The sequence below is a fragment of the Rhodococcus sp. 05-2254-5 genome (assembly GCF_002258575.1).
GTDB lineage: Bacteria > Actinomycetota > Actinomycetes > Mycobacteriales > Mycobacteriaceae > Rhodococcoides > Rhodococcoides fascians.
Map to the genome: position 1 here is coordinate 1 of NZ_NOZG01000030.1, position 45,281 is coordinate 45,281.

Annotated in this window: 36 protein-coding genes; 17 read left to right on the forward strand and 19 right to left on the reverse strand. The window is 65.1% G+C overall.

Translation table 11 applies throughout. The features are described 5' to 3' along the window. Window positions 1–375: 375 nt before the first annotated feature. Window positions 376–1,785 (reverse strand): plasmid pRiA4b ORF-3 family protein, encoded by a 1,410-nt coding sequence (locus tag CH278_RS23165; RefSeq protein WP_032364876.1) that lies wholly within the window; start codon window positions 1,783–1,785, stop codon window positions 376–378. Window positions 1,786–1,892: 107 nt separating this feature from the next. On the opposite strand from CH278_RS23165, the gene CH278_RS23170 reads away from it, so the two are divergent. Beyond that, entirely contained in the window at window positions 1,893–2,780 is an 888-nt protein-coding gene (locus tag CH278_RS23170; RefSeq protein ID WP_032364898.1) for a LysR family transcriptional regulator, read from the forward strand. Between the two features lie 55 nt (window positions 2,781–2,835). Here the strand turns inward: CH278_RS23170 and CH278_RS23175 are convergent, their stop codons facing one another. The 5 genes from CH278_RS23175 to CH278_RS23195 all read right to left on the reverse strand — a co-directional run bounded on the left by CH278_RS23175 (window position 2,836) and on the right by CH278_RS23195 (window position 11,477). After that, window positions 2,836–3,534, reverse strand: a complete 699-nt coding sequence (locus CH278_RS23175) for an SDR family oxidoreductase (protein WP_094622964.1) — start codon at window positions 3,532–3,534, stop codon at window positions 2,836–2,838. Between the two features lie 102 nt (window positions 3,535–3,636). Continuing rightward, window positions 3,637–4,185, reverse strand: a complete 549-nt coding sequence (locus CH278_RS23180; RefSeq protein WP_094622965.1) for an LpqN/LpqT family lipoprotein — start codon at window positions 4,183–4,185, stop codon at window positions 3,637–3,639. 170 nt (window positions 4,186–4,355) lie between these two features. Then, window positions 4,356–5,195 (reverse strand): HAD family hydrolase, encoded by an 840-nt coding sequence (locus CH278_RS23185; protein ID WP_027497968.1) that lies wholly within the window; start codon window positions 5,193–5,195, stop codon window positions 4,356–4,358. Between the two features lie 28 nt (window positions 5,196–5,223). Continuing rightward, on the reverse strand, window positions 5,224–6,441 hold the full coding sequence (locus tag CH278_RS23190) for a metallophosphoesterase (protein WP_094622966.1): 1,218 nt from the start codon (window positions 6,439–6,441) through the stop codon (window positions 5,224–5,226). A 101-nt stretch (window positions 6,442–6,542) separates the two neighbouring features. Next, a complete protein-coding gene (locus CH278_RS23195) occupies window positions 6,543–11,477 on the reverse strand; it encodes an AAA domain-containing protein (RefSeq protein ID WP_094622967.1) in 4,935 nt (1,644 codons plus the stop codon). A 216-nt stretch (window positions 11,478–11,693) separates the two neighbouring features. Here CH278_RS23195 and CH278_RS23200 point away from each other — a divergent pair, with 216 nt between their 5' ends. From CH278_RS23200 to CH278_RS23210, 3 genes are all read left to right on the forward strand, one after another. Then, a complete protein-coding gene (locus CH278_RS23200; RefSeq protein WP_027497971.1) occupies window positions 11,694–12,296 on the forward strand; it encodes a dihydrofolate reductase family protein in 603 nt (200 codons plus the stop codon). Between the two features lie 14 nt (window positions 12,297–12,310). Next, a complete protein-coding gene (locus CH278_RS23205) occupies window positions 12,311–12,982 on the forward strand; it encodes a TetR/AcrR family transcriptional regulator (RefSeq protein WP_027497972.1) in 672 nt (223 codons plus the stop codon). A gap of 414 nt (window positions 12,983–13,396) precedes the next feature. Then, window positions 13,397–18,874: an ATP-binding protein gene (locus CH278_RS23210; RefSeq protein ID WP_094622979.1), complete on the forward strand. Its 5,478-nt coding sequence runs from the start codon at window positions 13,397–13,399 to the stop codon at window positions 18,872–18,874. A gap of 123 nt (window positions 18,875–18,997) precedes the next feature. Here CH278_RS23210 and CH278_RS23215 read toward each other — a convergent pair whose 3' ends face one another. The 4 genes from CH278_RS23215 to CH278_RS23230 all read right to left on the reverse strand — a co-directional run bounded on the left by CH278_RS23215 (window position 18,998) and on the right by CH278_RS23230 (window position 22,702). Next, complete coding sequence (locus CH278_RS23215; RefSeq protein ID WP_032383864.1) at window positions 18,998–19,213, reverse strand: hypothetical protein; 216 nt, start codon at window positions 19,211–19,213, stop codon at window positions 18,998–19,000. A gap of 96 nt (window positions 19,214–19,309) precedes the next feature. Then, on the reverse strand, window positions 19,310–20,185 hold the full coding sequence (locus CH278_RS23220; protein ID WP_094622980.1) for a pseudouridine synthase: 876 nt from the start codon (window positions 20,183–20,185) through the stop codon (window positions 19,310–19,312). Between the two features lie 3 nt (window positions 20,186–20,188). Next, complete coding sequence (gene trhO / locus CH278_RS23225; protein WP_094622968.1) at window positions 20,189–21,031, reverse strand: oxygen-dependent tRNA uridine(34) hydroxylase TrhO; 843 nt, start codon at window positions 21,029–21,031, stop codon at window positions 20,189–20,191. Between the two features lie 18 nt (window positions 21,032–21,049). Next, window positions 21,050–22,702: an alkaline phosphatase D family protein gene (locus CH278_RS23230; protein ID WP_094622969.1), complete on the reverse strand. Its 1,653-nt coding sequence runs from the start codon at window positions 22,700–22,702 to the stop codon at window positions 21,050–21,052. Window positions 22,703–22,829: 127 nt separating this feature from the next. Between CH278_RS23230 and CH278_RS23235 the strand changes: the two genes are divergently transcribed. Both CH278_RS23235 and CH278_RS23240 read left to right on the forward strand, forming a co-directional pair. Beyond that, complete coding sequence (locus CH278_RS23235; RefSeq protein WP_094622970.1) at window positions 22,830–24,302, forward strand: cryptochrome/photolyase family protein; 1,473 nt, start codon at window positions 22,830–22,832, stop codon at window positions 24,300–24,302. A gap of 574 nt (window positions 24,303–24,876) precedes the next feature. Further along, a complete protein-coding gene (locus CH278_RS23240; protein WP_094622971.1) occupies window positions 24,877–26,304 on the forward strand; it encodes an HNH endonuclease signature motif containing protein in 1,428 nt (475 codons plus the stop codon). Between the two features lie 184 nt (window positions 26,305–26,488). Here CH278_RS23240 and CH278_RS23245 read toward each other — a convergent pair whose 3' ends face one another. Further along, window positions 26,489–27,535: an iron-siderophore ABC transporter substrate-binding protein gene (locus tag CH278_RS23245; protein ID WP_094622972.1), complete on the reverse strand. Its 1,047-nt coding sequence runs from the start codon at window positions 27,533–27,535 to the stop codon at window positions 26,489–26,491. Between the two features lie 101 nt (window positions 27,536–27,636). Between CH278_RS23245 and CH278_RS23250 the strand changes: the two genes are divergently transcribed. Together CH278_RS23250 and CH278_RS23255 are read left to right on the forward strand one after the other, a co-directional pair. Continuing rightward, window positions 27,637–28,461: an SDR family NAD(P)-dependent oxidoreductase gene (locus CH278_RS23250; protein ID WP_094622973.1), complete on the forward strand. Its 825-nt coding sequence runs from the start codon at window positions 27,637–27,639 to the stop codon at window positions 28,459–28,461. Further along, window positions 28,458–28,952, forward strand: a complete 495-nt coding sequence (locus CH278_RS23255) for an SRPBCC family protein (RefSeq protein ID WP_094622974.1) — start codon at window positions 28,458–28,460, stop codon at window positions 28,950–28,952. Before CH278_RS23250 ends, CH278_RS23255 begins: the two co-directional genes overlap by 4 nt. Before the next feature lie 3 nt (window positions 28,953–28,955). Here CH278_RS23255 and CH278_RS23260 read toward each other — a convergent pair whose 3' ends face one another. After that, the gene (locus CH278_RS23260; RefSeq protein ID WP_027497983.1) at window positions 28,956–29,465 is read right to left on the reverse strand and encodes a mycothiol transferase; all 510 of its coding nucleotides are present in this window, start codon (window positions 29,463–29,465) and stop codon (window positions 28,956–28,958) included. 97 nt (window positions 29,466–29,562) lie between these two features. Between CH278_RS23260 and CH278_RS23265 the strand changes: the two genes are divergently transcribed. Then, on the forward strand, window positions 29,563–30,597 hold the full coding sequence (locus CH278_RS23265) for an NADPH:quinone reductase (RefSeq protein ID WP_057472871.1): 1,035 nt from the start codon (window positions 29,563–29,565) through the stop codon (window positions 30,595–30,597). 1 nt (window position 30,598) lies between these two features. Here the strand turns inward: CH278_RS23265 and CH278_RS23270 are convergent, their stop codons facing one another. Further along, complete coding sequence (locus CH278_RS23270) at window positions 30,599–31,072, reverse strand: phosphoribosyltransferase (protein WP_027497985.1); 474 nt, start codon at window positions 31,070–31,072, stop codon at window positions 30,599–30,601. Window positions 31,073–31,156: 84 nt separating this feature from the next. Here CH278_RS23270 and CH278_RS23275 point away from each other — a divergent pair, with 84 nt between their 5' ends. From CH278_RS23275 to CH278_RS23285, 3 genes are all read left to right on the forward strand, one after another. Further along, complete coding sequence (locus tag CH278_RS23275; protein WP_081701651.1) at window positions 31,157–31,825, forward strand: class I SAM-dependent methyltransferase; 669 nt, start codon at window positions 31,157–31,159, stop codon at window positions 31,823–31,825. Between the two features lie 10 nt (window positions 31,826–31,835). Continuing rightward, entirely contained in the window at window positions 31,836–32,198 is a 363-nt protein-coding gene (locus CH278_RS23280; RefSeq protein ID WP_094622975.1) for a VanZ family protein, read from the forward strand. Between the two features lie 153 nt (window positions 32,199–32,351). Next, complete coding sequence (locus CH278_RS23285) at window positions 32,352–33,851, forward strand: stealth family protein (protein WP_027497987.1); 1,500 nt, start codon at window positions 32,352–32,354, stop codon at window positions 33,849–33,851. Here the strand turns inward: CH278_RS23285 and CH278_RS23290 are convergent. Beyond that, the gene (locus tag CH278_RS23290; protein ID WP_027497988.1) at window positions 33,848–34,759 is read right to left on the reverse strand and encodes a phosphodiesterase; all 912 of its coding nucleotides are present in this window, start codon (window positions 34,757–34,759) and stop codon (window positions 33,848–33,850) included. The genes CH278_RS23285 and CH278_RS23290 overlap by 4 nt on opposite strands. A 158-nt stretch (window positions 34,760–34,917) precedes the next feature. On the opposite strand from CH278_RS23290, the gene CH278_RS23295 reads away from it, so the two are divergent. Continuing rightward, window positions 34,918–35,727: an alpha/beta hydrolase gene (locus CH278_RS23295; protein ID WP_027497989.1), complete on the forward strand. Its 810-nt coding sequence runs from the start codon at window positions 34,918–34,920 to the stop codon at window positions 35,725–35,727. A gap of 69 nt (window positions 35,728–35,796) precedes the next feature. On the opposite strand, the gene CH278_RS23300 is transcribed toward CH278_RS23295, so the two are convergent. Together CH278_RS23300 and CH278_RS23305 are read right to left on the reverse strand one after the other, a co-directional pair. Further along, window positions 35,797–36,924, reverse strand: a complete 1,128-nt coding sequence (locus tag CH278_RS23300; protein ID WP_027497990.1) for an acyl-CoA dehydrogenase family protein — start codon at window positions 36,922–36,924, stop codon at window positions 35,797–35,799. 16 nt (window positions 36,925–36,940) lie between these two features. Continuing rightward, a complete protein-coding gene (locus CH278_RS23305) occupies window positions 36,941–38,116 on the reverse strand; it encodes an acyl-CoA dehydrogenase family protein (RefSeq protein WP_027497991.1) in 1,176 nt (391 codons plus the stop codon). A gap of 78 nt (window positions 38,117–38,194) precedes the next feature. Between CH278_RS23305 and CH278_RS23310 the strand changes: the two genes are divergently transcribed. The 4 genes from CH278_RS23310 to CH278_RS23325 are packed head-to-tail and all read left to right on the forward strand — an operon-like array spanning window position 38,195 to window position 41,519. Beyond that, a complete protein-coding gene (locus tag CH278_RS23310) occupies window positions 38,195–38,749 on the forward strand; it encodes a histidine phosphatase family protein (protein WP_027497992.1) in 555 nt (184 codons plus the stop codon). 14 nt (window positions 38,750–38,763) lie between these two features. Then, the gene (locus CH278_RS23315) at window positions 38,764–39,246 is read left to right on the forward strand and encodes a RidA family protein (RefSeq protein WP_027497993.1); all 483 of its coding nucleotides are present in this window, start codon (window positions 38,764–38,766) and stop codon (window positions 39,244–39,246) included. Window positions 39,247–39,285: 39 nt separating this feature from the next. Further along, window positions 39,286–40,776 carry an ABC transporter substrate-binding protein/permease gene (locus CH278_RS23320; RefSeq protein ID WP_094622976.1) on the forward strand — a complete coding sequence of 497 codons (1,491 nt, stop codon included), beginning with the start codon at window positions 39,286–39,288 and terminating at the stop codon, window positions 40,774–40,776. After that, entirely contained in the window at window positions 40,773–41,519 is a 747-nt protein-coding gene (locus CH278_RS23325; protein ID WP_032371654.1) for an amino acid ABC transporter ATP-binding protein, read from the forward strand. Before CH278_RS23320 ends, CH278_RS23325 begins: the two co-directional genes overlap by 4 nt. 16 nt (window positions 41,520–41,535) lie before the next feature. On the opposite strand, the gene CH278_RS23330 is transcribed toward CH278_RS23325, so the two are convergent. The 3 genes from CH278_RS23330 to CH278_RS23340 are packed head-to-tail and all read right to left on the reverse strand — an operon-like array spanning window position 41,536 to window position 45,109. Next, window positions 41,536–43,602: a xanthine dehydrogenase family protein molybdopterin-binding subunit gene (locus tag CH278_RS23330; protein WP_094622977.1), complete on the reverse strand. Its 2,067-nt coding sequence runs from the start codon at window positions 43,600–43,602 to the stop codon at window positions 41,536–41,538. Beyond that, the gene (locus tag CH278_RS23335) at window positions 43,599–44,612 is read right to left on the reverse strand and encodes an FAD binding domain-containing protein (RefSeq protein ID WP_094622978.1); all 1,014 of its coding nucleotides are present in this window, start codon (window positions 44,610–44,612) and stop codon (window positions 43,599–43,601) included. Before CH278_RS23335 ends, CH278_RS23330 begins: the two co-directional genes overlap by 4 nt. Continuing rightward, the gene (locus CH278_RS23340; protein WP_027497997.1) at window positions 44,609–45,109 is read right to left on the reverse strand and encodes a 2Fe-2S iron-sulfur cluster-binding protein; all 501 of its coding nucleotides are present in this window, start codon (window positions 45,107–45,109) and stop codon (window positions 44,609–44,611) included. Before CH278_RS23340 ends, CH278_RS23335 begins: the two co-directional genes overlap by 4 nt. Window positions 45,110–45,281 lie beyond the last annotated feature (172 nt).

The window sequence follows — 45,281 nt, forward strand, 5'->3', positions numbered from 1 at the left end:
CACAAGCGGGCAGCTGATACATCGAATGCATTCACCAAATAAAATTCGGCACTGACATTCATCGACACACTGTTGAGTTCTCAAAGAACACGCACACACTCGAACCCCACGAACACACAATCCGTAAGCCTCAAGGGCAACTGTTCCAGCCTATCCCAGCTTGGTCTCGGACACAAGGCCCGACTCTTGGGGGATAAAACCTGCCAAGCCACACGTCCAACCTCGTTCACCCAGTCCGTGAAGACCGGGTCGGTGTCCGTCGCTCTGACTCGACAAAAGTTACGCCACCAACCACACCAACGCAAATCGGCAGGTCAGGGCGCTGGAGACGCGTCGAGCCGGCCGAGACGGCACCGAACGCCTCGGAATCGGCGGTCAACTGGACAAAGCGTCGCGCGCAAATCGACGGGACCAACTCGGTGAGTCCGATACGGCTTCCCGAAAGTAGAAGCTCGGGCCATGGGCACCGATGAGGTCGAGAAAGCTCATGGTCGTCTGAGCAGCGAACTTGGCGTCAAAAACACCGGAATCCTCACTGGCCCAGCCTAATTCCGAGACCGTCTCGATCAGCATCTCGTTACGGTGGGCTGCTGAGGCCGATGCGGCCAGGGAGATCAGGAACAGCGTCGCGGCATCGGTCTCGTACGTCTCCCTCCCCAGCGGAAGCCGCGAGGCCGCATGGCGCCACATGCCGATCGGGTCGTCTGCCAGTGATTCGCCGAGCTTCGTGCGCAGCAGCCGCCCCTTCGCGATGCGGGTCAACCCGAGGTGTCGGACCGCCTCGCGCAAGTCGGTGACCTGATGGTGGTCGATCTCGCGGCTGCTCGACCCAACCCACCCCAGACCCCAATCGAGCTCGTCGCGGATCGCTGCCACGAAAGCGGGCTTGAGGTAGCCGGCATCGGTGAGGACAGCGCCGCCGTCGCCGACCTTTCGGAGGAACCAGGTGAGCTTGGCCATCGCGATCTCGGCAACCGGCAGGTCCACCGAGCTCTCGACGGTGAGCTCGCACCGGGGCAGCAACGCCATCAGTGACGGCACGTGGGTGGGTCGTACTCGGTCGAACAGTCGCCCGATGGCCGGTGCGGCCGCCACAGCTTCGGCGAGCGTCGACCTACCGACATCTGCCGATTGCAGCACGCGGTTGACTGCATCGACCTCGAAACGGGCCGGGTCGAACGTCGGACCCCACTGGGAGAGAAGTTCGGAGTGTTCGGGGTCGGACGAGTCTGCCGCGATGTCCAGCGCCTGGGTATAGCGCGACGGACCGCCCGAGGACTCGGGAGGACACGCGCGGGCACCGTCGAGACAGATCGAACGAAGGTCGTCGATATCGGAGTCCTCGTGTTCCAGCTCGACTGTGTGGGTCCACCCGTCACCGAAATCGTATTCGTACGTCATGACGGATCCCGGGTTCGTCAACACCTCGTCGACGCGTACCCGCTCCTCACTGGAGGCGTCGTCGTCCGGTTCGTCGTCGAGGGTCTCCTGCATTTCGAACCGTCGGGTCGCCCCCGCGGTTCTGACACTGAATGCGTGCAGGTGTCGGTCTTCCCAGCCCACGGCGATCTGCAGTACCGAATGCAACTCCGACAACAACAGATCCGATCGCACGCGCACTCGTCGCCAGATCGACGGCCGCGTGTGATCGATACTCACCCTCAGCACCAGATTCGCCAGGCCACGCGCGGCACCCTCCGTTGCGCTGGGTTCGGCCGGCTCGTCGGCTTCGGGGATATCCGGCACCACCGACAGGTGCCGAACGCGGCCGGTTCTGATCGACATTCCTACGACCCTAGCCGGATCGGTGCAGCAGACCCAGGTGTCACGAAACACCGCCGCTCGATCCTGTCCGGGCGGTAGTGCAGAGCAGTATCGCCTACCCTCGTGCGGTGCCGACTCTGCGCGCCTTGGAATGCTTCGTTGCCGTCGTCGACTGCGGCTCGGTCACCGCGGCGTCGACCCGACTACACCTGTCTCAGCCGGCACTGTCACATCAGTTGGCCGCCTTGGAGAACGAGATCGGTACCCCACTACTGCAGCGACTCCCCCGTGGCGTCCGCCCCACCCCCACGGGCCTTGCCGTCCTCGATGACGCCAGGGCGGCGCTGGCGTCCGCCGAACGGGTCATCCGCACCGGCAGAGCCTGCGCGGAAGGCTCGGAAGGTCGCCTCCGGTTGGGCTGCGTCGAAACGATGACCGTTCCCGTACTGGCTCCCACACTTCGCACCTGGGCACGTAAATACCGCGACGTCGACATCGAATTGACCGAATACAGCAGCGCCGACGTGATGGCCGACGCCGTTGCGCGAGGCGATTGCGACGTGGCAGTGGGCCCCGAGTCGACGCGCTTCGTCGGGGAGGTGGTCAAGATCGGTACCGAGGACGTGGTCGCGGTGGTCCCCGAGGGCCTCGACCTAACCGACCGGCCCGACCTGTCGTGGGCCGATCTGCTCGATCGGCCCGTGGTGCACTACCACCCGACCAACGGGCTCGCCGCCTGGATCGACGCCGAGGCCGCATCGAGCGAGGTGGTTCTGACCGTTGCCACCCGCACTCGAAGTGCCAGCACAGCAGCACAACTCGCTCGGGCGGGGCTGGGCATCGCACTCGTCCCGAGTACAGCGCTGCCGCCGAGGTTCGACGGAGTCGTCAAACCGCTGCGCCCGCCACTTCGCCGGACGGTGGTGGCCATGATCGGCTCCCCTACCGACGCCCTGGTGCAACGGTTTCTCACCGACCTCGCTCGCCACGGCATGCCGAAAACACGCGGACTATGACGCCTGAGTGACGACATGGGTTCGACGAGCAACCCGGCTCCAGTGTTCGGCTCGTTCAGCTCAGACGCCCACCGCCGTCGACATGCAGTGTTGTGCCGGTGACGAAGGTGGCGGTGAGGGCGTACAGCACGGTGGCGACCACATCGGCCGGTCGACCGACGCGTCCGGCAGGATTCGCTCGCGCCGTCTCCTCGAAGAACGATTGCTTGCCGTCGCCCATGGCGTCCCATGCTCCGGAGTCCACGATTCCCGGCGACACGGCGTTCACTCGAATCGGTGCCAGTTCTACCGCCAAAGCCTCGACGAGAAACGACACGGCACCGTTCGTCGTGGACATGATCGACAGCCCTGGCGCCGGCTTCCATGCGGCAACCCCCGAAAAGAACAGCAGCGAGCCACCTTCGGAGATGTGCCCACCGAAATGCTTGGCCAACAGGATCGGCCCGATCACTTCTGCGTCGAACGCTTTTCGGATATCGGCGACGTCGAGCTCACCTATGGGTCCGTTGGCATGATCGGCGGCCAGACTCACGACGTGATCGATCGCTCCGACAGTTGCAGCAGCTGCGGCGATGGATTCCTCGTCGCTCAGATCCACAGTCAGGGCGCTGGCTCGATCACCCAGCGCAGACACAACCCGTTCCACGACATCCGGCCGACGCCCGGCGAGCACGACGCTTCCTCCGCTGTCGATGATCTCGGTAGCAACCGCCCTACCGATTCCCGACGCTCCGCCGATCACAAGTACTCGCATGGTGTTTCACCTTTCGCTCGAATGGTTCGTCACCAGTCAAACGAAAGCCTGCCGGTTCTACAATCGCGATAACGAGGCCCTGCCATAGAAAACCCGAATGAGTTATGCCGCGGGAAGCGTCAGTCCGTCGTTGATCGCAGAGACGTCGAACGCCAGCGCATCCAGCTGCGACTCGAGCGTCGTCACGGTCAGCTGGACCAGGTACCGACTGTCCTCGCCCACTACTGCGTAACGCGTCGTCACCGCAGCTTCCAGCTGTTGAGCGACGTAGGTGCCACGAATGAACCGTGACGGCCAGCCGGCCCACGGTTCCGTGCTCGTCTCTTGCTCGACCCACCCCGGTATCGCGCGCCCGTCACCGAAACCCAACGCCATCAACGCTTCCGGGTCGATGGAGCGAGAGAGCTTCCCGACCAGCAAGACAGCATTCGGCGCGAAACCGTTCTCCACCAGGTTCGGCTCGACCGTCACTTGGGTCGCACCGGGAAACTGTGCCGGATCGAGCGTCTGCCACCCCGCGGGAACCGGCACCGTTATGCCGAGATCGGCCGCCGCAGCGCCGTCCAGCGGCAACACCTGCAGTGCATGAGCGTCGAGATACTCGGCGATCGTGGTGGGTTCGGACGGTCGGGTCGTGGGAGAGTCGTTCACTGCAGGCCCTTCGTGGTGGTCGATTCGGCACGACCGAGGCTACCGGCGTCCGCCGAACCTACCTCGACGACTCCACACAGCAGGGCACTGTTGTTCGGAGACAACGCGATCCGTGATGTCGGACCCAGGTGGGTCGAGGGCCGGTCGACCGAGAACAGTATCGCGAGCGACTACCGCTGCACTCGACGCTCGGTGAGTTCTTCGAGATAGCGAGCAACCGCATCGTCGTCGTGCGAATGCAGTACACGATCGGCCACAGCGCGCACCGGCTCCGCAGCATTCGATGGACACAGCGCGGTACCGGCCCACGCCAGCATGGGAAGGTCGTTGCGCGCATCTCCCACCGCTGCCACGTCGTCCTGAGCTACGCCCCACTGTTCGCACAACTCCGCCAGAGCAGTGGCCTTGGATACCCCGGCGGCGGACATCTCGATGTACGGTGCCCCGGAGTGCGTCAGCTCCACACCGACGAGACCTGCCTCGGCCACCAACGCGTACAACTCCTCGCTCGGCGTATCACTGTGTCGTGCAACAATTTTGACTGTCGGCTCGATGTCGGCCGACAGACCGTCCTCCGACAGCTCCATCTCGTGCGGGTGGCGGTGATGGTCGGCGAAGACACACAGCTCCGCGTATCGCGACTCGGCGACGAAACGAGTGGCACCCACAGTTGCGAACGCCACGCCGGGAACCAGAGATCGAACGGCGGAGGTGACAGCCGCGACCGTCTCCGTCGGCACCGACCTGGTCGCGACGATGACCGGGCTGCCATCGGCAAGGTCCAGCACCACCGCACCGTTCGCTCCCACTGCCGTACCGGTGAACCCACACGACGCCGCAAGCTCGGCGATGGAGTGCCGCGCCCGCGCCGTCGCCCACACCACCCGGATGCCTGCGGCTTCGGCCGCGGCCATCGCATCTGCCGTCCGCGCCGACACCGTTCGATCCGAACGAAGTAGCGTGCCGTCGAGATCGGTTGCGACTACCTGGATCTCTCCCGTGTGCCTCACCCGTCCGATACTGCCAGGTGCCGACGCGTCAGCCTGCCACCAACGTCAGGACCGAGATCTCACTCGGTGCGAACACCCGGAACGGCGGCCCCCAGAATCCCGACCCCCGACTGGTGTAGAGCTGCGTACGCGCTCCATGCCTGCTCAATCCGTGCACCACCGGCTGGTCCAGTCGAACCAATGCCGCGAACGGCCAGATCTGACCGCCGTGGGTGTGGCCGGACACCTGCAGATCGACGCCCGCTCGGACGGCGTCGCCGATCTGTTTCGGCTGGTGGGCCAGCAGCAACACCGGGATCGACGGATCGGCCCCGGCCAGTGCCCCAGCCAGATCGGCACCGTGGCCGGGGGCACCCGACCCTGCTGCCGTGGCGTCGTCAACACCGGCGATGACCAAGGCATCGTCACCTCGATGCAGCACGACATGACGATTGTGCAGCGCGTTCCACCCGATGCTCTGCATGTGGTCCAGCCACTCCTGCGCCTCACCGAAATACTCGTGATTACCGGTGACGTAGACGCGGGCGGCGGACGCGCGCATCGATTCCAGCGGCGCAGCCTGTTGCCTGCGCGTGGACACGGAACCGTCGGCAATGTCGCCGACGTGCGCGAGCACGTCCGGTTCGAGCGCGTTGACGGCGTCGGTCAGTCGCCTCGACCACACGGTTCGGTTCACCGGACCGAAGTGGGTGTCGGTGACCAGGACGACTCGCAGGCCGTCGAATCGGGCACCGAGCCGGGCAATGCTGACGCTCGTGTGCCGAACGCGCGGGGTCCGCATGGCCTCGTAATGGCCCCAGAGGGCAAGGCCGACGATCACTGTCGCCGTCGCCGCCGCCGTGATTCGCGACCGCAATGGATCGTCGACACCGGCCGCCCACAGCCCGAGCCTGAGCAACAGTGAGAGCGCCGACCATACGAACGCGATCCAGGCGAGACCCAGCAGGACGTCGCCGAGACGCGCCCAGGCGTCCTTCCTGTCCCCCTCGATGCCGGGCCGGTGACCGAGATACATCGCGGTGGGCAAGGCGAGCGCGGCAGCGATCACCAGTGCCGCGCCGAGCAGCCGAACCACCGGCGGCCACTGCGCCCCCGCGAACAGCACGGTCCACATGGGCAGCCCGAACAGCACCGCACATACGGCAACAATCGTGGCCGGCAGCATGGTTCGCCGACGAAGTGTCCGTGCGGGCCGGGCCGGCGCAGCCCTGTCGTCGTGCCGCCCCTGCGTCTGTCGATCTGCCATCGGCGGAGACCCTCTTTGCTCGAACGTGCGCGAATACCGCGAACCAGACTACGACGGTAACGAGCTACACGCTGACGCGCCGCGACTGCTGCGGGCTACACCTACGGGCTGCTGCGCGTGGTGTATCCCCGCAGTCCGTTGAGAGGCAGTTGGTGCTCGGCGACCACCTCGTCGACCGAGCTCTCGGACTCCTCGACGCCACCACTCGATTCGACACCGTCGACCGCGCCCCGCACTTCTTCGGAGCTGTCGACCGAATCGGATGCACCCGGTCCGTCCGAGTCCGCATCTGCGGCACGCTCTTTCGGTGCTGTCGGGGGTGTGGACGCGCGCGGACCTCCGGTCGCGTCGATCGTGCTCGAACCGTTCGCAGCACCGGTTCCGTTGGTCGACCCCGACCGTCTGGATGTGCCGGTTCCGTTCGTGGTGTCGGTGTCGGCGGTGTTGTCGCTAGGTATGTCGAGGCGGGGCATCGTCCACAGAGACAGCACCGAATCATGCCGAACGGGTGCGTTCGTTCGTGTCGCAGCCTCGAAAGCCCCGGAATCGTCGAACTGCGAGGACTCGAGCGGTACCGGTGTCCAGGTCTCCTCGAACGCCGTTCCGCCTTCCGCACCAACGGCACCGGGCTTGATTCCCAATCGCGCGAGGGTGAACCACAGACTGTCGAGAGCACCGTCACGATCGAGGTGGTACTCCGATTCCCGCACGCGCCAGAACGTCCACCCGCATCGCTTGAGTTCCTGCTCGCGTTGCAGATCCGCCGATCGTTGCGCGGGGGTGGTCGAGAACGAATCGACGTCGCATTCGACGGCGAGGCGAGAGGACTCCCCCGTGACGACGAGCGCGATACGCCGATTGTTCACTTCGACACCGGGATTGACGTGGAAGCCACGCTCGACGAGGTCGTTGAACAGCTGCTGTTCCAGCAGCGTCTCGAACGGGGCTTTCCTGATCTCGCGCGAGACGTTCTGGGGCATCGGATCGGCGGGAGCGGGTGAGACCGACGTGACGTAGCCGAGCAGAGAGTTACGCAGGTCTGCTCGTTTGAGGCGATCGACGGTGACCGAATGGAACAGCCACAACTGATCCTGCGCCCGCGACGCGGCCACGTTGAACCGACGCTTGTACTGGTTCGAGGTCAGGGTGGCGAAGTTCTGATCCGGTGCTACCACCATCGACAGGAACACGACGTTGCGCTCGTCGCCCTGGAAGTCCGGTGGGGTGCCCACTCGCAAGCGGCGTTGTTCCCACTGTTCGATGCCGATACGTTTGATCAGCTCGTTGCGAATCTCGTCGACCTGCGACTGCCCCTGAAGCACAACGACTCCGAAGGTCGAGTCGTCGTACGCCGTATCGGCGAGGCACTCGGATATCTGCTCGGCGATGGCAATGGCCTCGGTCCGGTTGACGAGCGAGGCGTTCTTTCCGGTGACCGTCGCCCCGCGAACGTACGTGTGCCGAAGCGGCGGCAGGCGATCGGCACCGAACTGCCGCACCGGCACCAGTGGCGAGTCTCCGTAGAACTGCTGACTCGACCAATTGATGATCTCCGGCATCGAACGGAAGTGCTCTCGTAGTCGTACCACCTGACCGAACCGGGTGCGCAGCATCGAGAACAGACTCGACCGCGGTGTCAGCGTCGCCCGCACGTGCTCCGGTAGGTCCGGGAGATATACATCGAGGCGGTCGAACACGTCCTCGAGCGTGCCGGCCTGAGGGACATCGGCGGGCGCGCACTGCCGGTCGTCTCCCACCACGATCACCCGAGGCGCGAGGTACAGCAGGAACAGGCTCGTGATGTCGGCCTGGCTGGCCTCGTCGACGATGACGACGTCGAAGCTACCCGGCACCGGCGGAATCGACGCGAGCACCTGGGAGAGCGGCATGACCCAGGCGGGCACCGCGCTCTGTGCCTCTCGCATCGCCGATCGTGCTGCGCTGCGGTAGGTTTCGGCGTACTTGCCGGCACCCGAACCGATACTGGAAATGTGCTCGCGGTAAGTCTGCAGTGCGCGAACCTCGACGGCCGTCATCCGCTGCAGGCTGTTGAGCCAGGCACTCGCGGCAGCGAGACGCGTCGTGAGATAAGCGATGTCGACATCCGCGGCGGCCAACTCCGCTTCCAGCTGCTGCTCGAGACCCCCGTGGTGCTGCTCACCGACCCATTCGCGCGCGCGACGCCACGCCCACGCCTTGGACAGCTGCCAACTGAGCTCGTCCCATTCCGGGTCTGCCGCGGTGTCCTTGACCAACTCGAACAGGGCCGGCGCGACTGCCGACAGTGTGGCCGACATCGACTCGAGCAGCAGCTGATTCTCCTGCTCCGCGCAGGCCTGAGCGTAGGCGGAGACCGCGCCTGCCAATTCCGCAGGATCGGCAGCGCCGAGGGCCGTCACCAGATTCAGACCTTCGGGCGACGGTCCCGCGTCGACACGAGTGGCCACCGCGAACTGCAGAGCGTCCAGCTCGGCGCGGGCGATGTCGATGTCGACGCGGGCGGAGATAGCCGCAGCGGCTCCGGCTATCTCCTGAGCTTCGGCGAGGCTTCGGATCCACGGCGCAGCAGGCGACACCGTGTAGAGCCGGTGTACCAGCGCGTCACGAGCGGCAACCACTGCCGCTACGGAACGGAGCCGATCGGCGATCTGCGCAACGGTGTTTACGCGAATCGATCGAGGGCCGTCGAGGGGGACGACGATCGCCAGGTCGGCCAGCAACACCGCCGCCGTCTGCACGGTGTCGAGAGCCCGAATGTGTTCCGCGACAAGCCGAGCGGCCATCGCACTCGTCGCCGGTTGCCCGTCGACGGTGGCGACGATGCCGAGAGCTTCGACGGTCTTCTGCTCCTCGTTACGCCGAAATCGCGGCTTCCATTCGATTCCCGATTCCAGCGCAGCTGCGAGCGCATCCATAGCCTGCAGAGTCGCAGCAGACGTGGACGAGCACTGCACGTCGTGCGCGCCGATGTACCGGTCGGACGCTGCGGCAGTGGCAACGAGGTCGTCGATTCCGCTGACCCGCGACCACAGGTGAGACGCTTCGCCGGACAGCACCGAGTCGGTCACCCGCGCATACGTGGCATCGAGCTCCGCGACCACTCGCACGCGAGCCGCCAATTCCTCGCAGAGAGAACGGATGTCGGACGAGACGGCAGGTTCGACGCCGCCCAGCAACGTGATGAGGTCGGCAGCCAGCGGCGGGACGGCGTCTATCGGCGTATGCACACGTCGGCACAGCGCTGCGAGTTCGGCCGAATTCGGCAGCATCGTTTCGGGGCGCGGCAGCACCTGGCGCGATCGTTGCTCGCGGGCTCCGTCGGAGGTCGCAATCAGCGCTCGGAGTTGGTCGACCTGGGCACCGTCGAACGGTGGCCGGTCGGCGAGCAACGGCCCGGGCAGCCACTCGTGGGCGCCTTCGGCTGCTTTGACCTTACGTACGATCGACGCCACCGTGCCGTCGTACCCATCCGAAACATATTCGTGCACAACGGTTTCGGATTCGCGAAGGGCGCTGACACGGTTCAGCAGTTCCGTCCGACGAGCGAGCGCGGCCGCGCGGCGGGTGGTGAGCGCGTCGATCTTCTGCTGCTCACTGGCTTCGTCGAACGAGGTCTTACGCTCGGCGATCTTGGCGACGCTGCGATTCAACTCGTCCGAACCACCACGGGAGAGGTCGGTGATCGAGACGCAGAGCTCCTGCAACTCGGGCGGCAGCTTGTCGCGCAGGACTCGCAAAGCTTGTGACTTTTCACTAGTGACCAGAACCCGCTGACCTCGCGCCAGCAGCCCGGACATCAGGTTCGCGATGGTGTGGGTCTTCCCCGTCCCGGGCGGCCCTTCGACGACCACACCGCTGTCGCGTCCGAGTCGTTCGATGATCTGCGACTGCTCGGCGTTGGCCGGCAGCGGAAACAGAGGATCTTCGGCCAGCGCCGCCGACGCGCCGGCTCCGGTCCGTTCGAGCCATGCCATCCGATCGGCCGGCTCGATCGCGTCGACCAGTTGCGCGAGGCCCAGCGGAACCGGTGAGTCGGCGGCGTCGAGATCGGCGATCATCTGCTCGTAGTACTCGACCAGCGCGAACGAGTCGCGGGTTCGGAGCACGAGTGCGGGTGAGACCGTCAGCGTTCGATCGTCGTCGATGTACGCGAGAGCTCCCGGGGGCCCGAGGCGATCGAGCACCTCGATCTCGTGACGGGGAACTCGCGTCGCCCATTCACGCAAGAATTCTTCGACGCCCTCACCGAGGGGCGAGTCGACGTTGCCGTGCAGCTTCTCGGCGAGAGCCACCGAGCCGGAGGTATCGAAGTCCTTCGATCCGGTGAGCAGCTGGCCGTCCTCGAGACGCGGGGCACTACCGGCGACCAGTCGAACCAACAGGTCGCCGGTCCGCACATCACGTTCGATTCCGGCCGACTGGGTGAGGAGGTGAGTACGCACGCTGCGCTGGGGGTCGGGGTTGCTCGACGTCAGCAGACCCGACGCCACCACCAGTTCGATCGACTCGGGGCGCGAGGCGAGCTCTTGCATCATCAGTTGCAATGCCTGGTACAGCGCTGCCTTGGGCCGCCGGTCTCGATCTTCCTGAGCCCACTGCTTCCAGGACTCCGAGTACTGCTCGAAAGCCTTCTTGATCTCGTAGGCCTTGCGAATATCGAAATCGGCGTCGGACTCCTGCGCCTCGCCGCGACGACGTGATGCCGCCGTCGACGCGTCGGCGAGCTCGATCTCGCGGTAGCGACTGTCTCCGACGACCTGGGGATCGAGCCAACCCGTCAGAAGCGCCGGTGGCTCGGGTGGGTCGTCGACGGCGATGCGCGGCGCCCGAAGTACGACCCCGCCCTGGCCGGCCTTCGAGTCGAGACGAACCGGAATCTCACTGGAGTACAGCCACTCGACCTGGACATGATCGTCGAACCTCAGGACCGGATTCGACCGCGCCTCGACTATCTCGCGCAGGAAGCGCAACAGGCGCGCAACCCTGCTCTTGAGCTCGTCGTCGTATTCACGACCGGTAGCCGCTGCAGCCGTCACAGTTTCCCCACAAATGCTCGAATGGCCGTCCCGCCAGGGGACAGTGCTTACGCACCCGCGTCACAGTAGCCGTTGAAAAGCAGTTGTTCACCGGGGTCCGAGCACACAGAATGCGTTCTAGTGTTCGGTCACAAAGACCGACTTGGTTGCTTGGAACAACAACAGAAAACGCGGCCCGTCCGGACACGCGCCGGCCGCCGATCGCAGGAGCGTCGCATGCGCAATCTGGTCTACTACATCGCCGTCACACTCGACGGATTCATCGCCGCGCCCGACGGCACCTACGACTGCTTCGCGACCGAGGGTGATCACCTCGAGGCCATCGTGACCGAGCTGCCCGAGACGCTGCCGGTGCACGTCCGCGCCGCGCTCGACATCGATGCCCCGCCGGCGCGGTTCGACACCGTGGTGATGGGCCGGGCGACCCTGCAACCCGCACTCGACATCGGCATCACCAGCCCGTACCCCCATCTGCGGCAGTACGTGCTCTCCCATACGTTGCCTGCCGCGACGGACCCGACCGAGCCGATCGTCGTCCGGAACCCGATCGACCTGGTTCGAGAACTCAAAGCCGAGGACAGCGACGCCGACGTGTGGCTCTGCGGCGGCGGCCGCCTCGCGGGGCAGCTCGTCGACGAGATGGACGAGCTGTTTCTCAAGGTCTATCCCGTCGTGCTCGGCCGAGGCATCGGGCTGTTCGCGCCCGATACCGGACCCGAGCCGCCGATCGCACGACGGTTCGAGCATCTGCACTCACGCCAGTTCGACAGCGGCGTGCGGTTCACCCGGCTGGTTCGCCCCGACGGCGGTGAGCGATGACGTATAAAGACTGAATGCCTGCCGCACCGGTGTCCGAAGGGGAGCAGCCGACTCGCCGGCCGACGACCCAGCGCGGGCTACGGACCCGATCCGCCTTGGTGGCAGCCGCCCGACGCGTGTTCGAGGACAGCGGCTACCTCGATTCCCGGCTGATCGACATCACCAGAGCCGCGCACTGCTCGGCTGGGACCTTCTACACGTATTTCATCAGCAAGGAAGAGATTCTGGCCGCGGTGCTCGAACAGGCCAGGGACGACATGCTGCACCCCGGCACGGAACGGGTGGACCCGCACGACGATCCCGCTGCCGTGATCGCAGCCAGCAACCGGGCCTACTTCGAGGCATATCGGCGCAACGCCAAGCTGATGGCACTGCTCGAGCAGGTCTCCAACATCGATCCAGACTTTCGCCGCCTGCGCCGCGAACGCGCCGACGCGTTCGTTCGACGCAATGCACGCAGTATCGAGAGCCTGCAGAAACGCGGCGTGGCGGATACCGACCTCGACCCTCTGCTCGCCTCCCGCGCGCTGTCGTCGATGATCAGTCGTCTCGCGTTCAACCACTTCGTCGTCGACGCCGAGGACGGCAATCCCGACGCCGACTACGAGGCGCTGCTCGCCACTGCGACGAGGCTGTGGGTCAACGCGTTGCGGATACCGGACAAGAGCGTCGGACACACCGGATGAACGCCTCCTCGGCAACCTGCTGCTCGTCCGAAACCACCTTCGTCGACCTGTACCCGTCGGTAATGTACTCGCCGGTAGCCAGAGATGGTGAGGAATCACGAATTATGCGTCCCGACAACGCTACTCGTGAGTACGAATCTGTCGTGAGGCAGAGGAAAGAAAATGTCCAGTACGGAATGTGTTGTCACAGAATTGAATTGGCTCGTTCGTGATCAATCACACTCACCCCGAACGCCGTTGGCACGGCACAGGGCCCGGTTGCCGCTAGAATAAGTCGACCGGAGTGCTGCATGGGCGCAGGACCGGAGCCTGCGCAACGACCCGACAACCATCAAACGGACATGCCCAGCCGGACCCACCTCCCATCGAGTGCACCGACGCGATGTGCGCCTACACCGAGCGAAGAGAGATACGTTGTTCAAGCGGATTGCAGTAGTCAACCGAGGCGAGGCAGCAGTACGGCTGATCCGAGCCGTCCGAGAGCTCAACGCCGAACACGATTACGGCATCCGCACCGTAGCGCTGCACACCGAGGCCGAGAAGCGGGCCATGTTCGTCCGCCTGGCCGACGAAGCGGTCACGCTGCGTAAGCCGGCGAGCGGTTCGGCCTACCTCGATTACGGCGTGCTGGAAGCGGCACTGGTGGAATCCGGGGCCGACGCCGTATGGGTCGGCTGGGGCTTCGTCGCCGAGGACCCGACGTTCGCCGACCTGGTCGCCCGCCTGAACATCACCTTCATCGGCCCGTCCGCGGACGCGATGCGCCTGCTGGGTGACAAGGTCGAGGCCAAGATTCTCGCCGAAAAGGTCGGCGTTCCCGTCGCACCGTGGTCCGGCGGCCCCGTCGAGACCCGCGCCGACGCCCGTCGCCACGCCGCGGCGATCGGTTACCCGTTGATCATCAAGGCCCGCTCGGGCGGCGGTGGCCGCGGCATCCGCAAGGTCTTCCACGAGGACGAACTCGAACTGTCCCTCGAACGCACCCAGGGTGAGGCCGAGCGCTCGTTCGGCGACCCCGTCGTATTCCTCGAGCGTCTGGTCACCGATGCCCGGCACGTCGAGGTCCAGGTCATTGCCGACAGTCACGGCAACGTGTGGGCCCCCGGTGTGCGCGACTGCTCGATTCAGCGCCGCAACCAGAAGGTCATCGAGGAGTCCAGCTCCCCGCTGCTGACCAAGGAACAGTCAGATCAGCTGCGCACCGCGTCGGCCGAGCTGGTCAAGGCCGCCGGATATCAGGGCGCGGGCACCGTGGAGTACCTCTACCAGCCCGAGCAGAAGATCTTCACGTTCCTCGAGGTCAACACCCGCCTGCAGGTCGAGCACCCGATCACCGAATACACCACCGGCATCGACCTGGTGAAGCTGCAGATCCTCGTCGCCGACGGCCAGGCACTGCCTGGCGACTGCCCGCCCGAGTTCGGTCACGCCGTCGAGGCCCGCCTCAACGCCGAGGACGCCGACAACGGCTTCGCACCGGCCCCCGGCACCGTCGAGCTGCTCAAGTTCCCCCTCGGCACCGGCATCCGCGTCGACACCGGCATCGCCCAGGGCGACGTCATCCCACCCGACTACGACTCCATGGTCGCCAAGGTCATCGCCTGGGGCCGCGACCGCAGCGAAGCGCTGGCGAGACTGCGCAACGCACTGCGCGAGACCACGGTCGTCATCGACGGCGGCACCACCACCAAGTCGTTCCTGCTCAGCCTGCTCGACCGCGAGGAAGTCATCTCCGCCTCCGCCGACACCGGCTGGCTCGACCGCACCGAAGCAGGTTCCCAGGTGGGGCCGACCGCCGTCGCCGACATCGCCATCATCGCCGCAGCGATCGACGCCTACGACGCCGAAGAAGGCCGCGAACGCACCTCGTTCCTCAACTCCGCTCGCGGCGGCCGCCCACGCGCGACACACGCCATCGGCCGAACCGTCGAGCTGAACTACCAGGGCCAGGCCTACAAGCTCGAGGTCGGCCAGACCGGTACTCACCGCTACAGCATCGAAAGCGACGGCATCGGCGAACTGCAGGTCGACGTCGAGCGCCTCGGCACCTACGAGAGCCGCCTCGTCATCGGTGACCGCCGCTACCAGGTGGTCACCGTCGCCGGAGCCGCCCACTTCCTCGTCGAGGTCGACGGCATCAGCCACCAGATCTCCCAGGACGAGGCCGGGCTGGTCCGCGCGCCTGCACCCGCTGTCGTCGTCGCCGTCCCGGTCGCCGTCGGCGACGAGGTCGAAGCAGGACAGACCCTTGTCGTCCTCGAATCGATGAAGATGGAAACTGCCGTCCGGTCCCCGTACGCGGGCACCGTGCGTGAGGTCCTGGCCTCGGTCAACGGACAGGTCGACGCGGGAGCTGCACTGCTGCGCGTCGATCAGGCCGGAGAACAGAAAGTCTCCGAGCAGGCACCTCGGGTGCAGTTCCGTGGCGTCGACGACGCCGCGCAGCGCTCGCCGCAGCGTCGCGCACTGGACCGGCTCGACGAACTCGCTGCCCTCATCACCGGCTTCGACGTCAGCGGTGCCCGGGCTCGAAACCTGTTGTCCACCTACGAGACTCTGCGTGCCGAGGTGCCACGCGACGATTCGGAGCTGGTCACCGCCGAACTGGCGTTGCTGAACACCTTCGCCGACATCTGCGAGCTCTCCCGCAACCGTCCGACGATGGACGAGGAGACGGGCGACGAGCGAGTCCACTCCCCCCGCGAGCACTTCCACTCGTTCCTGCACTCGCTCGACGCGGACGTCCAAGGTCTGCCGGAGTCGTTCCGCGCCAAGCTCACTCGCGCGCTCGCGCACTACGACGCTGCCATCGACGAGGGCCGAACCCCGGCTCTCGAAGAGGCCGTCTACCGCGTCTTCCTCGCCCTGCAGCGCATGGAGAACCAGGTTCCGGTGATCGCGGCCCTCCTCGGCCACTGGCTCAGCGACTCCTCCGCCCAGCCCGAAGCCACCCCGGCCATGGCCGAGGTACTCGAGCGCCTCATCGGTGCCACTCAGGCCCGCTACCCCGTCATCGGCGACGTCGCCCGCAACCTGCGCTTCCGGTTGTTCGACGAGCCGCAGATCCGGATCGCCCGCGAGAAGGTCTACGACGGCGTCCGTGGCAGCCTGCAGTACCTGGCCGAGAACCCCGACGCAGCCGACTACTCGGCTCGTGTAGCCGCTCTCGTGGCGACACCGGAACCGCTGATCGAGCTTCTGGCACAACGGATCACCGATCCCGGTGCTCTGCTCGAGGTGATCACCCGTCAGTACTACGAAATTCGCACCCTCGAGGATGTCAAGGCCTTCGACCGCGACGGTAAGCACTTCGTCACCGGCAACTTCGAGCTCTCGGGCGAACGACTGCATCTGATCTCGACCGCGACGGACTTCGACTCCCTCGCAACGACTCTCGACGCCGTCGAGGACATCGCCGGCCCGTCGCCGGAAAACCTTGCCGTCGATCTGTACCTGTCGTGGCCCGACGCCCCCGCCGACGGCGACGTGCTCTCGGCCCGACTGCAAGAAGTTCTGGCCGCCCACTCCGGCTCCGGCCGCTGGCGCCGGGTCACGGTCACCGTGTTCGGCGCGGTCACGCGAAAGATGACGTACCGCCGCACCACGGTCGAGGGATCCGAGCCCCTCGCCGAGGACACCATCATCCGGGACATGCACCCACTCACCGGTCAGCGACTCGACCTGTGGCGACTGAAGAACTTCGACGGAGTTCGCCTGCCCGCCAGCGCCGGGACCTACCTGTTCCACCTGACGTCCAAGGCCAACCCGTCCGACGAGCGACTCGTCGCCCTCGCCGAGATCCGCGGCATCACAACACAATTGGACGACGCCGGAAACATCGTCGCCGTGCCGGAGATCGAACGCACCGTCGCAGCCTGCCTCGACGGCATCCGCCGCGCACAGGCCGGACGCGGCAAGAAGCGTCTCGACGCCAACCGCGTCGTGCTCTACGTCTGGCCGGTACTGAACGTGCCCGCCGACCGCATCGCCACCATCGCCCGGCACATCGCACCGCTGACCATCGGAGCCGGACTCGAAGAGATCACGCTGATCGCACGCCTGGCCGAAACACCGGGCGCAACGCCGCGCGAGGTGGCTCTGCGCCTGTCGTACCGGTCCGGTGCCGGCATCGTCGCCAAGGTGACGCCGCCGCCGACCGAGCCGATGCGTCCACTCGACGAGTACACCCAGAAGGTGCAGCGGTCCCAGGCCCGCGGCACCGTGTACCCGTACGAGCTGATTCCGTTGCTCAGCAGCAACGGTGGCACGTTCACCGAGTACGACTTCGACTCCGACGGCGTGCTCGCCCCGGTCGATCGTCCCTACGGCCGCAACTCCGCGGGCGTCATCGTCGGTGTGGCCACCACCCCGACCGCCAAGTACCCCGAGGGCATCACCCGCGTCGCACTCTTCGGTGACCCCACCAAGGCGCTCGGCACCGTCGCCGAGGCGGAATGCTCGCGGATCGTTGCGGCCATCGACCTCGCAGAGCAACTCGGTGCCCCCGTCGAATGGTTCGCATTGTCCTCCGGCGCAACGATTTCCATGGAATCGGGCACCGAGAACATGGACTGGGTCTCGCGCGGCTTGCGTCGCATCATCACCTTCACCCAGGCCGGCGGAGAGATCAACATCGTCGTCGCGGGCATCAACGTCGGCGCGCAGCCGTACTGGAACGCCGAAGCCACGATGCTCACCCACACCAAGGGCATCCTGGTGATGACCCCCGACAGTGCGATGGTGCTCACCGGAAAGCAGTCCCTGGACTACTCCGGCGGCGTTTCGGCCGAGGACAACTTCGGTATCGGTGGCTACGACCGCGTGATGGGCCCCAACGGCCAGGCGCAGTACTGGGCACCGAACCTGCGGGCTGCATGCGACATCCTGTTCGCTCACTACGATCACGCGTATGCCGCACCGGGAGAACGCTTCCCACGCCGTGCAGCCACGGCCGACCCGACCGAGCGCGACGTTCGTACCTACCCGCACGTCCACCCGTCGAGCGACTTCACCACCGTCGGCGACATCTTCTCCTCGGTGACCAACCCGGACCGCAAGAAGCCGTTCGACATTCGTACCGTGATGCGCGCCGTGGTCGACCAGGATCACTCGGTGCTCGAGCGGTGGGCCGACATGGCCGACGCCGACACTTCGGTGGTGTTCGACGCCCACCTCGCCGGAATCCCGGTGTCCGTGATCGGCATCGAGTCGCGGGCCATCCCCCGCAAGGGCTGGTTCCCGTCCGACGGCCCGGATCAGTGGACCTCGGGAACCTTGTTCCCGAACTCGTCGAAGAAGACGGCCCGCGCCATCAACGCTGCCAGCGGAAGCCGGCCGATCGTGGTGCTGGCCAACCTCTCCGGCTTCGACGGATCACCGGAATCGCTGCGCAACATCCAGCTCGAATACGGCGCCGAAATCGGCCGCGCCATCGTCAACTTCGACGGACCGGTCGTGTTCTGTGTCGTCTCGCGCTACCACGGCGGCGCGTTCGTGGTGTTCTCCGGAGCACTCAACGACAACATGGAGGTCCTCGCGGTCGAGGGCTCCTTCGCCTCCGTACTCGGCGGTGCCCCGGCAGCCGCAGTGGTGTTCACCCGCGACGTCAACGCCCGCACCGCAGCGGACGCCGACGTCAAGGAGCTCGAAGCACGACTGAACGCCGCCGAGGACGACGCCACCCGCTCGGCACTGCGCGTCGAGCTGGCCACCGTGCGAGCGAACGCCCGCAACGCCAAACTGGGTGAGGTGGCCGCCGAATTCGAGGCCATCCACAACATCCAGCGCGCACAGAGCGTCGGATCGGTGCACCACATCGTCCCCGCCGCCGAACTACGCCCGCAGCTGGTCGCCGCCGTCGAACGCGGAATGGCGCGGTCGTTGGCGAAGTAGGGCCTGGGTTTTCTCGCAAACGCGCGCGCGTTTGCTGGATGCGAGCGGAATGGTTACCTGTTCCGTAAGCGTCCGGCGAATGCGCGCGCGTTTGTCGGTTGGGGGTTCAGTGCAGGGCGTGCACTACCAGTAGGTCACGTCCGTTGCGACGATTCCGGTGCACTGACCGGTGAAGATGGTCACCGAGCAGGCCTCCCACAACCGGGACAGATCCGAGAACAAGCTCGACACTCCGTTCGCGCTACCGGTGCTCGCGCTTCCGGTATCGGCCACCGCGACCGCTGGCGACGCTATGGCGATGACGGCAGCTCCCAACACAACAGCAATACGACGCTTCACGCAGTTCTCCTCTGTGCTTCCATCGGACATGTCTGCTCGTCACGCTAACCTCGCGCCCGAATTGTCACCATCGTCCGAACGAACGACTCCTGGGCGTCAGAGCTGGAGTTCTCGGGCGCTGGCGAATCGCCGCTGTTCGCCGGTGAGCGGGTCGATGAAGTCCAGTGCCCGGGCCAGGAGCTGCAACGGCCGAGTGAAGTCGTCGGCGGGAGTCGATGTGTACACCGGATAGTACGGATCGTTGACGATGGGAATCCCCAATGACGACAGATGGATTCGCAGCTGATGGGTCTTACCCGTCTTGGGAAAGAGTCGATAGCGGCCGAGGTCGCCGAGAGTGTCGATGAGCTCGATGCGGGTCTCACTGTTCGGCTCCCCCGGCTCCTCGTACGCCGTCATGACACCGTGTTCCTTGAGGATCCTGCTCTGCACGACGCACGGAAACTGCAGTGCTGCATCGAAACCCGCGACGGCCTCGTATTCCTTGGTGACGTTGCGCGTCGAGAAGAGTTCCTGATACGGCCGTCGGGCATGCTTGGTCTTGGTGAAGAGCAGCACTCCAGCGGTGGCGCGATCGAGTCGATGCGCGGGCGTGAGGTCGGGGCAGTCGAACTGCTTGCGCAGCCGCACGGTCGCGGTTTCGGTGACGTGCCGACCACGCGGGATGGTGGCGAGGAAATGTGGCTTGTCGACCACCAGCAGATCTTCGTCCTCGTGCAGGATGCCGATCTCGAACGGCACCGGAACCTCGTGCGCCGGAACACGATAGAAGTACACCTGGCTACCGGCGCGGTAGCGAGTGTCCAAAGTTATGGGCCGACTCTTCTCGTCCACCAGTTCGGCGTCGCCGATTGCCCGACGCCAATCGTCGTCGGGCATCTCACGTTCGAGATATTCGACGATGGTGGTGGCCGGATCACCATGCGGTAGAAGCAGTCTCAGAGGCGCAAGACCGTCTCGAAAGGGCAGCATCACTCAGGCGCACTCGAGACAGATCAACCGAAGCCCACGGCCGGCATCACCGTCGAAGTCCTGGTACCGCGAGGTCGGATTGCCACAGGCGCTGCAGCGACCGATGACGGCGGTGTGGTCGGAGAAGTTCTGTGCCATCCGCTTGTCGAAGACGAAGAGCGAGCCCTCCCAGAGCGCGTCGTCGCCGAAAGTTTCTGCGTATCGGACGATTCCGCCGTCGAGCTGGTAGACCTCCTCGAAACCGCGGGCCACCATCAACGAGGACAAGACCTCGCACCGCACTCCCCCGGTGCAGTACGTGACCACCGGCGACTTCTTCAGATGGTCGTAGGCACCGGAATCGAGCTGCGAGACGAAGTCCTTCGTCGTCTCCACGTCGGGGACCACTGCATTCTTGAACTTGCCGATCTGCGCTTCGAAGGCATTGCGGCCGTCGAAGAAGACGACGTCGTCGCCACGGGAATCGACGAGCTCGTGCACCTGCTCCGGACTCAGATGAGTTCCGCCGCCGACCACGCCGTCGGCGTCGACCTTCAGTTCCCCGGGGGCACCGAACGTCACGATCTCGTCGCGGACGCGCACACTCAGTCGCGGGAAGTCGTTGCCGAGGCCGTCGGACCATTTGATGTCGGCCGCTTTGAAGGCCGGGTAGCTGCGGGTGCCGCGGACGTACCTCTTGACGTCGTCGACGTCGCCGCCCACCGTCGCGTTGATGCCGTGTTCGGAGATGAGGATGCGTCCGGTCAGGTTGTTGGACGCGGCCAGCGTCTGCTGCCACAGCCGGATCGCCTCGGGATCTGGCAATGGAGTGAACACGTAGAACAGGACGATTTTCGGTACAGCCACGCCGTCCAGTATGGCGGGTCAGCCCAGTGGCGGTGCCGCCGCCCGAAGCCGCTGGGTGCCGGAGTCTACGGTGAAGCCCGCTCCCCAGTACACGCCGGTCCGCGGATCCTCCTTGGCGGTGAGGAACCAGTGGTCCATCCGAGCCGCCGTCTTGGTGACCTCGAAGACGCCGAAACCGTGACTGTCGAGGTCGACGAACTTCACGTGCTGGTTGAGCGCCTTGAACGCTTCCTCGGCGACCCGGCCCAGCGTGTGCGGCGGAGTGTGCGTCAGATCGTCGATGTTGGCCGAGCTCACCGAGGTGACGACGAGCTCGGTGGCAGCCGGTTCCGTCGTTGCGTAGTGCGCTGCGTCGAGGGGTACCTCGCAGGCCCAAGCGGAGTGGATGTCGCCGGTGATGAAGACGGTGTTGTCCACGCCTGCATCGACGATCGCACCGAGCAGCTTGCGGCGGTCGGCCGTGTAGCCGTCCCAGGGATCTGCGTTGTAGGGCAAGCCGCCCTCCGGGATTCCGAGGAGTGAGGTGACTGCCTTGGCTGCGTCTCGATCGAGCGGTGGGATCAGAGTGGGCGTGATCATCACCGGGTTGCCGACGATCTTCCACTGCGTCGGCGACGACACGATGCCGTCGGTGAGCCACTGCATCTGCTCGGCACCGGTGATGGTGCGGTTCGGTGAATCGACCTCGGGGCCGTTGAACGGCAACACCTGCTGCGAGCGGTAGGTGCGCAGATCCAGCATCGAGAGTTCGAGCAAGTTGCCGAACCGCAGCCTGCGGTACAGGTGACGGTTGGTGGCAGTGCCTGCTGCCCGGACCGGCATCCACTCGTAGTAGGCCTTCTCCGAATTGGCCTTGCGCGTGTACCAATCGCCCTCGGTGGCCGGCGTGTGGTTCTCGGCGCCGCCGTCGTACGCGTCGTTGGCCGACTCGTGGTCGTCCCACGTGCAGATCCACGGAACGTCGACGTGCGCTGCTTGCAGATCCGGGTCGGACTTGTACTGACCGTGCCGCTGGCGGTAGTCGGCAAGGGTGACGATCTCGTGGGTGGGCGAATGCTGCCGGACGACGCCGTCGCGCCCCGGAAAGCCGCCCGTCTCGTACTCGTAGATGTAGTCGCCGAGATGGACGATGGCGTCGAGGTCTCCCCTGGCTGCCAGGTGGCGATAGGCACCGAAGTACCCCGATTCCCAGTTGGAGCACGAGACGACGCCGAAACGCACCGCATCGATGTCGGCATCGTTGGCCGGGGCGGTGTGCGTGGTGCCGACGGCCGATGCCGCGTCGCTCGTCCGGAAGTCGTAGAAGTACGTGGTGTCTGCGCTGAGGCCGTCGACGTCGACTTTCACGGTGTGATCGGTATCGGGGCCGGTGGAAACGGTTCCGGAGGCGACGACGCCACTCATGTCTACGTTCCGGGCGATGCGCCAGGTCACCGATACCTGCGGGCCGACGCCGGAGCCTGGGGTGGCGTCGGGCGTGGGGGTGATGCGGGTCCACAGAATGATCGCGTCGGGCAACGGATCTCCCGATGCCACCCCGTGCAGAAAGCCTCGGTCGCTGCCCTGGGCGTGGGCGACCGCGGGCAGTGTCGTGACGACTCCGGCCACGGCAACGGCCACCGACGACGAGCGAAGAAACGTTCTTCTGGACAGCGCAGAATCAGCGGGCATCGGGTCAGTCCATGCGATGGATCGTCGGTGGTCAAGTAAGGCGCGCCTGGGTCGGCCACAGTGTTCACCAGCCGGCCATGCTGCGGACGCTGGTTTGCCGTCGTCGCTGCGGGAGAACACTCCGAGAATGGACGCTCTGTGGTTGTTCGGTGATCAGCTCGGCCCGCACTTCCACTCCGTGGACGAGCATGCCGAGCGAGACGTGCTGATGATCGAGTCCCGGCGCGTGTTCCGCCGTCGGCGATACCACCGACAGAAGCTCCATCTCGTGCTCTCGGGGATGCGTCATCTGGCCGACGAGCTGGGTGATCGCGTCACTTATCTGCAGACCGAGACGTATCGCGAAGCGTTGGCCGAGTACGGCAAGCCCGTGGTGGTGTTCGAGCCCACCTCGCATGCGGCGGAGAAGTTCGTCGCTGCCTTGCAGGAGGAGGGTCTGGTCTCGGAAATACTGCCGACGCCGATGTTCGCGCTCCCCCGGGCCGAGTTCGCCGACTGGGCGGCCGAGCGCGGCACCTTCCGCATGGAGACGTTCTACCGCGAGCAGCGCAAGAGATTCGATGTGCTGATGGACGGTGCCGACCCGGTCTCTGGCAAATGGAACCTCGACGCCGAGAATCAGTCGCCACCCCCGAAGGGTCGGCTGACCCTCGGCGTGGAAGAACCGTGGTGGCCGACCGAGGATGCCATCGACGACGAGGTGCGTGCCGATCTCGATTCGTGGGAGCTGGACACAGTCGGAGTCGACGGGCCACGAGTGTTCGCGGTAACTGCCTCCGAGGCCTCGGAAGCGTTGGCGCACTTCGTTAACTATCGCTTGGACGACTTCGGCAAATACGAGGACGCGGTGATGGCCGACGACTGGACGATGTCGCACTCGCTGTTGTCGGTCCCGCTCAACCTCGGTCTGCTGCAACCGTTGGACGTGGCGCACGCCGCCGAGGACGCCCATCGCGACGGCACCCCGCTCGCGAGCGTGGAGGGTTTCATCAGGCAGATCCTCGGCTGGCGCGAATACGTGTGGCACCTCTACTGGCATATGGGGCCGGAGTACCTCGAACGGAACAAACTCGAAGCCCATGAGCCACTACCGGATTGGCTTCTCGAGTTGGACGGCGATGCGGTGGTCGCGAAGTGCCTCTCCAGTACCGTCGACGGCGTACGCGACCGCGGCTGGGTGCACCACATTCCGCGGCTGATGATCCTGGGAAACTTTGCGCTGCAACATGCCTGGGACCCACGAGCGTTGACCGAGTGGTTCGCCACGGCTTTCGTCGACGGATTCGCCTGGGTGATGCCGGTGAACGTCATCGGCATGAGCCAGCACGCGGACGGTGGACTGATCGCCACCAAGCCCTACGCTTCGGGTGGGGCGTATCTGAACCGCATGACCGACTACTGCGGCACATGCGAATTCAATCCGAAAAAGAGGCTGGGAGACGACGCCTGCCCCTTCACCGCGGGCTACTGGGCCTTCGTCCACCGACACCGAGAGATGCTGGCACTGAACCACCGCACCGCGCGACAGGTGTCGTCGATGAACCGATTGAACGACCTCGAGCAGGTGCTGGAACAGGAACGCCAACGCGAGGTGTACTGACGCGCCCTCGACTATCGCGAGTATCGACTCGGGAGGAGGCTCGGCGGCAGTGAGATCAGCCCTGCCTTGCGCGGCGTCGTGGGCACCGACTGCGCGACGCCCACCACGCCGGCTGAGACGCTGCCACGAGGACCGAGCGTGTTCCACCTGTCGCAGCAGACAGTGCATTCAGTCCGCCGCGCACAGAGGATCCCCGAACAACTGAGTAGAGCAGCAGAATTGGCAGATCGCTCGAGCGCAGGTTCGGGCGACGCCGTCGGCGATACCGAGCGGACTCTCGGGGGCATTGCGCTCTGCACCGAATCGTCATCGCGAGATCACACCGCCGCAGAATTTGCCGTCTCACCCCGGCTCGGTACTCGGGCAACGTTCGGGGTCGATGGGTCCGGTCCACATGCACCGATGCTCGGGTGTACTTCTCGTCGAAGTATCGCGGTCTTGTGCGGTCGCCGGAGAGATCGAGCCTTTACCATGCGCCACCGACAGGTTCGGATTATCGAATCCTTATGCACAGCAATAGTTTTCGATTGCACCATCATTGCCTATCGAACACACGTTCGATACACTTATCTCCATGACCACGGAGATCTGGCAACTGAGCGAAGCAGAACTGCTCGCCGACGCTGCTGATGTCTCCCACGACATCCAATTGCTGGAAGCCCGGCGGATCGCATTGGTCGCCGAGATCGACACCCGCGTCTCGCGGGAGAAACTCGGCTTCCCCGGACCCGCCGGTTGGCTCACCTCCACCACCCTCCTCACCCCCAGCAAAGCCACCAAGATCGTCGCCCTCGCCCGCGGACTGAAGAACTTCCCCGACATCGCCGACGCCGTCAACACCGGCGTCATGACCATCGACCACGCCGCCCTGATCCTCACCTTCGCCGAAACACCCCCGAAGAACCTCCCTCAAGAGGGCCGCGATATCGCCCGCACCGCGATGATCACCGCCGCCACCGGGCCTGGGGCACGCACCGACAAGATCCGTGAAGCGATCACCAAACTCGAAGACACCTACGGCAGCGACAAGCCGCCCCCCGAGGACACCGACCGCAACGAACTGTTCGCATCGAAGATGCTCAACCAACGCCTCTGCCTCAAAGCCGACTTCGATGCCGTCACCGCAGAAAAGCTATTCACCGCACTCTCACCGTTGACCGAACCCCGGCCCGCAGCCGACGGCACCCCCGACGAACGCAGTCCCGCACAACGCCGCGCCGAGGCATTCGGGCAGATCCTCGACCACTACCTTGCTACCAAGGATCGCCCCACCGAAGGCGGCGAAAGACCGCACATCAACCTGCACATCCGGTTGCAGGACCTCCACAGCCTGAGCGGTCAGAACACCGACGACATCACCGACGACGAAACCACCCGCGCTGCAGCAGAATCCGACAACGCCGATCCAGCCAACCCGGTGAACATCGACGCCGGCAACCCGATCCACTCCGACCCAATACGATCCGACCCGACCGAGTCGGACGCGGCGGATGAACTCGAGACCGACAGCGCTGCCGGACCGAGCCAGGACCGCGGCGCGTATCGCGACTTGTTCGGTGACGGCACGTCGGTCGGGTGGCTGCCCTGGATGGGACCCCTCTCCCGCGAGACCTCCCGCCAACTCGCCTGCGATTGCCTCCTCACCGCCATCGTCATGGACGAGAACGGCAACCCACTCAACCTCGCCCGCACCGCACGTACCGTCACCGCGAAACAGAAACGCGCACTGACCGCCCGCGATCACGGCTGCGCGTTCCCCGGCTGCGGAAAACCCGCCGCCTGGACCGAAGGCCACCACATCTGGCACTGGACCGACGGTGGCCCCACCGACATGAACAATCTCGTCCTCCTCTGCGGTTTCCACCACCGACTCATCCACCACTCCGATTGGGAAGTGTTCATCGGCACCGATCAGCACCCCTGGTTCGTACCACCGGCCACCGTCGACCCCTACCGACAACCCCGACAATCCCACGCCCGAGCAGGCCCCCACATCGCATAGGCCCGCGCAAACACGCACCAGCCCCACACAAACACACCAGCCCCGCACCGAGAACACGGTGCGGGGCTGGAAGAGATTGTCGAGCTCGGTGTTTCGATCAGACACTGCGTGCTTACTGCGCATGTAACACGACCTGCGTGAAGCCGATCCTGTTCGTCTCCGCTCCGATCGACCGACCGGTGACCTACTTCGCGTCTAGCTTCGCGACCGCCTCGTCGATCATCGGGACGTAGCGCTCGAGTGCCCACGGCACTGTCAGCGGGTTGATTATCGACGACCCGGTGACGAAGGACTGATCCGTCGGCGCAACGACCGAACCGCGGGACACGGCCGGAATCTGCTTGTAGGCAGGCTGATTCTCGGTGTCGGTGCGGTTCTGCGGATCTGAGTAGAAGGTGAAGATCAAGTCGGAATCGTTCAACAGAGTCGCGTTCTCCAAGCCGATCACCGATGAGTCGGTGCCCTCGGTCTCGTCGAGCGTGTTCACCACCGGATCGACCTGCAGCCCGAGACCGCGCACCATCGCGACGCGCTGCTCGTCGGCGAGGAACACTCCAAGCGTTCCGGGACCGGTGTTGTAGATGTACGAAAAGCTCACGTCCGCGTACTCGGGGTGCTGGGCGGCAGCGTCGGCGAAGCGGTTTTCGATCTTGCCGATCTCCTCGGCCGCCTTCTGCTCCTCGCCCATGGCCTTGCCGATGACGGTGATCTGGTCCTGCCACGTCGTGGTCCACGGCTTCTCCTCGTAGGCGACCACCGGGGCGAAGGCACTGAGCTTGTCGAACTGATCCTGCGTGACGCCGGACCACGGTGCCAGAATCAGATCCGGTTCGAGAGCCGCGACGGCCTCGATGTTCAATTCGGTTCCGCCCGTGAACTGCTGAGGAAGCTCGGCACCCAATTCGGTGACCGCGTCGTGCACCCACGGGAGGTAGCCGGTGTCGTCGGCACCCCAGGAATACTCCTCGACGCCCACCGGGACGGTACCCAACGCGATCGCCGTTTCGGCCGAGCCCTGGCCGAGCGTCACGATGCGCTCCGGCTTCTCGGTGATGACGGCCTGACCCAGCGCCGAATCGATGGTGACGGCCGCGAAGTCGCTGCCCGCCTGTGGTTCCTCAGCGGTATCGGTACTCGAACACGCACCGACCACAAGGGCCGACACCGTGAGCGCGGACAGCAGGGTTGCGCGGCGCGCAGTCCGTCGACCGGTCGGTGAAACAGAGAACATGGTTACCTTTCGACAAGCAAAGGGACTTTAAAGTAACCCTAGGCTAACCTCTCATCCGGATTCAAATGCGCTGCACAGCGGGCGTTCGCTACGGTGGGGGCATGAGCCTTCCTCGCCCCGCACCCGACCGGACTGCCGTCGTGACCGGAGCGTCTTCCGGAATCGGTGCCGCCATCGCTCGCGAACTCGCCTCCCGAGGTCACGGAGTCACCCTCGTCGCCCGCCGCGCCGACAAGCTCGACGAGCTTGCGGACGAGCTCCGCTCGCGGGGAGTACGCGCCGAGGTGCTCGCAGCAGACCTGTCCGATCGCGCCGCCCGCGCCGAATTGCTCGGGCGCATCACCGAACTCGGACTGATACCGGACATCCTGGTGAACAACGCCGGGCTGTCGACGCTCGGCCCGGTCGTCGAATCCGACCCCGAAGCAGAGATGAACATGATCGAGGTCGACGTGGTTGCCGTCGCCGATCTCTGCACTCGATTCCTCCCCGGCATGACCGAGCGACGACGCGGCGCTCTGCTGAACGTGGCCTCCACCGCCGCGTTCCAGCCGCTTCCCGGCCAGGCCGGATACGGCGCATGCAAGGCGTTCGTTCTCTCCTACACCCAGTCTCTGACCGGAGAACTGCGCGGAACCGGCGTGACCGCCACCGCGCTGTGCCCGGGACCGGTGCAAACCGGTTTCGGCGAGGCCGCGGGCTTCGCGAAAGACGACGCCGAGAAGGCACTGCCATCGATCATGTGGGTGTCGGCAGAAACTGTGGCCAAGACCGCCGTCGACGACATGACCAAGGGACGGATGGTGTCGATTCCCGGGCCCGCCAACCGCATCGGATCGATCTTCGCCCAGATCACTCCGCGAACATTGTTGGTGCCCATGCTCACTCGTATTCATCCAGGCCTGAAGAACGGCGCATCCTCATGAGCCGCGAGTTCACGGTGTCCGACAGCGTCGTAGTCAACGCCGACGCCGACACCCTCTACGCTGCGATCAGCGACCCCACCAAGAGGGGCCGGTGGAGTCCCGAAAATACCGGTGCCACCGTGCACGATCCTCGCGAGAGCGCCTACGTGGGAATGGTATTCGACGGAACCAACAAGCGCGGCAGGGCGAAGTGGATCACTCGCTGCACCGTGACCGCAGCCGACCCGGGCAAGACCTTCGAGTTCCGCGTCCACGCCATTGGCAAGAGCGCTCCGAAGATCAAGGGCGCGAACGCAACCTGGCGATACGACTTCGAGCCGGTCGCGGGCGGCACAAAGGTCACCGAAACCTGGACCGACGACAGAACGAAATGGCCCGATGCCCTGGCGCTCGTGTTCGACAAGATCGTCACCAGCGGCAAGACATTCCCGCAGTTCCAGCGTCGCAACATCCGAAAGACGCTGGAGAACCTGCAGAAGCGTTACGCCTGACGGCTAGGCCTGCCGGGTGTACAGGCCGAGAACGTACGACGCCTGCCCGGCATGCTGAAGGTCGTCGGAGACCACGGACACCAGGCGCGCACCCAACGTGACCGGCGGATCCCAGTTCTCGTCGACGATTCGGTCCAGATCGTCGGTCGAGATACCGCTCAGGTACGCAACGGTTTTCGAGTGCACGGCGTCGTGGTATTCGCGCAACAACTCGGCGCTCGAGGTGACCTGAGCCACGTCGGAGGACGATTGGCCGTACCCGATGTCGGACTTGTCGAACGGCAATCCGAAACGCTCGAACCACGAGTCCGACGTCCAGACCTGTTCGCTCCCGGCCACACCCGCGATGTGGTCGTCCTGCACACGCGTCAGGTGCCACAGCAACCACGCGATGCTGTTGGCATCGGCGTCGGGCCGATAGGTCAACGCGGCAGCGGGGATGTCGTCCAACACCGAGTGAACGAGTTCCTTTATTCGACCGAATGCGTCGGTCAGCAGGTCGTTGTGGTTCATCGAGTACGCCTCTTTCGTCGAGCACTGATAGCCAGTCATGCATACCCCGATTGCCGCGAAGGGAACATCGGCGCCCTCCAGGCGCGTTGAACCCGGTATGACTTCTCCAGCAATTGTGTACACCCGCACCGGCGATTCGTCCGTCCTCGAACCGAAAGATCGCGAGGTGACCGAGCCGGCCGCAGGCGAAGTGCGCGTGCGCGTCGTGGTCTCGGGCGTCAATCCGACGGACTGGAAGAACAGGACCGGTTCCGGACCGGGCGAGAAGCTGGCGTTCGACGAGGTGGTTCCGAACCAGGACGGTGCCGGAGTGATCGACGCCGTGGGCCCTGATGTCGAGGGGCTGGCCGTAGGAGATCGCGTCTGGGTGTACCTGGCCCAGCATCAGCGCCCGACCGGAACGGCGCAGAAGTTCACCAACCTTCCCGCGTCCCGTGTGGTGGCTCTGCCCGACGGCGTCAGCTTCGACGTCGGCGCGAGCCTCGGCGTACCCGCGATGACGGCACACCGCGCATTGACGGTGTCGGAGGACGGCCCGTCTCGCTTGCATCCCGGGGCGTTGGAGGGCAAGTCGGTTCTCGTCGCCGGTGGCGCCGGTGCCGTCGGCCATGCCGCGATCCAATTGGCCCGCTGGGCAGGCGCGACCGTGGTGACGACCGTCAGCGGACCGGAGAAGGGCGCACTGGCCACCGCTGCCGGCGCGCACCACGTGGTGAACTACAAGACCGGAGACGCCGCCGCTGACATCCGCGAATTGGTGCCCGGCGGAATCGATCTGGTGGTCGAGGTCGCTCCCGCACAGAACGCCGCACTCAACGCGGCCGTGGGAGCGAACCGAGCATCCGTAGCCGTCTACGCCAACAACGGCGGCGACACCATCACCCTCGACGTCCGGCCGAACATGGTGCTCAACACTCGCTACCAGTTCGTGCTGCTCTACACCGTGGGCGACGAGGCTCTGCGCAACGCCGAGGCGGACGTCAGCGCAGCGGCGGCAGCAGGTGTGCTGGAGGTGGGCGAAGCCACCGGACTCCCTCTGCACCGCTTCCCGCTGAGCGAGACCGCGGCTGCTCACGACGCCGTGGAGAACGGAACCGTCGGCAAAGTGCTGATCGACGTCTCCACCGAATAACTCAGGTGATGACCGGCAACGTGGACCATGGGAAATTGATCCACTTGTCGGTCTCTCGCCACGAGTAGTCCGGCTGCACAATGGTTCTGGGCTTGGTGTAGATCACGGCCGACCGCACGTCGGCCGTGTGCGCCTTCAGTAGATCGATCACCAGCGCCAGGGTGCGGCCGGAATCGGCGACGTCGTCGACCACGAGCAGCTTCTTGCCGACGATCGCGTCGGTATCCAGAAGTGGTTCGAGCACAACGGGATCAGGCAGGGTCTCTTCGATATCGGAGTAGAACTCGACGTTGAGGGTCCCGGCAGCCTTGACGCCCATGGCGTAGGAGATGGCACCGGCAGGGATGAGTCCGCCGCGGGCGATCGCGATGACGATATCCGGAACGAACCCGTCGCCCACGATCTTCTTCGTCAGATCGCGCGAGGCGTCTCCGAAGGTCTCCCACGTCAGTACTTCGCGTTCCGGTTCGGTCATGACGGATTACTTTACCCAAGGCCTATTTTTGCCGAATGAGCAAATTCGTTTGCGCTCGGGGACGACAGCGGGCAGTCTCGAACCATGGCCGACCACACACCTGCGCACACTCATCCAGCCGACCCGACCCACCCGGAACCGGATTTCGAGAACGGTGCCTTCGACGAATCGTTCTGGGACAACCTCTACAACCAACGCACCGCCATCTGGAGCGGAAATCCCAACGCCGTGTTGGTACAGGAAGCGTCCGAGCTGATTCCGGGCCGCGCCCTGGACATCGGCTGCGGTGAAGGTGCCGACTCACTCTGGCTGGCCGGCGAAGGATGGAACGTGACCGGCGTCGACATCTCCGATGTGGCGCTCGGCCGCGCTCGCGCCGCACAGCAGGCACTCGGGTCACAGACGCTCGCGGTGGATTGGCGTCAGGAAGACGTTCTGGACTGGACTCCCCCGGCCGCGGCGTTCGATCTGGTGTCGGTGCACTTCTTGCAGGTGCCGCCGGACGAATTGGAACTGACCACCCGCAGGTTCGCCGCGGCGGTCGCGACGAAGGGCCGTCTACTGATCGTCGGGCACAGTCCCAGCGACAGCCACGCCTCGCAGCATCCGGCCAAGCACCGACTGTTCGCACCGGAACCGGTCGTCGCTGCGGCGGGCGACGGGTTCGAGGTGATCCACGCCGAACACCGCACCCGGACGACGCCGGACGGCGACGAGCGAATCGACACAGTGGTGGTGCTGCAGCGCCGGTAAACTCTTCGCAGTGATCTCGCAGTCGACGTACCGAATTCCCCTGGCCGTCACGTTCGTCGTCGCGCTGATCGTTCTCTTCACCCCCGCGTCCGGGGTGCCTTCCGGCTTTCAGCACAGCGACAAGATCATTCATTGCATCCTGTTCGCTGCTCTCGCCTACACCTCCCGACTCGCCGGCGTCGGCTGGGTCAGCACCGCACTGTGGGTGTCGGCGTTCGCAGTGCTGTCGGAGTTCCTGCAGGCGATCCTGCCGCTCGGTCGCTCCGGATCGGCCGCCGACGCACTCGCCGACGCCGTCGGTATCGCACTGGGCCTGGTCGCAGCGAGCAGGGTTCTACCGCAGCGCGTCCACAAGGCACCGCACCTGCACTAGACTGAGACGGCACCGGGGTTCCTCGTCCAGCGCGAACACTCCGGAAGGAACGTCATCACCTCGTCTTCTGCCCCGCACGATATCTACCTCGTTCCACCGGAGCACGAGACCAACGATGCCGTCACCCGAGAATCCGACGCTGCCGCCGCGCGCTTGAGCGAACGGTCCGACGTCGTCAGCCACGACGGCCGCTACGCACTGACCATCACCTCGACCACCCCGCACCAGGCGATGGTCGAAGATCTGCTGTTCGTGCGCGCCGTGCTCGACGCCGCGCGGATCAAGTACCTACTGGTGCGCGGCAATGACGAGCGTCCCGTCATCGCCATAGAACTGGCCGCTCGCGAGGCACTGACCACGGCCCTGGTGCATGCCTGCCGCGCCGAGCCCTTCTACTCCAAGACCGTCGACGCCCGCGGAAAAGCGGTACTGGTAGCCGATGGCACCTTGTCGCCGTCGTCGAACGCACGCATCGTGCGGCTCTACCGCCCACGTGTCGAGCCGTTCAGCGGGCTCTACTACGGCGCATCGACCGCGGTGCAGATCGAGCTGTGGTCGTTCTCACCGTCCGAGATCGTGCTGCCGATCGAGAACTCGCTCACTCGCCGCAACATTCGGCCCGACGAGGCCGTCCGCGGCACCGTCGAGCGCTTCGGCCGAACCTGGCCGACCATCGAGAACATGTTCGCCGACCACGCGTCGGACATCAATTTCGACATCGACATCGTGTTCTCGTGGGTCGACGGTTCGTCCGCGGAATTCCAGGCTCAACGCGCCCGCCGGATGGCGAACTACGTCGTCGGCGAAGGCGACGATTCGGCCGCCCGGTACCGGCAGATCGACGAACTGAAGTACGCACTGCGGTCGATTCACCTGTACGCACCGTGGATCAGGCGCATCTTCGTCGCCACCGACTCCCCGAGGCCGGCGTGGCTCGCCGACCATCCCAAGGTGACGTTCGTGCCGAGCGAGGCGTTCTTCGTCGATACCTCCGTACTGCCGACGCACAATTCGCAGGCCGTCGAATGCCAGCTGCACCACATCCCCGGGTTGTCCGAGCACTTCCTGTACTCGAACGACGACATGTTCTTCGGTCGCCCCGTCAGCCCGTCGATGTTCTTCTCCCCCGGCGGAATCAGCATGTTCATCGAGGCGACGACGCGAATCGGATTGGGCTACAGCGACGCCGACCGCAGCGGCTTCGAGAACGCGGCACGCGTGAACCGTCGGATCCTGCAGGACCGCTTCGGGATGACGACCACCCGGCACCTCGAGCATGCGGCAACGCCGTTGCGCCGCAGCGTGATGCAGGAAATGGAGAACGAGTTCCCCGACGAGTTCGCCTCCACCGCTGCCAGTGCATTCCGCGCGAGTACGAACATCTCGGTCACGAATTCGCTGTACCACTACTACGCGCTGATGAGCGGACGCGCCGTGGTCCAGAAGGATGCGAAGGTTCGGTACATCGACACCACGTCCGTCGCGGGTCTCGAGTTGATGGAGAAGCTGCTGCCCAAAAGATCGGTCGACTTCTTCTGCCTCAACGACGGCAGCTTCCCGGAGGTCGACCTCGATCTGCGCACGCGCACCGTGACGCAGTTCCTGGACAAGTACTTCCCCATCGTCGCGCCGTGGGAACGCACCCAGAACTAGGCGTCGCTGAACAACTTTCGACGGGCGCTGTCGGCAATGGTCACTCCCGCTGCGTCGAGCCGGCGCGCGGTCTCCTCTGCCGACACTGCCTCTCCCACAGTGTCGTACGAGCCCGTCGGTACCACCGAATGGACGACGGTGTCGTCGTAGAGGTGAACCAGGTTGTAGCCCTGGGCTCCGTCGCGACCGCGTAACCCGCCGGCGGGAACATTGAGATCCTGGGTGTAGCACGTGGCCGACGCGACCGAGACGGGGATACCCGCGAACGTCGCTGTCGTCGAATAGTGCAGATGCCCTGCGAGTATCGATCTCACGTCGCTGCCGCGCAGCACGTCCGCCAGGCGCGGCTGATCGATGAGCTCGACCAGAACTGCGAGATCGAGCACGGTCGGTACCGGCGGGTGGTGCATCGCCAGAATCGTGCCGAACTCGGCAGGGGTTGCGAGAGTGTCTGCGAGCCAAGCCAATTGCTCGTCGGCGAGCTCACCGTGATGCTTTCCGGGGACCGTCGTATCCAGGGTGACGATGCGAAGCCCGTCGACGTCGTGCACGCGATCGATGGACTGCCCGCTCGGTTCCGCGTCGAGCAGGGTCCGACGGAACGTCGCGCGGTCGTCGTGATTGCCCATCGCCCAGACGATCTGCGCGCCGAGCTCCTCGGCCACCGGCTCGACCAGAGCGCGGAGCTTCTCGTAGGCACCCGCCTCGCCCTTGTCCGTCAGATCACCGGTGAACACCAACGCATCGGGCCGCACCCCCGAGTTCCGAACATCGGTCATCACTTGTTCGAGCCGCAACTCACTGTCCACGCCGCCGTACAAGCGACCGCCGCCGTCGACGAGATGCGTGTCGCTGATGTGCAACAAGCAGTGATGGGGACGTGGGTACTCGGCCATCCGAGACTTCATCGAACTCTCGCTCACGATCGGACCTACCGTTTCACGATCACCCGGTCGGGCGAACGCCACTGCCACAAGCCAAGCATACGAGCGTTCACTGAGAAAAAGCTGGTCGAATCCGGACGGTGAACACCGTGGAAACTCCTGGCGTGTGGCAGGTTGAGAACATGACGTCTTCCAAGTGGACCTCCCTGCTCGCAGCCGCGGCACTGACCGTGGGCACGATGCTCGGGATCGGGGTGGCTCCGGCCGCTGCGCAGGGCCTGCCGACCGTTGTCCTCGTGCACGGTGCCTTCGCCGACAGCACCAGCTGGGACGGTGTCGCGGCCGACCTACGCGGCCGCGGCTACCCCGTCGTCACCGCCGAGAACTCACTGCGCGGCCCGGCGATCGATGCGGCCTCGGTGACCGACGTCGTCGAGAACATCGACGGGCCCGTGGTGCTGGTCGGCCATTCCTACGGCGGCACGGTGATCAGCAACGTGCACGCGGACAACGTGGAGGCTCTGGTCTACGTCGCGGCGTTCATGCCGGTCGAAGGCGAACCCGTCGCACTCGAACTCGACCCGTTCCGATTCCCCGTGACGGCTCTGGTCCCACCGGTGATCGGGCTGTCTATCGTCGACGATTCGTCCAACCTGATCGGCAAGAACGTCGACTCGTACATCACGCCCGCGCTGTTCCGTCCGTTCTTCGCCCCCGACGTCACCGAGGAGCAGGCCGCCCGCATGGCCGCTCACCAGAAGACCATCGCTGCCGGTGCCTTGCTCGAACCGAGCGGTCCGCCGTCCTGGGCGCACACCCCGTCGTGGGCGCTGATCCCCCAGCAGGATCAGATCATCCCGACCTCCGCCGAGCGGTCCATGGCGCAGCGGGCCGGGGCCCGGGTGACCGAGGTTCCGGGCTCGCACGCGATCCTGGTTTCCAACCCCGCAGCTGTGGCCGACCTTGTGGTGCAGGCGGATTCGGGTAGCTGACGCGTCCGAGAGACGAGAACGGGCCCGACCACCTGGACGAGGTGGCCGGGCCCGTATCCTTTTACCGGATCAGATTCCGATGAGGTCGTGATCGGCGACCTTGTCCGACAGGATGCGCAGGTGCTCGTCGGCCCCACCGAGAGTGTGCTCGATGGCAACGAGCCGACTGGTGTAGTGCCCGACGGGATATTCGGCCGTGACGCCGATTCCGCCGTGCAGCTGAATTGCCTCCTGGCCGATCTTGCGACCGGAACGCGAGATCTGCAGCTTGGCGCGCGAGGCGATGGTCGTGTCGACATTGCCGTCCGCCAACGACATCGTGGCGTAGAGGCTCATGCTGCGGGCCAGCTCGAGTAGCACGTACATGTCCGCCGCACGGAAGGTGAGCGCCTGGAACTTGGCCAGCGGAACCCCGAACTGCTTGCGCTGCTTGAGGTAATCGGTGGTCAGCCGCAGCGCCTCCTCCATTGCTCCCACTGCCTCGGCACACAGTGCGGCCTGTGCGCGCACCTCGGCACCGGTGATCGCAGCGGCTGCGTTCTCGGCCGAACCCAGCGGTTCTGCAGCAACGTCGGAGAATTCGATCTGCGCGGCGCGCTGCCCGTCGTGGGTGGCGTACGACTTGCGGGTCAGCCCGGTCGCGTCGCCGTCGACGACGAACAATCCGGTTCCACCGCCGGGGAGCACGGCACTGACGACGATGACGTCAGCGCTGCCGCCGTGCGGAACCGGGTTCTTGACGCCGCTGATCGACCACGATCCGCCGTCCTCGGTCGCCGTGGTGGCGACCTCGACGTTGGGCCAGCGGCTGCCGGATTCGTTGTGCGCGAACGCCAACATCGACGAGCCCTCGGCCACGGGTGGCAGAAGTCGCTTGCGCTGATCGGCTGAGCCGAGCTCGGAGATGAGCCCGCCGGGCACGAGAACGGCGTCGAGAACGGGCTCCGGCGCGAGCCGTCGTCCGACCTCGGTCATGACCGCCATGATCTCCACGGGACCGGCGTCCATACCGCCGTCGTCCTCGCTGAACGTCAGACCCAGCAGACCGACCTCGGCCAGCTGCTTCCAGACGTCGGTGCTCCACCCCAGCTCACCGGCCACGATCTTGTTGCGCTTCTCGGTGTCGTAGGCGCGCGAGAGAACCTCACGGGTGGTGTCGCGCAGCAGTTTCTGCTCTTCGTTGAGTTCGAAATCCATGTCTTCAGATGCTCCCTTACAGTCCGAGAATCGCCGACGCGATGATGGTGCGCTGAACCTCGTTCGAGCCGCCGTAGATCGAGACCTTGCGATAGTTGAGGTAGTTCGGTACCGACCGCTGTGCCCAACCGTCGCTCTCGATGTCCTCGCCTGCCTCGTAGGGCAAGGAGTCCGGCCCGGCGATGTCCATCAGCAATTCTGTTGTGGTCTGCTGCAATTCGGAACCCCGCAGCTTCAGAATCGACGATGCCGGGTTCGGCTTGCCGTCGTCCGAGCTCGAGACCATCCGCAACTGGGTGAGCTCGAGGGCGAGCAGTTCGTTCTCCACCTCGGCCAGCTTGGCCGCGAACAGTGGATCCTCGAGCAGCGTCCCGGTGCCGACCTTCGTCTGCGCGGCGTGCTTCTTCGCCTGTCCCAGTCGAACTTTGGTGTGTCCGGCGCGGGCGACGCCGGTGCGCTCGTTGCCGAGCAGGAACTTCGCGTAGCTCCAGCCCTGGTTCTCCTCGCCCACGAGGTTCTCGGCCGGGACGCGGACGTTGTCGAAGAACACCTCGTTGACCTCGACGCTGCCGTCGACCAGCTTGATGGGACGCATCTCGATGCCGGGGGTGTTCAGATCGATGAGCAGGAACGAAATTCCGGCCTGCTTCTTCGGTGCATCGGGGTTGGTGCGTACCAACGCGAAGATCCAGTCGGCGTACTGGCCGAGAGTGGTCCACGTCTTCTGGCCGTTGACGATGTAGTCGTCACCGTCCCGAATGGCGGTGGTACGCAGCGAGGCGAGATCCGAACCGGCCTCGGGCTCGGAGAACCCCTGACACCACCAGATGTCGAGGTTCGCCGTCTTCGGCAGGAACTTCTCCTTGATCTCCTGCGACCCGAACGTCGCAATGACCGGGCCCACCATCGACGCGTTGAACGCCAGCGGCTCGGGTACCGAGGCCAGCTGCATTTCGTCGAGCCAGATGTGACGCTGGACCGCAGACCAATCGCGGCCACCGAACTCCGCAGGCCAGTGCGGTACTGCCAGTCCGTTCTCGTTCAGGATTCGCATGGTCGTGACCACTTCGTCCTTGCTCAACTCCTGACCCGTCGCGTTCTTCTCGCGAATCTCGGCGGGGATCTTCGTGGTGAAGAACGTCCGCATCTCGTCGCGGAACGCGGCCTCTTCTTCTGTCAGGGCAAGATTCATCGACAATCCTCCGTGCTCGTTCGCTTATCTCGGTATCGACCGTACTCCCTGGTAACTCTGGGATATTCTCCGCTCACTATGACTTTTCTGGCGCTGGTTCGGCACGGTGAAACGAACTGGAATTTGCACGGCCGCCTGCAGGGCTCTTCGGACATCCCTCTCAACGACACCGGACGAGCTCAGGCCCGCGAGGCGGGCTACGAACTGGAGTTCCGTACGTGGGATCACCTGGTCAGTTCGCCGCTGGTCCGGGCCGCGGAAACCGCCGACATCATCGGGACCCATCTGGGCCTGAACCGAACCGCCGAATTCCCGGATCTGGCCGAGCGTCACTTCGGTGACGCCGAGGGATTCACCGACTGGGACGCGTACTCGCATTGGCCGGACGGGCGATACCCGGGCCTCGAGCCACGATCGAATCTGATCGTCCGGGGCGTGCGAGCCGTCGACGAGATCGCCTCGCGCTACCCCGACTCCGCGGTGATCGCCGTGGCCCACGGTGGCGTCATACGAGCCATCTTCGACGCCATCCGTCGACGACACTCACCCCGCATACTCAACGCCGGTGTGTCCACACTCGAACACGACGGCACCCGATGGACGGTTCGCACCATCAACGGCGTTGCGGTCTGACAGGATTTCCGTTCATGGAGATCGAACGTCGCATCGCCGAACTCGGCTTCGAGCTGCCCGGTGAACCGAGCGCACCACCGGGATTCGAGTTCTCCTTCGATTGGGTTCGCGTGCGCGGCAGCCGCGTCTTCGTCTCGGGTCATTCGCCGCTCGCACCGGACGGAACCCTCGCCGGTCCGTTCGGTGCAGTGCCGTCCGAAGTCGACCTCGACGCCGCCACCGACGCCGCGCGTGACACCGCCCTCGCTGTATTGGGCAGCCTCGCCCGTGCCATCGGAGATCTCGATCGAATCAGCGCGTGGCTGACCGTCACCGGTTCGGTCAACGCTGATCACGGCTTCACTCAGACCACCACCGTCGTCAACGGGTTCTCCGATCTGGTGTTGGCGATCTTCGGACCCGAGGTCGGTGCGCATGCGCGGACTGCGCTGGGAGCGGCCGCATTGCCGATGAACAACACCGTTGTCGTGTCAGCGGAACTGGAGATCGACGGGTAGGTTTTTCTCCACTCGTCATTACAGCGAAAGCAGGCCTAGATGGTGCGCAGATCCACTCTGGTTCTGGTCGCGATTCTGATCGGCATACTCGGATTGTCCGGGTGTAGTTCGTCGTCGCAATCCCTCCTGGACCGAGTGCGCGACGACGGTGTACTCGTCGTCGGCACCGAGGGCACGTACAGCCCGTTCAGTTATCAGGGCGGGGACGGCCAACTCACCGGCTACGACATCGACGTCATCAACGCGGTCGGCGACGAACTGGGCGTCCGCGTCGACTTCGTGCAGACCCCCTTCGACTCGATCTTCGCCGGGCTGCAATCGCAACGCTTCGACCTGATCGCGAACCAGGTGTCGATCACCCCCGCCCGGCAGTCGACCTACGACCTGTCCAAGCCCTACACGGTGTCCGAAGGCCAGATTCTCACCGCCGCGAACAACACCACGATCACCTCGACGGCCGATCTGGCCGGCAAGACCACCGCCCAATCGTCGACGAGCAACTGGGCCGAGGTCGCTGCAGACGCGGGCGCGAACGTCGAGGCGGTCGAGGGATTCGTCCAAGCGGTCGCGCTCGTCAAGGACGGCCGGGTGGACGCCACCGTCAACGACTCGCTCGCCATCGCCGAATACCTGCAGCAGACCGGCGACACGGGAGTGCGGGTCTCCGGAAACACGGGCGACACGACGCTGCAGTCCTTCGTGGCCCGCAAGAACAGTGGCCTGATGGACGAGGTCGACGCGGCCATCGACACCCTCCGTGACAACGGCACCATCGCCGAGATCTCGAAGAAGTACTTCGGGAGCGACGTCGCGGCACCGACCTCCGACACCGCGGCACCGGTGAGCGAGGACGCAGGAACCACTGCGCCGTCGAAGATGCAGTTGGTACTCGACAACCTGTGGCCGATGCTGAAGGCGACGGTGACCATGACGATCCCGCTGACCGCCGTCAGTTTCGTTGTGGGACTGGTCATCGCGCTGGCCGTGGCACTCGCCCGGATCTCGTCGATCAAGCCCCTCGCCGCAGTGGCCCGGTTCTACGTCTCGATCATTCGCGGCACTCCCCTACTGCTGCAGCTGTTCATCATCTTCTACGGCCTGCCGCAGTTCGGCATCGTGATCTCGCCGTTTCCGGCGGCGGTCGTGGCGTTCTCGCTCAATGTCGGCGGCTACGCGGCCGAAGTCATTCGCGCTGCGATACTGAGCGTGCCCAAGGGCCAGTGGGAGGCCGCGCAGACGATCGGCATGGGATACCGAACCACGTTGCAGCGCATTGTGCTTCCGCAGGCACTGCGCACCGCTGTGCCGCCGCTGTCGAACACGTTGATCTCGCTGGTCAAGGACACCTCGCTGGCATCGACCATCCTGGTGACCGAACTGCTGCGCGTCGCGCAGCTGGCGGCGGCTCCGACGTTCGACTTCTTCACGCTGTACTCCGTTGCCGCCCTGTACTACTGGGTGATCTGCATAATTCTCTCGTTCTTCCAAGGCAAACTCGAAGTCCGACTCGACAGGTACGTGGCGAAATGACAGACCTGCTGGAAGTATCCGCACTGAAGAAATCGTTCGGACCGATCGAGGTACTGAAGGACGTCTCGTTCACCGTGCCGTCGGGCACCGTCACCGTCATCATCGGGCCGTCCGGCTCCGGCAAGACCACCGTGTTGCGAACGCTCAACGCTCTCGACCGAGCCGATGCCGGCCTGATCCGCATCGGCGACGTGTCGGTCGACTTCGCCGAGCCCGTGGACGCCGCGCGACTGCGCCACTTCCGCGCGCAGAGCGGCATGGTGTTCCAGAGCCACAATCTGTTTCCCCACAAGACCGTGCTGCAGAACATCATCGAGGGACCGGTGATCGTCCAGAAACGGTCCAAAGACGACGCCACTCGCGACGCTCACGCGATCCTCGACCAGATCGGTCTCGACGCCAAGTCCGATCAGTACCCGTTCCAGCTTTCCGGTGGCCAACAGCAACGCGTCGGAATCGCCCGAGCCCTCGCCTTACGCCCCAAGCTGATGCTGTTCGACGAGCCGACCTCCGCGCTCGATCCCGAACTGGTCGGCGAAGTACTGGGCGTCATCAAAGGCCTTGCCGCCGAAGGATGGACGATGGTGATCGTCACCCACGAGATCCGCTTCGCCCAGCAGGTGGCCGATCAGGTGTTGTTCCTCGAGAACGGCGTCGTCGTCGAACGCGGGACACCCGAGCAGGTTCTCGCGAACCCGACCGAGCCCCGCACCCGACAGTTCCTACAGCGGATTCTGGCGTAGAGGGGCTGCGCCCGTTCTAGAGGTGCGGTAGCACCTTGTCCAGGGTGATCGGGAGGTCGCGGACTCGGACGCCGGTGGCGTTGTAGACCGCATTGCCGATGGCTGCCGACGAGCCCACCGCACCGATCTCACCGATTCCCTTGCCGCCCATCGGGGCTAGCTCGGTGTCGACCTCCTCGATCCACACGGCCTCGAGATCGGTGACGTCCGCGCAGGCCGGGATGTGGTACTCGGCGAGGTCGTGGTTGGCGAAGCCGCCGAATTCGTGATCGACGACGCCGCTCTCCATCAACGCCATTCCGAGTCCGAACGTCATGCCGCCGATGAGCTGCGACCGGGCCAGCCGTGGATTCATCACCTTCCCGATGCCGAACACCCCCAGCATCCGGAGCACGCGTACTTCACCGGTGTCGACGTCGACCGCCACCTCGGCGAACTGGGCACCGAACGCCATGCGCGCCAACTCTTTCTGGGCTTCGACGTCGTCGGTTGTATCGGCCTCGGCGGAGTTACCCGGCTGCAACGGTCCCTGGTCCCGCAACGCGTTACAGACCTTGGTGACCGCCCAACCCCATGAGGAGGTGCCCGAGGATCCACCGGCACCGGGGGCCTTGGGCAGAGCGCTGTCGCCCAATTGCAGCGTGACGGCATCCGCATCGACCTCGAGCGCATCGGCGGCAATCTGTCGCAGCACGGTCCGCGCACCGGTTCCGATGTCGGATGCAGCGACGGACACCGTGATCGTGCCGTCCTGCTCGACACGCGCCGCCGCGGTACTCGGCGAGATCAGCACCGGGTAGCTCGCTGTCGCGACGCCCATTCCGAGCAAGACATTGCCTTCTCGGCGTCGGCCCGGCGTGGAGTCTCGACGATCCCAGCCGAATTTCTCGGCACCCTCGCGCAGGCACTGCACCACACTGCGGGAGCTGAACGGATTCCCACTCGCGGGATCGACGTCAGGTTCGTTGCGGATCCGGAGCTCGATCGGATCGATTCCGGTGGCCGTTGCCAATTCGTCGATCGCCGTCTCGACGGCAAACATGCCGGGTGCCTCACCCGGGGCTCGCATCCAGCGCGGGGTGCCGACATCCAGCGACGCGAGCCGATGCGTTGTGGCGCGGTTGGGCGAGGCATAGATGTGCCGGGTCGATTCCGACGTCTGCTCACAGAACTCGAAGATCGTGCTCGTCTGTTGGAAGGAATCGTGAGCGATGGCCTGCAGCCTGCCACTCGAATCCGCACCGAGGCGAACGTGATTGAGGGTCGGGGTGCGGTATCCGACGACATCGAACAGAGCCTGCCTCGGCAGAACCAGCTTGACGGTCTTGCCGGTTGCTCGCGCCGCCATCGCAGCGAGAACCGCGTTGGGCCGAGTACTGCCTTTCGCCCCGAAGCCTCCGCCGACGTTCTCGGCAATCACGCGAACATTCGCGGGTTCCAGTCCGAACGCCGTGGCGAGATCGCCCTGAACTCCCGACGGTGCCTGCGTCGAATCCCAGACCGTGAGTACACCATCGGACCATTGAGCCGTCGTGGCATGCGGTTCCATCGGACTGTTGTGCATCGGAGCCGTCGAGTACCAGTTGTCGACGACGTGCTCGGCCGTCGTCAATGCAGCGTCCGGATCACCGATCGTGACGTCGGTGGGGAATCCCGCGTTGACGGACTCGGGCGCGTACAGCGAGCTGTGATCGGCGCTCAGGGTGTTGTCGGGTGAGCGAACGTCGGCGTAACGCACCTGTACTCGGGCGGCCGCCGCGCGGGCATCCTGGAGGGTGTCGGCCAGAACGACGGCCACGATCTGGCCGCGGTAAGCAACGGAATTCGATTGCAGCACATGCAGTTCCGCATCTTCCACCTCGCCCAGCTTCTCGGCGTTGCCGTGCCACAGGAGCGCGTGCACCGCCGGGCCCCCGTCAGCGAGTTCGACGTTCTCGACCGTCCCGACGGGAACCGTCGCGGGCACGTACCAGGCGTACACCTGGCCGGCGATCGGCGGCTGCTCGGCTGCGTAGCGCGCTCGGCCGGTGACCTTGTCGACGGACTCGGTGCGCTGAATCGACTGGCCGATCGATGCCGTCATGACCGATCTCCCAACTCTTCGTGTGTGCCCAGCTCTGCCAATTCCACCAGAGTGCGCGTCACCAGGTTCGTGACCAGCGGAACTTTGAAGGCGTTGTCTCGCAACGGCTCTGCCGCGTGCAGTTCCTCGGTGATCGCAGCTCGGAACGACGCCTCGTCGGGAGCGGTTCCGAGCAATGCATGTTCGGCGGTTCGGGCCCGCCACGGTCGGTGCGCAACGCCGCCCAGCGCGATCGACACCCCACGTACGATTCCGTCCTCGACGTCGAGCACAGCGCCGATCGACGCGACCGCGAACGCGTACGACTGCCTGTCCCGTACCTTCCGATACGTCGAGACAGTGCCGTCGGCAGCCTTCGGAATTTCGATGGCGGTGACGATCTCGTCTCGGGCGACAGTGTTGTCTCGCGTCGGATCATCGCCGGGCAATCGGTAAAACTCGTCCATCGCGAGTTTCCGTTCACCGTCGACTCCGCGAACGACGACGCGCGCATCGAGAGCCGACAGCGCGACGGCCATGTCGGACGGATGCGTCGCCACGCACGACGACGAGGCTCCGAGGATGGCGAGGTTTCGATGCTCGCCGTTACGTGCCGGACAGCCCGAACCGGGTTCGCGCTTGTTGCACGGCTTGGATGCGTCCATGAAGTAGACGCATCGAGTGCGCTGGAACAGGTTTCCGCCGGTGGTGGCCATGTTGCGTAGCTGGCCCGAGGCCCCGGACAGCACTGCCCGCGAGAGCACCGGATACCGCTGGCGGACAACCGGATGCACCGCGAGATCGCTGTTGGACACCCCGGAGCCGATCCGCAACGCTCCGTCGTCGGCGACGTCGATGTCGTGCAACGGCAGTCGCGTCACATCGATCAACGCCGATGGTGCGGCCACACCCAGCTTCATCAGATCGACCAGATTGGTGCCGCCACCGAGCAACATCGCGTTCTCGTCCCCCGCCAGGCCTTCGAGAGCGTCATCGATCGCAGTGGCGGTTCGGTATTCGAAGGTTCTCATGACGCGTCCTGCACTGCGGGAACGATGTTCGCGTACGCACCGCAGCGGCACAGGTTGCCGCTCATGCGCTCGCGCACTTCGCCGGAGTCGAGTTCGACATCGGTGGCCTCGAGGTCTTCGGTGACCGCGCTGGGCCAGCCCTGTTTTGCTTCCTCGATCACCGCGACCGCCGAGCAGATCTGCCCGGACGTGCAGTACCCGCACTGGAACGCGTCACGATCGACGAAAGCCTGCTGCACGGGATGCAGAGTGTCGCCGTCGGACAGTCCCTCGACCGTGGTGATTTCGCGCCCGACCTGCGCGACGGCGAACGTGAGGCAACTGTTGATTCGCCGGCCGTCGACCAGGACGGTGCAGGCGCCACACTGACCGTGGTCGCACCCCTTCTTGGCCCCGACGAGATCCAGGTTCTCGCGAAGTGCGTCGAGCAGAGTGGATCGAGTGTCACAGTCGATCTCACGATCGGTTCCATTGACACGCAGAGTGACGTTGGTCATGCACGTGCGGATACCCGGGGCCTGTGCCACCAAACGCTCGAGCCGGCGGGTCGTGCGCGGAACTTCGTAGTGGGCTACGGGCGGATTCGAGCGGTGGTTGCAACGTGCCTGATCATTAGGGATGTTTGCGATGGTTCACCCGGGTTTCTCACATCAGGTTCGGATGACGTTC

Coding starts and splice junctions, on each gene's coding strand:
- CH278_RS23245 (WP_094622972.1), bottom strand. CDS start 27,535: ATGTTCTCTGTTTCACCGACCGGTCGACGGACTGCGCGCCGCGCAACC.
- CH278_RS23260 (WP_027497983.1), bottom strand. CDS start 29,465: ATGAACCACAACGACCTGCTGACCGACGCATTCGGTCGAATAAAGGAA.
- CH278_RS23325 (WP_032371654.1), top strand. CDS start 40,773: ATGACAGACCTGCTGGAAGTATCCGCACTGAAGAAATCGTTCGGACCG.
- CH278_RS23330 (WP_094622977.1), bottom strand. CDS start 43,602: ATGACGGCATCGATCGGCCAGTCGATTCAGCGCACCGAGTCCGTCGAC.
- CH278_RS23220 (WP_094622980.1), bottom strand. CDS start 20,185: ATGCTGCCCTTTCGAGACGGTCTTGCGCCTCTGAGACTGCTTCTACCG.
- CH278_RS23340 (WP_027497997.1), bottom strand. CDS start 45,109: ATGACCAACGTCACTCTGCGTGTCAATGGAACCGATCGTGAGATCGAC.
- CH278_RS23295 (WP_027497989.1), top strand. CDS start 34,918: ATGACGTCTTCCAAGTGGACCTCCCTGCTCGCAGCCGCGGCACTGACC.
- CH278_RS23315 (WP_027497993.1), top strand. CDS start 38,764: ATGGAGATCGAACGTCGCATCGCCGAACTCGGCTTCGAGCTGCCCGGT.
- CH278_RS23175 (WP_094622964.1), bottom strand. CDS start 3,534: ATGCGAGTACTTGTGATCGGCGGAGCGTCGGGAATCGGTAGGGCGGTT.
- CH278_RS23255 (WP_094622974.1), top strand. CDS start 28,458: ATGAGCCGCGAGTTCACGGTGTCCGACAGCGTCGTAGTCAACGCCGAC.
- CH278_RS23290 (WP_027497988.1), bottom strand. CDS start 34,759: ATGAAGTCTCGGATGGCCGAGTACCCACGTCCCCATCACTGCTTGTTG.
- CH278_RS23240 (WP_094622971.1), top strand. CDS start 24,877: ATGACCACGGAGATCTGGCAACTGAGCGAAGCAGAACTGCTCGCCGAC.
- CH278_RS23205 (WP_027497972.1), top strand. CDS start 12,311: ATGCCTGCCGCACCGGTGTCCGAAGGGGAGCAGCCGACTCGCCGGCCG.
- CH278_RS23305 (WP_027497991.1), bottom strand. CDS start 38,116: ATGAATCTTGCCCTGACAGAAGAAGAGGCCGCGTTCCGCGACGAGATG.
- CH278_RS23270 (WP_027497985.1), bottom strand. CDS start 31,072: ATGACCGAACCGGAACGCGAAGTACTGACGTGGGAGACCTTCGGAGAC.
- CH278_RS23275 (WP_081701651.1), top strand. CDS start 31,157: ATGGCCGACCACACACCTGCGCACACTCATCCAGCCGACCCGACCCAC.
- CH278_RS23165 (WP_032364876.1), bottom strand. CDS start 1,785: ATGTCGATCAGAACCGGCCGCGTTCGGCACCTGTCGGTGGTGCCGGAT.
- CH278_RS23235 (WP_094622970.1), top strand. CDS start 22,830: ATGGACGCTCTGTGGTTGTTCGGTGATCAGCTCGGCCCGCACTTCCAC.
- CH278_RS23320 (WP_094622976.1), top strand. CDS start 39,286: ATGGTGCGCAGATCCACTCTGGTTCTGGTCGCGATTCTGATCGGCATA.
- CH278_RS23310 (WP_027497992.1), top strand. CDS start 38,195: ATGACTTTTCTGGCGCTGGTTCGGCACGGTGAAACGAACTGGAATTTG.
- CH278_RS23190 (WP_094622966.1), bottom strand. CDS start 6,441: ATGGCAGATCGACAGACGCAGGGGCGGCACGACGACAGGGCTGCGCCG.
- CH278_RS23335 (WP_094622978.1), bottom strand. CDS start 44,612: ATGAGAACCTTCGAATACCGAACCGCCACTGCGATCGATGACGCTCTC.
- CH278_RS23300 (WP_027497990.1), bottom strand. CDS start 36,924: ATGGATTTCGAACTCAACGAAGAGCAGAAACTGCTGCGCGACACCACC.
- CH278_RS23230 (WP_094622969.1), bottom strand. CDS start 22,702: ATGCCCGCTGATTCTGCGCTGTCCAGAAGAACGTTTCTTCGCTCGTCG.
- CH278_RS23250 (WP_094622973.1), top strand. CDS start 27,637: ATGAGCCTTCCTCGCCCCGCACCCGACCGGACTGCCGTCGTGACCGGA.
- CH278_RS23265 (WP_057472871.1), top strand. CDS start 29,563: ATGACTTCTCCAGCAATTGTGTACACCCGCACCGGCGATTCGTCCGTC.
- CH278_RS23200 (WP_027497971.1), top strand. CDS start 11,694: ATGCGCAATCTGGTCTACTACATCGCCGTCACACTCGACGGATTCATC.